The sequence below is a fragment of the Helicobacter sp. 23-1046 genome (assembly GCF_053654635.1).
In genome coordinates, this window is the sequence record NZ_JBSIUS010000003.1 from 113,496 (window position 1) to 156,464 (window position 42,969).

A 42,969-nucleotide genomic window follows, 5' to 3' on the forward strand; every position below is an offset into this window, starting at 1 on the left:
TTTTAGATTCCCTTAAAGAATGGATAGTTGCGTTGTGCGCACTTTTGGTTATATTTTTTATCAATGTGGGATTGCAATATTCCCATTATACACGCTACTATGAAAGCCACACAGAGCCTAAAGAGATTTATGGGCGAGTCATTGCTCAATATACAAAGAACTCACCCAAAGGCACGAGCTATGAGGTGCTAAAGATTCAAACGCAAGATGGGGCAAGTATTTATACCACCTCTAAAGAGGATATTAAAGATTTACAGCACTCTTTTGTGCGATTATGGGGGAAGAGCGCGAAATGCGAGTTTTGGCAGTATTTGCGTTCGTGCTATTTTTTTAGCTTTAGCATAAGTGTGGAATCCAAAAAAGATTATCGTGATTCTTTGCGGGAGTTTATCCTCTCTCAACACACAGATTCTCTAATGGGAGGGCTGTATAAGACACTTTATATCGCCGATTTTCTCCCAAAGTCATTGCGCGATGTGGCAAATACCTTAGGCATTGCCCACGTGATTGCTATTAGTGGATTTCATTTGGGTATTTTAAGTCTTGGGTTTGGAATCTTGCTCCATTTTTTATACAAAAGGGTGCATAGATTTTTCCCATATCGCAATAGATTCTATGATGTTGGCGCGATAGTTGTTGCGCTATTGTTTGGATATTTGGTTTTGCTTGATTTTAGTGCGTCATTTTTGCGCGCGTGGGTAATGGCATTTATAGGGTTTTTTCTTGCATTTATGGGAGCAAGGATTCTCCAATTTCGTTTTTTGGCGTTTATTGGGCTTGTGTGTATTGCGTTTTTCCCGCGCTTGCTTTTTAGTGTGGGGTTTTTTCTCTCGTTTTTTGGCGTGTTTTATATTTATCTGTTTATGCACCATTGTAAAGAGCTTGGGAATCTTGCGCGTAGAGATTATGTGGCTAAAAGCAAAGATTCTCTTATTTGTGCGTATTTTTTCCATCATTTTTGGACGCACAAATTTTATGTTTTAGTGCTTTTGCCTGTGTTTTTTAATGCGGTGATTTTTGTCAATATGCTGATTTTGGTGCATTTCTTTTTCCCGTATTTCAGTGTTTATACCATTGCTTCAATCCCCATAACAATAGGCTTTACGCTCTTTTTCCCCGCGAGCATTATCGCGCATTGCTTAAGTGTGGGTAATGTGTTTGATGATTTTTTGGTGTGGCTTTTTAGTTTGGATTTGCAAGCTGTTGAGGTCTTTAGTAGTGCGCCGATATTTTTTGGCTACCTAATCTTAAGCATTTTTGCTATTAGGTTTAGGGTTGCTTATATTGCCTTAAATGGCGTTGGAGTGCTATTTTTGGTGTGGTTGTATTATAACGCGCTAGGTTAGCGGAGGGATTCTCATTTTGCGCTAAAGCAATGGGATTATTTTACTTCGTAGTAAAACGCCTCGCCACCTATATCAGTTTTAATCTTTAATAGCTCTCTATTCGCATCGGTGCGAGAAGTAAAAGGACCAATCAAATATTTTGTGCCACCATTTTCTGGTTTCACACGATAGCTATAACTTCCAATTTTACCCAAAAACTCTTTGTTTGGCGTATTTTCAAAGCTCCCCACTTGGATATAATGCCCTCTTTGCGCGACTTGCCCATTTTTTGACTTATCTGTCGTGTTTTTTGGAGCTTGAGTACTTTGGCTCTTTGGTGGTTGCGCTTGAGGTTGAGCGGGTTTTGGTGTAGCTTGCGCTGGCTTTGGGGTTTGCGCTGGTTGCGCGCTCTTTGGTGGTTGCGCTTGAGCTACTTGAGGTGGCGTTGGTTGTGCTTGTGTGGGTGGTGTGATTTGCTCTGGTGTGGGTTCTTTTGCCTGCATATCAACATTTTGTGTCTGCTCTAGTAAAGGTTGTGTTTGCTCCTGTGGCGCAGGAGTAGTGCCTTGCGCTTGTGCCTCTTGTCGTTCTTGGATTTGTCGCACAATGTCATTAAACCTATCTTCATTGCTAGCTTGTGTATCCACAGGTGTAAAGGGCGATTGCTCCTCTTGTTGCTCTTGCAAATTAGAATCTTGGGCGAGTTGCTGCTCGCTAGTTTGTTCTTTTTGTTCATTTGGAGTGCTTGTTAATACAAATACAGCCAAAATGCCTGCCAGCACGACTGCAGCAATAACAAGCAAAATAACTTTTTTATTGCGGTTATTCTCTGGTGCATTGTCAATCAAAATATCACTAAATCTATCTTCCATTGTAGTTCTCCTTTAATAAGGTTACATATGCTTCGCCCACGATGCTCCGCGCTCCTTAGCAAAGACTTCATAAGGTATGGCTAAGATATTAAAATTTTGCGGAAGTTCATTATTGGGGAAAACACGCCATTCTAGCGGGCAATTTTGAGCGAGTTTAAATGAAAGCATTTTTGCCAACCTTTTGCCCTCATTTAAATCCGTGTGTCCTTTATGTATGTATAAATGCAGATGTCCGGGTGTCTTTGTGGTATAGGCAGTGAAGTTGATAAATCCCTCATCGCGCAACAAAAGTTGCGCACGGTGATAGAATCTATCGGTATTGCGTCCATTATAATCAAAAACAATATTTTCTACTTTAGAATCTTTGAGAACAAGTGAATGGGCTACGGTGATTTCCTTGCGCCAATGTCGCTGGATAATACCCAAACTAAGGGGAGAATTTACCTCGCTAAATTTGTCATATAAGATTCTCCCGTTATATACGATTTTTTCGCCAATGCCATCTTTTTTTTGGTGGTAGTGAGAAGTGTCTAATTTGATAAGTTTTAAATCCATTTCTGTCATATTCTACACCCCCTTATCCTGTCTAAATACCAAATCGCCATTTTAGTAAATTGCCTTATCATAAATGATAAAATCTTTGGAGAATTCAGCAATTTCCTTAGCGATTTTTTCTTGTAGTGCAGTATTTGTAATATCATCTAAAATGTCAGCAATTTTTGTGCCGATAAATGAGAATTCACTCTCTTTCATACCGCGTGCAGTAAGGGCTGGTGAGCCAATGCGAATCCCACTCGTGATAAATGGCGAGCGAATCTCTCCGGGCACGGTGTTTTTATTGACCGTTATATTGGCGTTCCCAAGTGCTAAATCCGCATCTTTGCCACTAAAATCTTTATCTAAAAAGCTCATTAGCACAAGGTGGTTATCCGTGCCACCACTTACAAGTTTATATCCTCGATTTGTAAGCACTTTGGCAAGTTCTTTAATGTTAAGTTTTACTTGTTTGGCGTAAGTTTTCCATTCTGGCTTTAGATTCTCTAAAAAACCTGTCGCCTTGCCAGCGATGATGTGCATTAGCGGTCCGCCTTGTAATGCGGGGAATACAGCCTTGTTGATTTTTTTGGCAAGCTCTTCGTCATTTGTCATTATGATTCCCCCGCGTGGTCCTCGTAAAGTCTTGTGTGTCGTGGTGGTAACGATATGGCAATGCGGGAATGGATTAGGATATTCGCCTGCGACTACAAGTCCAGCAATGTGTGCAATATCGCCCATTAAAAGCGCACCCACAGAATCTGCAATCTCACGGAATCTCTTAAAGTCAAGTTCCCTTGTATAAGCTGAAAAGCCACATACAATGATATTTGGTTTAACTACTTGTGCGTATTGTGCGACTTTGTCATAATCAATATAGCCATTAAGTTCCACACCATAAAAAAAGCTCTGATAGAGTTGTCCGCTTACGCTTACCTTTGCACCGTGTGTCAAATGCCCGCCGTGGCTTAAATCCATTCCTAAGATTTTGTCATAAGGTTTAAGCAATGCCGCATACACCGCGCCATTTGCTTGAGAGCCAGAGTGTGGTTGGACATTGGCAAATTCACAGCCAAAGAGCTTTTTTGCCCGCTCAATCGCAATATTTTCAATTTCATCGACAAATTCACAACCGCCGTAATATCGCTTACCCGGATAGCCCTCAGCATATTTGTTTGTGAGGATACTACCCATTGCTTCCATCACACTTGGGAAAGTAAAGTTTTCACTCGCAATCATCTCTAAATGTGTATTTTGGCGTGCTAATTCTTTGTTTATGAGGTTGAAAATTTCACTATCGCTTTGCTCTAAATATCCCATTATTTTGTAATCCTTGTCCTTTAATTTTTATCCTCTAGTATATCATAATTTCCCTTATGGATTTTAAGTGCGGGGAATAAAATCACATCTTTTATACTTTTTTGGTTGGTAAGGAGCATTATAAGTCTATCAATACCAATACCCTCTCCCGCAGTGGGTGGCATACCATATCCTAACGCCCATACGAAGTCCTCGTCCATATACTGCGCTTCCTCATCGCCTGCATCTTTTTGACGCACCTGCTCTTCAAATCGTGCTTTTTGGTCTAGCGGGTCGTTTAATTCATTAAACCCATTGGCAATCTCGCGTCCAGCGATAAAGAGCTCAAATCGCTCTGCAATCTCGCTATCCTCATCGCTTCTACGCGCTAGCGGGCTAAGCTCAATGGGGTAGTGCGTGATAAAAGTGGGGTTAATGAGTTGAGATTCTACAAATTCGCTAAACGCCTCATCTAAAAGTTTGCCATAAGTGCTATTAGGCAGGAGTTTAATGCCTTTTTGGCGTAAAAACTCCGCTAACTTCTCTTTAGATTCTATAATCCTCCTATCAAGCCCTCCAATTTCGGTGAGGGAATCCATAAATGATATTTCTCTCCACTTCGTTAAATCAATGCTTTGCTCATCAAAGGGAATAACATTTGGTAACTCTAAAGTGCGCAACAAAAAGGCAAAAAGTTCCTTTGTAAGATTCATTAAATCCGTGTAGGTGTGGTAAGCCCAATAAAATTCTATGCTACTAAATTCTGGATTATGTGTAGAATCTACACCTTCATTTCTAAAATTGCGGTTGATTTCATACACTGCTTCAAACCCACCTACTATAAGTCGTTTGAGATAAAGTTCTGGCGCAATTCTCAAATATCTATCCGCATCAAGTGCATTGTGATGGGTGATAAATGGCTTGGCATTCGCGCCACCGGGTATTGGGTGGAGCATCGGCGTTTCGACTTCTAAAAACCCCTTTTTATCAAAGAAGTCCCGCACGCACGCGATAATTTTGCTTCGTAGCACAAAAGTTTGCTTCACATCATCATTTACGATTAAATCCACATATCGCTGGCGGTATCGTAGTTCTATATCGCTAAGCCCGTGAAATTTCTCAGGGAGTGGCACGATAGCCTTGCTTAAAATGCTAAATTCTAGGGCGTGAATGCTAAGCTCGCCCATTTTGGTTACAAAGCCAAAACCACAAACATTCACAAAGTCGCCAACTTCAAGGATTTTTTTGACTTCGTCAAATTGCTCGCCCAACTCATTTGTGCTTATATATGCTTGCAAAATGCCACTTTGGTCTTGTATTTTGATAAAGCACGCCTTTCCCATAAGGCGGATAAATCGCACGCGTCCAACCACGCATTCACAAGGCTTTGAATCGCTTGGAGTGCTTGTATCATTAGCGTCTTGTTGTGCTTTTAAAAAGGCATATTTTTGCAAAAATTCTGCGTTGCTAAGCGTGCGTTTGGCATTTGTGCTGTATGGATTTTTGCCAATTTCTCGCAAAGAAGAGGCTTTTTTAATGCGTTGCTGGATATAAAAATTTGAAAACATTACTTCTTTGCTTCACTTTTTGCATTTTTTTGGTTAGGTTGGTTGGCTGGTTTTTTGGATTTGTTTTGGGCGTCTTTTTGTAGAGATTGCGCTCCCTTTTTTACCTCTTTTTTTGCTTTTTGCACCGCCCCAAAAATCACAGAATCTAAATGCAACGCCTTGCTAAAAGATTCTATAAATTTATAGCTGTGGGTTTGTGTTTTGAGTTGTTTTGTGAAGTTTTGTAAAAATGGAATCTGTGCGAGAAAAAATACCAACAAAGCCAATAGAGCAAAGGATTTCACCACACCAAGCGAGAAGCCAAGCACATTATCTATGCGCCCCGCAATGCTGTTTTCAAGTCTTTGAGCCAAAAATTCGCTAATGAAAATGATGATAACCCACGAAATGCAAAGCACCAACACAAATCCAATGATGGAATCTATTTGGTCATCAAAATGATAGACATAGTGTCCAAATACTAGCCCTGCGTTAATGTAGAGTTTAGTCGCCAAAGATATGCCAACGATGATTCCAATCAGCGAGCCACAGCTACGAATAAACCCACGATGAAATCCCTTGACGCTCAAAAGTAGCAACAGCACCACAAAGCACACATCAATATAATGTATATTTTCCATTCAAAAAATCCTAAGAATCTCTTAAATATTGCATAATATTCCACTTTTTCATTAAGGCAATCACCAAAATTCAAAAGACAAGTATTATACAATTTTTACACGAAAAGTGGTAATGAAGCAGGCTAATTTCTAGGCTTTGCTTCATTTACGCGTAGGTTTCTTCCTTGAAAGTCTTTGTCATTTAAAGCTTGGATTGCTTTGTTTGCTGCTTCATCTGGCATTTCCACAAAGCCAAAGCCTTTTGGTCTGCCACTTTCTCTATCGTTGATGAGTTTTACGGAGATAACCTCGCCAAATTGAGAAAATAAATTTTCCACATCACTTGAACTTGCCGAATACACCAAATTTCCGACATAAATTGTCATATATCTGCCCCCCCCCCCTATACACTTTTTAAGCTATTGCAAAAAATCCTAGCTACTTTACACAAAAAATCACATCGCATAAAAGTAGAATCTAGGTCGGCGAGATTCTAACGCCATTAAACTTAAATCTTGCTTAAATAAAGCATTTTTTAAGAATCTAGATTCTTATTCGTTGCGTAAAACACTTAAAACATCAATTTTTGAGGCTTTTTTTGCAGGATAATAGGAAGCCAAACACACAATCACGCTCGCCCCAAAAATGGTAGCAACAAAATCAATAATAGATAAATCCAAAGGCAATTTGCTCGTGCCATAGACATCTTGAGGCAATGAAATAATAGGAAAAGTATCAAGCACAAAAAGCGCGACAAAATTGAGCACCACCCCTAGCACTATCCCACATCCGCCAATAAATGTGCCAAGTGAAAAGAAAGTTTGTTTAATCTCTTTTTCGCTCATTCCAAGAGAGAGCATTAGAGCAATTTCCCTGCGCCTTGTCATCACCACCATTAAAAGTGAGCTAATGATATTAAGGCTTGCCATAAGGATAATAAGCATAAGCACGACAAATAATGCGCGTTTTTCTAGCTCCATAGCAGAGAAAAAGTTGCCATTTTGCTCCCACCAGCCTTCTACGCCGACACGATTTGGGAATGCACTTTCTAAAAATTCTTTAATAGGGGCTATATCTTTAAATGGTTCGGTGCTATAAATATGAATGCCATCATAAAGGTCGCTAGGAAGTCTGCGAATTTTTTGCAATGATTGTAAATTCGTATAAATATACGCCTCGTTATATGCCTTCAATCCAGAATCAAAAATTTCTACAATATCAAATCGTTTGCTTAGTGGCGAGAGGGAGAGTGCGTTTGGCTCTACTTGACTAAAGTATAAGGTAAGTTTGTCATCAACCTCTAAAAAATGCCTAAGCTGTAATTCCTTACCGATAATAGCGGGGAAGTTTTGGGATTTGAATTTTTCAATCTTTGCGCTATCAAGCATTTGGGAATCTGCCACACTAAATACTCCGCGCACGACTTCATTGAGCTTGATTTCTAAATCTATATCCACACCAATGACAACCGCTGCATTCATATCCCCACCAGCGCGACTTAGGGCGTTATAACGCAAATAGGGACTAAAAAGTAAATGCGGAAATTTCTCCCTTAGGGCTGTAAAAATTGTAGAATCTACGCCCTGATAAGTTTTAGAAAATACGCTAATTGGGTAATTCATAATAAAGAGCTTGCGTTCAAATTCCTTTGTCATACCATTCATAATCGCCATCGCTACGCATAGCACCATAACACCAATACCAACACCAAGAATAGCCAAAATCGCCGTAACGCTAATAAAGGGTTGCGCTCTATCAAAGCGCAAATATTTGGGGAGCAAATAAGTAGTAAGTTTAGACATTCTATTCCTAGTGATTGTATTTTGTGTGTAATGGTCTTTTCATAATCTTATGCGAGCAACCCTTTTTTTGGTCCGCTTTTGCCGTGGCAGAGTTTGTATTTTTTCCCACTTCCGCACGGACAAGGGTCGTTGCGCGAGATTTTTTGCCGTTTTTGTGGTTGGTTTTGCATTGTATCTTTATTGAAACTTAGCTCCTCGCTCCCTTCTTCAAGGTTTTCAATGATTTTTTCTTTTATCTCGCTTGCTTGTTCTTGTGGTTTTAAGCGCACGATTTGGAGTGTTTTAGCCGTGTCGATTTTAAGATTCTCTACAAATTCTAAAAACAATCCATAACTTTCTTTTTTGTATTCTACCAATGGGTCTTTTTGGTTGTATCCGCGTAGTCCGATACCTGTTTTTAGGTTATCCATTGTATAGAGGTGCTCTCTCCACGCATTATCTAGCACTTGGAGATAGATAATGCGCTCAATTTCGTTGCGTTGAGCGGAATCGAGCACGCCCATTTTGTTTTCATAATCGGTTTTTGCCGCTTCCAAGATATGCGTATAAAGTGCGTCATAATCAAGATTCTCTACATTACCCAACTCAAGTCCAAAATACTCCAACACAATGGCTTTTAGGTTAGCAATATCAAAGTTCTCACTTTCTTCGTGCTGATAAATCCCTGCTCTCTCCAGCATAAATGCCACCGCACTTTGCCTATTTTGCTCTATTTTTTCACGCATTTCGTATTCTTTATTAAGCAAATCATCACGCAAACGATATATCGCCTTTCGTTGCTCATTTGCCACATCATCGTATTCAAGCAAATGTTTTCGTGATTCAAAATGCAAACTCTCCACCTTTTTTTGCGCATTTTCCACAGAGCGTGTAACGAGCCCAGATTCTATGTGTTCGCCATCTTTAAGTCCTAATCGCTCCATAATGCCCTTAAGTTTATCGCTTCCAAATATGCGCAACAAGGAATCTTCAAGGCTTAGATAAAATTGACTCACCCCGGGGTCGCCTTGTCTGCCTGAGCGTCCGCGAAGTTGGTTGTCAATGCGCCTGCTCTCGTGTCGTTCCGTGCCGATGATATACAATCCTCCAAGTTCGCGCACTTCATCACTTATTTTTATATCAACCCCGCGTCCAGCCATATTTGTGGCGATGGTTACAGCACCTTTAAGCCCCGCATCTTTAATGATTTCAGCTTCTTTGGTGTGTTGTTTGGCATTAAGCACGGTGTGTGGGATTCTAGCTTTTTTGAGAAGTTCGTGGAGCACTTCACTTCGCTCAATGCTCGCTGTGCCTACAAGCACGGGCTGTCCTTTTTTGTAAAGTTCCGTGATTTTGGCAATGACGGCTTTAAATTTCTCCATTTCACTTTTGTAAATCAAATCATTTAAATCCTTGCGTTGCACAGGCACATTTGTGGGGATTGAGACCACATCAAGTTTATAAATTTGCAAAAATTCACTTGCTTCAGTTTGTGCTGTGCCCGTCATTCCCGCGAGCTTGTCATACAGGCGAAAGTAGTTTTGGAAAGTAATGTCTGCGAGGGTTTGAGATTCTTCTTTAATATCGACTTTTTCTTTTGCTTCAATGGCTTGGTGCAAGCCCTCGCTAAAGCGTCTTCCCTCGCTTAATCGTCCCGTAAATTCATCAACAATAATCACCTCTCCATCTCGCACGACATAATCTTTATCTTTGGCAAAGAGATAATTTGCCTTTAAGGCTTGGTCTAGGTGGTGGGAGAGCGCGGCATTTTCAATGCTATAGAGATTATCGACTTTGAAAAGTTGCTCGGCATTTTTGATGCCATCTTCGGTGAGTAAAATCACGCGGTTTTTTTCATCAATACTAAAGTCTTGCGGGGCTTTTAGATTTTGTGCCACAGAGTTGGCGAGATGATAATTTTCCATTGTGCGATTAGCAGGTGCGGAAATGATTAAGGGTGTGCGTGCCTCATCAATCAAAATAGAATCTACTTCATCGACAATGGCAAAAAAGTGGTGCTTTTGCACTTTGTGCGTTAAGTCATATTTCATATTATCACGCAAATAATCAAACCCAAATTCGTTGTTTGTTCCATATACGACATTTGCGCTATACGCCTCGAGCTTTTTGTCATCATCACGCAAGTCCGCAGTGATAATGCCAACACTTAAGCCAAGAAAGTTATAAAGTGGTTCTAATTCGCTTCCATCGCGGTTTGCCAAGTAGTCATTGACGGTGATGACGTGCACACTTTTCCCGCTAAGTGCGTTGAGGCATACGGGAAGTGTGGCGACAAGGGTTTTTCCCTCGCCTGTTTTCATTTCTGCTATGCGTCCATCGTGCAGTGCCATACCACCGATGAGTTGCACATCAAAATGGCGCATTCCTAGCGTGCGCTTTGCCGCTTCTCTCGTGATTGCAAAACTTTGGTGCAACAAAGAATCTAAGCTCGCGCCGTCTTCTTGGTGTGCTTTTTTTAGTGCTTCAAACGCACCTTTTAACTCGTCATCACTGAGTTTGGTGTAGTGTTCTTCAAGGGCGTTAATTTCTTGGACGCGCTTTGTGTAGGCTTTTAGCATTTTGGTATTGCTTGAGCCTAAAATTTTGTGTATTATCGCTTGTATCATTGATTGTGCCTTTTATGAGTTTAAGAGTTGTGGATTTTAGCATATTTTTACAAATACTAAGCGCAAATCCTTACTTTGAGTGAGTGCGGTGCTTGTGGAATGTGGCATTTAGATTCCACAAAGGGTGCGGTAATCACAATATCGACAAGTCTTATTTTCCTTGCCTAGTGGTTCAAACTCTCCATAACGAGATTCCAATGCGCTATATGCTTGCAAATCTTCAATCACGCAATGCTCCTTATTGTGCGCAAGTATATACTCTTTTGTGTGGCAAAACTTTGTATCAATCTCTGCGAATTTCTCAAACAATTTCTCTTGTGTGTTTTGCTGTATTGTATATGTCTCATCTTGTTTGCGTGAGTGTTTAAGGAAATAAAAACTTGTTTGGATTTGCTTGTTTGGATATTGTTGTAAAATATATTGTCGATAAATCTCAAGGGCTAAATCTTCAAAATTTTTCTCAACTTTTTTGTATTTATAATCAATAACAAGAATGCTTCCATCTTGGTTTTGTTGGATTCTATCAATCCTGCCAGTAAAAACATAATTATGAAGTGCAAAGTTTTCAAACTTTATTTCTAATCCTATGAGTGTGAATGCACCGTTTTGTGTTATGTATTCGCACTCTTTAGTGAAAAATGTTTCCATTTCAATGAGCATTTTTTGTATTTGGATTTCTTGGAGCGCACTAAGTGTATTGCCTTTATCAAAGTTTTTTTGTAAGAGCATTGTAAGGCAAGATTCTTCAATTTTCTTCATTTTTTGCAAGTCAATAACCTCGCCTTGATAGGGTTTGTATGCTTTGTATAAAACTTCGTGGATAATGTTTCCATAAGTGGTGTTGTCCTTAGAATCTTCATCTGGGGCGCAGAAATTTGCAATGTATTTAAAGTAATATTGCAACGGGCATTTAAGTAGGGTGTTAAAACTTGATGGAGAAAAATACAATCCAAGCTTAGCAAAGTAGGATTCTGGCTTATACAATGTGGGTAAAAGAGCGTGTTTAAAAATACTTACATTGCTTGGCGTTGGTGTAATATCAAGCTCGTTTAATAACATACAAGGTGCGTATTCTTCAGATTCTACCAATAGCATACAAGCCTCTTTTGCGTTGAATAAAAGATTTTTGTAATGCCATATTTGCAGGGCTCTTTTATCATAAAGAGTTGGTATGCCTAATCGCTCTCTTATGGCTGTGGTTAAAAACATATCACTTGTGCTAAGCGAGGGAATCTTATCTTCATTGCAATCAGGTATAATGACATATTTGAGCTCAATCCCTCTGCTTTCAAGCACTTCGATAACCGAAATCTTGCCACCGCGATTGTCATCAAGGCTAAGGTCGCTTATATCTTGCAAGAAGCTCTCGCCCACATTTTGTATAGGAAACAACTCTTGTGCATTTGCGTAATCATACATAATGCTCATAATTTTTTCATTTATTTGCGTGTATTTGGGATTGTTTGTTTGAAGTTCCCTTAAAACAATGTTTTGTAGTTCTTGGACATTATGGGGGGGAGATTTTATGATGCTTTTTTGAATTACTTCAAAAAGCGCACTTTTATCAAATTTCTTTCCCATTGCGTAATTAAAGTTATGCTCTTTATCAAGGGCGTTGAGATAGGACACAAAGCGAGAATCTGGAAGCACTATGGTAATGTCTTGTGGCAAAATTCCGCTATCAAGCCAATTTTTAATACACTCTCTAATGCCACCCACTTGCTCAATGCGCCCAAAGAAACTTTTGGCACTAATGTGGTGGTTTATGGTGGAGCAGGGCTTTTGGTCGATGATTGTGCCTTGCGGGTAGCGCACTTCATAGCGCGTAAAAGGCTCTAAAGCAAGAGGTTTATCAAAGATTTGCAAAAAATGCGTGTGGATATTATCAAGCTGTGTATCACTAGAATCTTCGCGCAAAACACTATGAGGAATTTTATCTTGGGTTTGAAAGCAAATGACAACCTCACAAAAGTTTGCCACTTTTTGTAAAATTTCTTTTTCATAAGGATTAAGCACACTATCTAAGTGTAGGACAATGCGTGAAAAATTCCCCAGCCACGACTTTAAGATTTCATATTTTCTACTTTTATACACCAAATGCTTAGAATCTAAAAACGCATTATAGCGAGCAAAAACCTCTTGTAAAATATGCAAATGCTCTTCATAATCCCCATAAGTATCTTGCAAAGGAATGTCTGCAATGTCAATATTGTGGATAAAGAGTTCATCATAAAATTGCAAAAAAAATGCACTACTTTGCAGATATGCCAAAAAATTTTTTTCAAAAACTAGGCGGGAGGTTGAGAGATTGCTTGTTTCTTTGTCATATTGCTCTAAAATACTACCTAAAAGGAGTTTGCATACATTTTTGGGAAGCAGTGTTTTGTGAGGATAATATATCGCTTTGCTAAAAAACTCCTTACGCAACATACTTGGCTTACAAATGCTATCTTGCTCATATTTGCTCTTTATAGAGCGATTGGTAGAATAGACAAAAAGTTCTTTTGAATTGAGGTTTTCTAAGCTCATTGTTATCCTTTAGTGTTGAAGTATGTGGTTTGCTAAGGTTAAAACTTCGCTAGGCGTAATGCTTTTCATACAAAGATGATGGGAAAGAGGGCAGATTCTCTTTTTGCACGGGGCACATTCAATATGCTTGCTAATGATATGTAAATTATCCGCTTGCACGAGATTAAGGCTTGTAATATCTTTTGGCAGAGAGTGAGGTTTGGAATCTTGGGCGGAAGTTTGCGCCAAAATTTCTTTATTTGAGTAAAAAAACTCTTGCGCGATTGTTTGATTCCACGGGCAAGTATCAGCGGTATCCGTAGAGCCAAATATACTCAGTGTTTTTACACCAAGTGCAGCAGCTATGTGCATAGGACCACTATCATTAGTGATAAAAAGTGCGAGTTTGTTAATCGCTTCAACAAGCTCACCTAAAGTAGTTTTGTTGGTTACATCAATGAAGTTTTTTGATTGCAAAAAGGCATATTTTTGCGTTTGTTGTGCGTCTTTGGAATCTCTTTGTAATCCTGCCCCAGAGCCAAAAAGATAGACGACATACCCTTGCTCTAAAAACGCCTTTATAATTTCTAAAAAATACTCCTTCTCCCAGCATTTCGCACTTCCATACGCTGCTCCGGGATTTATGCCAATGGCTTTTTTAGAATCTACAACAATTTTGCTCGTATTGTGCAATGGAAGTCGTAGCGGAGCAAAGGAGCTAAAAATCTCATCACTTACAAAACCTTTGAGTAAATATTCATATTTTTGCACTTGGTGCAGAGGCTTTATTGTAGGCATTTTTATAGCATTGGTAAGCAAAAATGAGCGCATATTCGTAGCGAAGCCCACGCGCACTTTAGAGCGGGTAAAGAACAAAAAAAGCGCACCAAAAAAGCCATTGGTAAAGCAAAAACTTATATCCGCACTTCCAGCGAGCTTGGCTAGTTGATAGGTGGCGTAGATTCGACATTTTGCCTTTTTGCTTGTATCGATGATGATACGCTCTACTCTTTCATCGGTGGCAAAAACCTCAATAACTTGGCTTCCTACAAGGATAAATTTTGCATCTTTATACGCGTCTTTTAATTTTTCAAACGCACTTGCGCACATTACGCAATCTCCAAGCCAATTTGGCAAACGCAACAAAATAGTTTTTGACATTTTCTCTCCTAATTTTGCTTTTGTGATTATAACTTAAGGTTTCTAACATCTCACTTTTGTTAGAATTCAAAGTAAAAATTACAAAATTAAGGATTTCTATGAAAGAGATTTGTTTGCAAGAGAATGATATTGCCCAACTTAGCCTAATGGCAAACACGGTGCGCTTTTTAAGCGCGGATATGGTGCAAAAGGCAAACTCTGGACACCCCGGTGCGCCTATGGGATTGGCAGATATAGTGAGTGTGCTTAGTTTGTATATTACGCTTAATCCAGCCAATCCACATTGGCTTAACCGCGATAGGATTATTTTTAGTGGCGGGCACGCTAGCGCGTTAGTGTATAGTTTGTTGCATTTATGGGGCTTTGATGTAAGTTTGGAAGATTTGAAACAATTTCGCACACTTGATTCTAAAACTCCCGGACATCCAGAATACAAGCACACTCAAGGTGTAGAAATCACCACAGGACCGCTTGGACAAGGTATTGCCAATGCCGTTGGTATGGCTTTTGGGGAGAAATACGCTCAAAATACCTTTGGTAAGGAAGTATTTAATCACAATATTTTTTGTTTGTGTGGCGATGGAGATTTGCAAGAGGGGATAAGCTATGAGGCTTGCTCTTTGGCGGGCTTACATAAACTCGATAGTCTTGTGCTTATTTATGATAGCAATAACATTAGCATTGAGGGAGATGTGAGTATCGCGTTTAATGAAAATATCAAACAGCGGTTTATAGCGCAAGGGTGGGAAGTTTTTGAATGCGATGGACATAATTTTGTGGAGATTAACACAACATTGCTTAATGCCATAAACGCTACAAAACCAAGCCTAATCATTGCCAAAACCACTATAGCTAAGGGTGCTTTAGAGCTTGAAGGCAGTCATAAGGCGCACGGCGCACCTTTAGGAGAAGAGATTATCAAACAAGCAAAGCAAAAACTTGGCTTTGATGGCACGAAAACTTTTGAGATTCCAGATTTTGTGGCGTTGCGATTTGCTAATGTCAAAGAAAGAGGCGAATTAGAGGAGTTAGAGTGGGAGAGGGCATTAAGCGATGAAGTGCGTAAGAGAATCTTTGCGATGAAAGATGTGGGCGACATAGCCTTTCCGCATTATGAGTTGGGTAAGTCTTTGGCTACGCGTGTGAGTAATGGAGAGATTCTCAATGCTATCGCTAAGAGCGTGAGTGGATTTATCGGCGGGAGCGCGGATTTAGCCCCGAGCAATAACACTGAGCTAAAGGGTCTTGGTGATTTCCCCACAGGGCGTAATTTGCATTTTGGAATCCGTGAAGGCGCAATGGGCGCAATCTGCAATGGACTAGCAAACTATGGACTTTTTTTGCCATTTTGTGCGACTTTTTTTGTTTTTAGCGATTACCTCTCGCCTAGCATTCGCGTGGCGAGCCTTATGAAAGCAAAGGTATTTTATGTTTTCACCCACGATAGCATTGGTGTGGGCGAAGATGGCGCGACACATCAGCCAATCGAGCAGCTTTCGCATTTGCGTGCTATGCCGAATTTACTTACTTTTCGCCCCTGCGATGGCAATGAAAATGTCGCGTGTTGGCAGGTTGCATTAGAATCACAATCTCCAAGTGCCTTTGTGCTAAGCCGACAGAATCTTGAAGTTCTAAGCAACGCCACCAAAGAGCAAGTGCAAAGAGGTGCGTATCTCTTAGCCACAAGCACGATAGAGCGCAATGCTAAAATTACATTGCTTGCAAGTGGGAGCGAGGTAAGTCTCGCGCTCAAAGCGCAAAAATTGCTTGAGAGTGAGGGGATTGCCACAAATGTCGTGAGTGCGCCTTGTTTTGAGCTTTTGCTCGCTCAAGATAGCGCGTATAGAGATTTGCTGTTTGGAGATTCTAAGATTCTCGCTATTGAGGCAGCAAGAGCGTTAGAGTGGTATGCGTTCGCGCATACCGTGTTTGGAATGCAGAGTTTTGGTGCAAGTGGTAAGGGTGATGCGCTTTTTGAGCGATTTGGTTTTACTCCGCATAATATTTGTAGTATTGCAAAAAATCTAATATCATAGATTTTTATTTTTGCGCTAATTTAAGTTTAAATTAAGGTTTTATATTGCATAATTGCGCCTTTTGGAATCTAGATTCCAAACACATCATACTTTAAAAGGAGAAAAAATGAGCACAAATAAAGTTTTTGTTTCATTGTTGCCGTTGTTGTTGGCAGGCGCACTTAGTGCAGAACAACACATATCTACCCCCCCCCCCTATTGATATTTTAAGTGCGAATGCACAACCCCTCTATCTCGCACTCAACGAGGAGAGTAAAAATACAAAATCTCAAAACAAAGACACCAAAAAATCTTCCAACAATTCTCATACTTCAAAAAGCAATGATAGAGCCTTTTTAGGACCACAAATTGGCTTTGGCGGGCTTGGCACGATAAATGCGGGAATCATTGGCGGATATATGCACTACTTTGGCAAAGATATGCAGTTAGAGAAGTTTAGACACGGGATTCGTGGCATTGGCTCGGCAAACTACTACAATTACTCATATAGTTATTGGGGTGGAAAATACTCATATAATGGCGTGTATGTGCAAGCTGGGGCGGATTATTTTATCGAATTTACTCCAAACCAAAAAACCATTTGGGGTTTATACACAGGATTATCGCTTGGATATTATTATATTTCCTCAAATGATTGGTGGTATACAGGGGCTTCTGCTATTGGTTGGGGTTGGAATGGTGGCGGATTTGCTATGATAGATAGGAAACACCGCTTTGAGCTTGCTTTAGATTCTGGTTTTAGTGCGTTTGCTTTGCGCTATATGTATATGTTTTAATGCCACAAGATTCTATGAAATCATAGAATCTTGCCTAAATCTCGCTTCTCTCATTGTAAAATCTCATAAATATTACTATACTTGCGCTTGAAAAATATTTTAGGAGACAATGTATGAAAAAATTACTATGGCTAATGGCTTTTAGTGCGTTGAGCGTGATAAACGCACAAGAATCAGGTGATGAAGCGCAGGGTATTTTTGCAAATGCTGGATTAGAAATGTGGCACAAGCTCGCACTCAATCCTGCCTCGCAGAGTTTGCCAAACAACACTTATGGCTATACTTTGGGCGAAGTAAATGTCGGGTATAAATCTGGCAATTTTCAAGTTATGATAGGTGGTGTAGGAGCTGGGCTTATCAACGATTCTACAAAGGGCTCCTCATTTAATCACATTGGCTTTTATCCGGGCTATTACAACTCAAGAGGAGGCGAGGCTACGCCAAATAACGCGCATTATATTTTCGTGCATAATGCTTTTATAAAGTATGAGGGAGAGAATATCGCGCTTAGTGCTGGACGCTTTAAGCAAGAAAATGATGATTGGGTTGATGCGTATGTAGAGGGGCTCAATGCACGCGTGAATGTAGGTAGTTTTTACTTTAAAGCCTTTGGCACGAGTGGAGTTGCGCTTGTGGGCAATGGCTGGCTAATGGATTATAATCGCCTTTTTGCTCAACAAGGTATCTTAAGTCTCACAAGTGGCTATGAGGGCACAAATACAAAGGCTGATATATATGTGTATTACGCCGATAGAGAATATATCGCGCCGGGCTTTAATGTCGAATTAAACTTTGGAGCAGATTCTAGTGTCGCTTCACATACAAAAATCACAGCGATTTTCCCCTATCATTACACCAGCATTATGGGCATTGGGAAGCATTATTTTGCTCAAATTGGCACAAATAACGGCACGCTAAAAGACATAAGTGGTTGGAATGCGAGTGTGCTAGTGCGTCAAGACTTTGAGTTTGATAAGGCATATAATATCGCATTTGCGGTGTATAAAAACTTCGGCGCAGCGAACTCGCGTGTGGGGCAAGCTGGGAATCCATCGGGGATAAACTTCCTTGATAATAGCGTTTATACCACAGGTCCAGCCCTTAATGCACTTACCGCACCAGATTCAATGAGCGGATTATTTTTTAGCGATATAAAACTCTCAACCCCCACCGCATACACAGAGGCAATCAACTTCGGGCTTAATTTGCGCTACACTTCCGCACCAAGCGCATTAGAATATTCTGCTTTATTGCATATTGATTTGCATTTGCGCAAGGCTACGATTTTTAGCGTAGTGGCAGGTTATTATATCCACACGATGAAAGATAGGGGTTTTATAGGCATTACCCAGCCAAATTTCACATTTGCTAGTGGAGATTCTTTGCGCCTTGATAGGAGTTACATTACTACTCGTTTGAGTGTTGGATTCTAAGTTTTTAACTTTTGAGGCAATCTTGCAAGGCGTTTGGGATATTTATATCGCTTTGTTTCATCGCCTTTATCGCTTCTATTACCATACTTGCCGCGCTTAGCGTGGTGAAGTAGGGAATCTTACTTTTGAGAATCTGTGCGCGAATTTGTGTGGTGTCATTTTTATTAGAATTATCATCACTCGTGTTAATCGCCATCGCCACTTCGCCATTCATCATTAAATCACAAATATTTGGACGCCCTTCAGAGATTTTTTGCACGCTTATAGAGGGGATATTTTTTTGTTGTAGTGCTCTATGTGTGCCACCTGTGGCGCAAATACTAAACCCAAGATTGACAAATTTTTCTGCGAGTTTGCACCCTTGTGCTTTATCTACATCGCTTAGTGAGAGGAATATTTGTCCTTTTGGCGTGATAGGATTATGGGAGGCGAGTTGGGATTTTGCGAAGCTCACGCCCACGCTATTAGAGATTCCCATTACTTCGCCCGTGCTCTTCATCTCTGGTCCTAAAGATACATCTGCGCCAAGTTTAGCAAATGGGAACACAGATTCTTTAAATGCGGTTGATTTGAGGGGTTTTGGTTTGTGAATCTTCTCGCCAAAAGATATTTTTTTATACGAGTCATAAAATGCTAAAGATTCTCGTAAAATACCTTTATTCGTGGGATTTTGCGCGTGATTCCACATTACGCGGGTAGCGACTTTGGCAAGTGGAATCCCTGTGGCTTTACTCACAAAAGGCACGGTGCGAGAAGCGCGGGGATTTACCTCAATGATATAAATTGTGTTTTGAAAAATCGCAAATTGGATATTAAGCAATCCTATGACACCGAGTTCTATGGCGATTGATGCGCTGAGATTCTCCACTTCTTTAATCGTGTGGGAATCTAACCCAAAAGGTGGCAAGCAACTAGCACTATCCCCGCTATGCACGCCTGCTTCCTCGATATGCTGCATAATCCCGCCGATATAGACTTCCTCCCCATCGCAAATCGCATCGACATCAAGCTCGGTGGCGTGGTCTAAAAATTTATCCACAAGCACGGGGCTAGATTCACTCACTCTCACCGCCTCGTCCATATAGGTTTTTAGCTCATCATCGCTTTGCACGATACGCATAGCGCGCCCACCTAGCACATAGCTAGGGCGCACAAGCACGGGATAGCCGATATTTCGCGCGATTTCATACGCCTCCTCTTTTTTATACGCGATACCATTTTGGGGTTGGTTAAGTTTAAGTTTTTTGGCAAATGCGGCAAACTTCTCTCTATCCTCTGCAGTGTCGATGACAGAAGCCTTTGTGCCGATGATATTCGCACCGATTGTAGTGAGATTTTTGGCGAGTTTTAGTGGCGTTTGTCCCCCGAAATGCACGATTATGCCATTTGGATTTTCCCTCTCTATCACCGCCCTCACGCGCTCAAAGTCGATAGGCTCAAAATAAAGCGTGTCGCTTGTGTCATAATCCGTGCTTACAGTCTCAGGATTGCAGTTATACATTATGCTTTGCACGCCTAAGTCTTTGAGCGCGAAGCTAGAATGCACGCAACAGTAGTCAAACTCTATCCCCTGTCCGATGCGATTTGGACCACCACCGATGATTAGCACTTTTTGCGCGCTGGGCTTGTCTTTTGGGTAAAAATCGGGGAGTGCTTCGGCTCGCTTCCTCGATGGACTACTTGTCCTATCTTCGTTGCTCGCCTCGCACAGCCCCGATTTTTCCTCCAAAATACCGCGCCCATTTGTTGCTCTAATTTTTAGTGGCGCATTAGATTCAGAATCCTGAAATTCCACGCTATCGTTTGTAGAGCTAGATTCTGCATTCGCAGAACCTACAACGGAATGATTACCACGGAGCGAATTGCTTAAAGGATTCACAGGAATCGTTGAATACAAATACGGCGTCAAAGCCTCAAACTCCGCCGCACAAGTATCCACCTCCTCATATCTCGCTACCACGCCCATCGCCACTCTAGCCGTGTAGATTTCGCCCTCACTTATCTCCACGCCCTCATTTTGTGCTAAAAGCCTAGCCAACGCCTTATCGCTAAAGCCCTGTGATTTGAGAGTGCGCATAGCCCCCTCATCGCGCAAAATCTCGCTATTCACACTCTTTTCAGCCTCTATAAGCTCATAAATTTGGTGCAAAAACCACTTATCAATTTTGCTAAGTTCTGCCACTTCCTCCACGCTTAAGCCCAGCCGAAAGCAATCTGCCACATACAAAATGCGATTTGCATTTGCCCTGCGTGTTTCTTTTTTTGCTAATTCCAAATCGCTAGTCATACTATCCAGCCCGCAAAATCCATTCTCCAAGCTACACAACGCCTTTTGCAAACTCTCTTTGAAACTCCCGCCAATCGCCATCACCTCGCCGATAGACTTCATCGAAGTAGTGAGGCTAGAATCTGCGAGCGGGAATTTCTCAAAAGTAAAGCGCGGGATTTTGGTAACGATATAATCAATGCTAGGCTCAAAGCTCGCAGGCGTGCCTGTGATGTCGTTTGTAATCTCATCTAAGCTAAATCCAACGGCTAGCATTGTAGCCACTTTGGCTATGGGGTAGCCTGTCGCCTTGCTCGCAAGTGCCGAACTACGCGAGACACGCGGATTCATTTCAATCACCGTCATTCGTCCATTTTGCGGATTTATGGCAAACTGCACATTGCTCCCGCCCGTATCCACGCCGATTTCACGCAAAATCTTAAAAGACGCATCGCGCATTCGCTGATATTCTTTATCCGTGAGCGTGAGCGCAGGGGCAATCGTGATAGAATCCCCCGTATGCACGCCCATAGGGTCGAGATTCTCGATGCTACACACGATTATGCAGTTGTCATTCTTATCGCGGATTACCTCCATTTCGTATTCTTTCCACCCCAAAAGACTTTCTTCGATTAAGATTTCATTTATCGGGCTTGCTTCTAGCCCTGCTTTTGCGAGTGCCTTAAACTCCTCGATATTATACGCCACGCCACTGCCACCACCTGCTAGCGTGTAGCTCGCACGGATAATAAGCGGGAATCCAATGCTTTGTGCTGCTTGCTGTGCCTCATCAATCGTGTAGGCGTAATGGCTCTTTGGCAAATCCATACCGATTTTTAGCATAGCTTCTTTAAACGCCTGCCTATCCTCGCCTTTCTTGATTGCGCTCGGGTTTGCACCGAGAAATTTCACGCCTTTCAATGCTCCGCTTTCATACATTTCCATTGCGACATTGAGCGCGGTTTGCCCGCCCATAGTAGGCAGTATCGCGTCTATGTTTTCGGCTTTTATGATATTTGCGATGACTTCTTGCGTGATAGGCTCGATATAAGTGCGGTGGGCAAAGTCAGGGTCTGTCATAATCGTAGCAGGGTTTGAGTTTATCAGCACTACGCGGTAGCCTAAATTTTTAAGCGTCTTTGCTGCTTGTGTGCCAGAGTAGTCAAACTCGCACGCCTGCCCGATGACAATGGGTCCAGAGCCAATGAGTAAGATAGTTTTAATGTCGGTGCGTTGTGGCATTTGAGTCCTTTTAATGTGCTTGCAATATGGCATTTATGCTTGCATTGCTTGCTTTTAACGCTTGTGCGTTTCTTTATTGCTTGATTCAATTTTTAAGCAAAATTTCAGCATTTTATACAAAATGTGCTTAAAAAGCCTTTAGATTCCCTAACATTTCACGCAAAATTTGCAATTACAATATGTCAAACCCTATTTAAAAGAAATTTCACTGCCCTGTAAATCGCTTTGTGATGTGTAATCGTGCGCATTTGTTTATAAAAAGTGAATACAGCGTTGCCCCAACAAATAATATGGTAAGGTAAAAAATAATAAAACCTTTTAAATAAATCACTGAAAAAGTGAGTAATAAATACTCAGCAATTAAGAAAAACTATCAAATATCACAAATTTGCCTTGAAATTTGTGGGTGTTTTTTTTTTATAATCCCAAGCGTATTGCAAATCTAACATTGGGAGGACATATCAATGGAAAAGGACAAAGCGGTGTTTTATGCGAAGCTCTTTGCACCTGTGGTGTTTGGGCTTATCGTGTTTATATTACCAAAGTTATGGGGTGTAGATGCACCTCAAGGGTGCACTCATAATGCGTGGATTTATTTCTCCGTATTTATGGGGCTAATTTTAGGGCTTATTTTAGAGCCTATCCCGCCTGCGTTTATCGGCGTGATTGCCATTGTGATAGCGGTGGTGCTACGACTAGGACCAAAAGGCTCAGGCGAGATAGAAGCCAAAATCAAAGCTGCAGACGCGCTAAATTGGGGAATCAGTGGATTTTCTAACGCGGTTGTGTGGCTTATCTTTGCGGCATTTACGATTGGCTTAGGGTTTAGCAAGACAGGGCTTGGCGAGAGGCTAGCACTCTATCTAGTAAGCAAACTAGGGCGAAGCACTTTGGGCTTAGGCTATGCCATTGCGCTTGTGGATTTAATCCTCGCGCCATTTATCCCTAGCAATGCAGCTAGGAGTGGTGGCTCAGTGTATCCTGTGGTTACGAGCATTGCGCCTATGTTTGATTCTCACCCTGATAAAAATCCGCGCAAAATCGGCGCGTATCTCATCTGGGTAGGGCTTGCAAGCGCGTGCGTATCGAGCTCGATTTTCTTAACGGGGCAAGCTCCAAATCCTCTAGCACTCACCCAAATCGACAAAGGTGGCGCACAAGTGGTGGATTGGGTAAGCTGGTTTTTGGCATTTTTGCCTGTGGGGATTATATTGTTCCTTATCACGCCAATTTTGGCTTATGTGATTTACCCGCCTGAAGTCAAAGGAAGCAAGGAAGTGGTGGATTGGGCGAAGCAAAAATATGACGCATTAGGCAAAATCACTCGCCCGCAAATCTTTATGATTGTAATCGCGCTCATCGGGCTTGTGCTGTGGGTAGGCGGGAGCTTTTTCCCAAAATCCGCGCTCTATAACCTAAACGCCACGACTACCGCGCTCCTAATGATAGTGCTAATGGTAGCGGCAAAATGTATCAGCTGGCAGGATTTCTTAGGCAATAAGCCCGCGTGGAACACGCTTGTATGGTTTGCTACGCTTGTGGCTATGGCTGGCGGGCTAAATAATGTGGGCTTTATCGCGTGGTTAGCAAATCTTTTTGATGGGAAGTTTGATGGCGTAGAGCCTATCGTAGCGATTATCGCGCTGATTTTGGCGTTTTCTTGGTTGCGCTATTTCTTTGCCTCTGGGACTGCGTATGTAACCGCTGTAATGCTCATCTTTGTAACGCTCGTGCAGTCAATCCCCGGGCTCGATGTCAATAAGACGCTATTGCTGCTTATCTTGCCTATGGGCTTTATGGGGATTATCACGCCTTATGGCACAGGGTGTAGCCCGCTGTGGTTTGGTAGCCACTATATCAAAGGACCGACATTTTTCCTACTTGGTGGAATCTTCGCGGCGATTTATATGGTGATTTACTTGCTTGTGGGAATCCCTTGGATAGATTTCATAATGCCTCATCTAAGCCTACACGGCGGAGCTAGCGCGTAATAGGGCGGAGGTGTCGCGCAAAGATTCTAAAAGTGCTTCATACATTCTTCTAAAATATGGCTAGATTCTGTTTGATAAATGGAATCTAGCCTTTGATGTATCACATATACCACAAAATACTTCATTGCATCATTGAATTTTTAACCAAACTTCAAAAGGTAAATAAAAAGTAAATTTTATGTAAAACTTTGGCAATTTTATTGACTATGGGTGTTTTTTTTTTTATAAAATTTGCTCCACGCGACTACTAAGTGCGATGATAAATTTAGCTCTCTGTCTTCCCAATGTTAGATTTTTTGTTGTTTTTGGTTGTTTGCGATATTTTGCAAAAGGAGTGTTTTATGGATTTTTTGATGTCATTAAGCGATAGCAAGCAATTTGCAATACAGCTTATTATCGTTTTAATTTGTTTGTTTTATGGTGCGAGGAAAGGCGGAATTGCGCTTGGATTGCTCGGCGGGATTGGGATTTTTGTCCTTACATTTGGCTTTGGTGTCAAGCCGGGCAAGCCTGCAATCGATGTGATTTTTACCATTCTTTGCGTGGTGGTGGCGAGTGCGACATTGCTCTCAAGTGGTGGGCTAGATGTGATGCTACAAATCGCAGAGCGAATCTTGCGTAGAAATCCTAAATTTCTCACAATTTTAGCTCCGTTTGTAACTTGGTTTCTTACCATTCTTTGTGGCACGGGGCATGTGGTTTATACGATGATGCCAATTATTTATGACATTGCGATTAAAAACAATATCCGCCCAGAACGCCCTATGGCAGGTGCTTCTATCGCTTCACAAATGGGAATCATCTGCTCGCCTGTGAGCGTGGCAGTGGTGAGCCTTACCGCTATGCTTTTAGCAGAGGGCGTGCCCCATATGTCTGGCTTTGATGGATACATCGACTTGCTAAAAATCACTATTCCTAGTGGCGCATTTGGTGTGCTATGTGTGGGAATCTACTCGTGGTTTAGAGGCAAAGATTTGGATAAAGATGAGGAATTCCAAGAGCGTATCAAAGACCCAAAATTCAAAGAATATGTCTATGGCGAGAGCAAAACACTTTTAGGCGTGAAACTCCCTACGATAGAGTGGGTGGCTATGTTTATTTTCTTAGGAGCGATTGCGTTAGTGGCGTTGCTAGGGATTTTCAAAGGACTTCGCCCAGCATTTGATGACAAGCCTATGAGTATGGTAGCTGTGATTCAGATGTTTATGCTTATGGCAGGTTCTGCGCTGGTGATTTTCACAAAGGTAAAAGTTAGCGACATTGGCAACAACGCGATTTTCAAATCAGGTATGATTGCGATGGTGGCTGTGTTTGGGATTTCGTGGATGGCAGATTCGATGTTTGCCGTGCATACACCTATGCTAAAAGCCTCTCTTGGTGAAGTGGTGCAAGAGCATCCTTGGACTTATGCGATAATGCTACTTCTCATCTCAAAATTTGTAAATTCACAAGCAGCAGCACTCGCGGCGTTTGTGCCACTCGCACTAGGAATTGGCGTAGAGCCCGGTATCATCGTGGCATTTGCGGCGGCGTGCTATGGTTACTACATTTTGCCTACTTATCCTAGCGATTTGGCGACAATTCAGTTTGACCGCTCAGGGACTACGCATATCGGGCGATTTGTAATCAATCACAGCTTCATTATCCCCGGACTTGTGGGCGTATTTAGCTCCTGTGTGTTTGGATATGTGTTTGCGCTTATTGCAGGATATGTCTAAGAATCTCTTTAGTTTGTAAGTAACTTTTGTATTCCACCCTTGATAAGATAGCTTATTGAGGGTGGATTTTCTCATTTGGTGTTATAATACCTCGTCTTAATTTTATTTTTAAAAGGAGTAACAAATGGCAGATTACAGAATCGAACACGACACAATGGGTGAAGTCAAAGTCCCAAATGAAAAGTATTGGGGTGCACAAACGCAACGAAGTTTTGAGAACTTCAAAATCGGCGTTGAAAAAATGCCAAAAGAGTTAATTTATAGCTTTGCTAAGCTCAAGCGTTCTGTGGCAGTGGTGAATAACGCATTAGGCAAGCTCAATGATGAAAAGAAAAAGGCGATTACGCAGGCGTGTGATGAAATCATCGATGGCAAGTTTGATGATAATTTCCCGCTCGCGATTTGGCAGACAGGAAGTGGCACGCAAAGCAATATGAATATGAATGAAGTCATTGCCAATCGTGCTAGCGAGATTTTGGGCGGGGATTTTCGCGCCAAAGATGGCAAAAAAATCCACCCAAATGATGATGTCAATATGTCTCAGAGCTCAAATGATACATTCCCTACGGCGATGAGTATCGTAAGTGTGATTCAAATAGAAAAGAAACTATTGCCTGCGTTGCGTGAGCTAAAGGCGACATTTCAAAAGAAAGTTAAAGAGTTTGATTCCATAGTCAAAATCGGGCGCACACACCTCCAAGACGCTACTCCGCTTACTTTGGGACAAGAGTTTAGCGGGTATCTCTCTATGTTAGAGCACAGCGAGGAGCAAATCACCGCTTCACTGCCAACATTGCGCGAGTTAGCAATCGGAGGGACAGCTGTGGGCACAGGACTAAATGCACACCCCCAACTTAGCGAAAAAGTAAGCGAGGAGTTAAGTAAATTTACAGGTGTGAAATTTGTCTCAAGTCCTAATAAATTCCACGCCCTAACCAGCCACGATGCTATTACATTTACACACGGGGCGATGAAAGCTCTTGCAGCAAACCTAATGAAAATCGCAAATGACATTCGTTGGCTTGCTAGCGGTCCGCGCTGTGGTTTGGGCGAGATTCTTATCCCAGAAAACGAACCCGGAAGCTCCATAATGCCGGGCAAAGTCAATCCCACGCAATGCGAAGCTCTCACAATGGTGTGTGTGCAAGTAATGGGAAATGACGCGGCGATTGGCTTCGCGGCGTCTCAAGGGAATTTTGAACTCAATGTCTTTAAACCCGTGATTATTTATAATTTCTTGCAAAGTCTTGATTTGCTTGCTGATGCGATGAGGTCGTTTAATGAGCATTGCGCGGTGGGAATAGCACCTGATAAAGAAAAAATCGACCACAACCTACACAATTCACTAATGCTCGTAACCGCACTAAATCCGCATATTGGGTATGAAAATGCCGCAAAAGTGGCAAAAAACGCACACAAAAAGAAAATCTCACTTAAGGAATCGTGCTTAGAGCTTGGGCTTCTTAGTGAGGCAGACTTTAATAAATATGTCGTGCCTGAAAATATGATAAAACCAAAGGCATAGATTCTAAAAACAAAGACTGCCCCACTGAATAATGGGGGAGTCTTCAAATCTAAGGGCATTAGGCTTCGTGTAAAAATTCTAAAGGCTCTTTGCAATCTTTGCAGAGAATCTGTGAATCTATTTTACTTAGCTTTGTGTGTTCGCTTCTATTCATTTTGTGGATTTTACATTTGCATTGATAGACATAGCTATTCGCGTTTGAGTTTGCATTATTTGATTCAAGCATTTTAAGCGTGTTGTTGCTTACTTGTATAGCACGCCATTCTTCAATTTTCATATCTTCTTGCATAATGTGCCCCACAAGCCAATCTCTCGCCACATAAATGAGCTTTTGTTTTAAATCTTGTGTCTGCCTTGAAGTCTTTGTGATATTTGCCACTTCTTTCATAATCTCTCTATGCAGTTTTTGGTGCTCGCTTAAATAAGGATAGCCAATACTTTTCATATAATGCTCTTCGTGGCTAAAATGCGTGCGCATATAATTAAAAAACTCTATCAAAATCGCCTTAACTTCACTCCTATCGACATTCTTATGCAGAATGTTATAGCACTTTCGCGCCAGCTCAAAAAGCATTTTGTGCTCATCATCAATAGCCCCATTATGCACTGAATATTCATTATTCCACTCTGGTATAACCATAGCAACCCCCAAAAATATACTTATTCACTATCCAACCAAATTTGTTCTTTATGTTACCTAAGAGTAATCAATTTAACCTTAAAGTTTTATAAAATATAGACAAGAATAGATTGTAAGTGATAAATATTATCTTAATAGTAACAAAATTACAAATTTATAATAATCGTTGCGTGATATGGAAGCTCTTGCGGTGCTCTTGCGTGTATCCAAAGTCTAAGATTGCTTGAATGTGTGCTTTTGTGCCATAACCTTTGTTGTTTTTTAGGTGGTATTGAGGATAGAGACTATGGAGTTTAAGCATTTCTGTATCCTTTGCCACCTTTGCGAGGATACTCGCCGCGCCGATAAGCAGATTCTTACAATCGCCCTTTATGAGTGTTTTAAGGCTATGTGGGGGAGGGACTTTGAGCCCAAATGAAGTGTTGCCATCATAGAGAAATGTGTAGGTGTGGAGAGGCTTTTGTGTGGTTGATTGCTGTGTGTGTTTGGGTTGGGCGTTTTGTCGTGTGCTAAAAAAGGCAACGATTTCTTCTAAACTTTGTTTTAAGCACGCACTTAAGCCAAGTGTGTCAATTTGTGTGGCGGATTTTTGTGTGAGGAAGTAGCTGATTATTCCATTGTTGGCGAGTGTGTGGAGATTCTTAGCGATGATTTGTCGTTGTTTTTGTGTGAGTTTTTTGCTATCTTTGATGCCTAAGTCTTGCAAGTCTTGCTCGCTCCCAAGCACTCCACACACAAATAAACTCCCGCACAAGCACCCACGCCCAGCTTCATCAATGCCACAAACCACGCTTATAGCCCCCACATAATCCAATGCGATTACACAAAGAACTTATACACAAGGCTAAAAATACTAAGCAAGCCCGTGAGAAATACAAACAAATCAAGCGCGGGATTCTTAAATTTTTTTAGTTTAGAGACGCTCCAAATCGCTATTATAGGCATTAAAAATAAAATTGCTGCGATGATTGGACCGCCTAGATTCTCGATGAAATCAAGCACGCTTGGATTATAGTATGCCACGAAGAGCATTATGACATACATTGCAATGCCACAAACTACGGATATAGCGCGTAAATTTGGGTTAAATCCAGCTATTTTGGTGCATTTACGCACGATTCCCTCTGCGCCCTCACGCGCCCCAAAGTAATGCCCAAAAAATGAACTCGTAATGGCTAAAAATGCAACCAGCGGTCCCCCGTAAGAAATTATAGGATTGCCTAATTTGTTGGCAAAGTAAGAAAGCACAGGGATATTTTGTGCTCGAGCTTGAGAGAGCTCATCGGGCGAGAGGCTTAGCACGCACGAAAACACAAAAAACATCACAAAGAAAAGCAGCATTGATGAAGTGGCAAATAAAATGCGATTGCTTTTTGTTTCGTAGTCTTGCGGGTATTTACGCTTTATACTAAGCGCGTAAGTTGAAATTGCTGGTGAGTGATTAAATGCAAAAACAAGCACAGGCAAAGTCAGCCACACTACGATAAGGAAATCATTTACACTTGGCACTTGGCTAAGAGAGGCGAGATTCCAATGTGGGATAAGATAGAGCGAAAAGACAAAAAGCACCGCACATAGCGGATATACAAGCCATTCACACACCTTTAAAATCAATCTTTGCTTAAAAAGCATCACGCCCATAAACCCACTCACAAGCATAAAGACAAGCACCGCACGATAAATAGGCAAAAGCGTGGCGATAGCACCATTTTGAGAATCTTGGATTTGATAGGCAGATTCTAAAAAGGCTTTTAACGCACTTTGAGAATCTAGCAGTGGCAAAAGCTGGTAGTAACCAAAACTTGCAAAAGTGTTTGTGATACCCACGCAGTAAGCTAGACAAATGGGAAAAATCGCAAAGAAATATAAAATAGTGATAAAAAATCCCACACCAAGCCCGAAATACTCCTCCGCAGCGTGTGTAATGTCTTTATCCACGCCCTCTGCTTGAGCGACAAATCGTGCTAAAGCGCGGTGGCTTAAAAATACCATTGGGAAAATCAGCACACACATCACCACCACAGGATAAAATCCTCCGCCACCAGCACGAATTGGCAAGTATAAAATCCCAGCACCCACTGCTGTGCCAAAGAGTGAGAGTATCCAGCTTATATCAAAGTAACTCCATTTGGGTGTTTTGTCGGCATTTGATTGCATAAAAGTCCTTTGTTAGAGTTTTTGGCACATTTTACTATAAATTTGCCACACGCAAAACAATAACTTATTTTTTGCTCTTTTTGGGCTTTGGAGTGGGCAAAAACGGCAATGTGGATTGTATGATTGCAAAGAGCAATTCTGTGTTGTCAATGTCGATTATATAATGCTCCCTCGCACCCTCAAAAGGGAATCCAAGCGAAAAATACGCGCTAAAATCCTGCGCGATTTGCTCCAAAGCCTCGTATTTTTTGATAAAGACTTGCTCATCGCAGAGTAAAAACAGCACTTTTTTACCCCCATTTTCGCCTGACACACAGCCACCAAAGCCACGCAAATCCTTAATATACACGCAATATTCGCCAAACATTTTCCTCGCGCTAAAGCTAAAATCCCCACCTAGATTTTCATTTAATCCCTCACGCGCACACTGCTCCAACCTATCCAAAACAAAATCTTTAAACTCCGCACTTGTCGCCATATTTGCACCTTATAAAATCAAAAATTTCGCCTAAAAAATCTCTGCTAAATACTTTGAAAACGCATTGCTTCCAAAGTATTTTTACAATCTAAACCTCAAATTTTGTGCTTGCGATTTCCCACAGATAGAGGCTTGCGATACTGCCATAAGGACTAAATTTCGCCCGATATGTTTCAAACACATTTTTTGGGATTTTGCCCTGTTTGCCCTCGCCATTTATCCCATAGAGTAATTTTAGAGCGCGCTGCAGTGCCAAATCATCATAGCTTAAAATATCCTTTCTTTGCAGGCAAAAAAGCAATATCATCTCCGCCGTCCAAACCCCAATCCCACGCAGTTTGACTAGCTCATCTATCGCCTCTTTATCACTCATTTTTTTCACGCGCTCTATGTCAAACTCACGCGCTTGCACCTTGCGCGCAAAGTCGATGATATACTCCGCCTTGCGCGCTGAAACCCCACAAGAGCGCAAATTATCCACACCTGCGCTAATGAGAGATTCTATGTTGAGTTTAGATTGTGGTGCGCGATTTCGCGCTTTTTGCCTTACATTGTCCTTTGCGCCAAATTTGTCGCAAAACCGCACCCAAATGCTCTCTTGGGCTTTAGTAGAGATTTGCTGGGCGATGATATGATGCACCACGCTTGCGATTAAGTCGCTATCTACCTCGCGTTTGATGCGCCCGATTCTCTCAATCATACCCGCAAGCCTTGTATCTTTGGCTTTGAGAGAATCTAGCTCCGCATTACTATAAGCAAAGTAAGTCAAATCACTCAAATGTAGCCTCCATTGCGCACAATTATGTTGCAATTATAAAAACATAAAAATAACGCCATTTCAATCAAGCACAATCCTTGCGCCTATATCGACAAAATCGCTCACCACAGGGAAGTTTGCTATGTCAAAATCTTTGACATTGATTTGTCCGCTAAGCGTGATGATATTTTGAAATTTGGCATTAGATTCTAAATGCGTGTTTAGTTGTATTTCTTTGGTTATGCCATTTAGCGTGAGGTTGCCTTTGATAATCGCGTGAGTATTTTGTCCGCTTTGCTCGCCTTTTTGTGCTACCGCATTAGCGACAAACTCACTCATTTCAAATTCAATACGGGGATTTTGTGCGGTATGTAGCAACTTTTCGCTCCGCATTATTTCATCGCGCTTCTCACTTTGACTATCCACAGAATCCGCACTTATCTCGCCTTTTAGTTGCGTAATATTACCATTTTCAACCTTGCCTTGAGAGTAAAATTCCTTAAACTCACCCACCACATCGATAAAGCCAAATTTGACTACGCGAAAGTAGATTCCCTCTTTTTGCGTGAAAGTCGGCGATTGTTGTAATTGCGCGACAAACTCACCCCGAGTTGCATTGCTCACTACCACCATACCACCAAACGCGATACCTACTACCACTACAAATCCTACGAAAATCTTTATTGCTTTTTTCATTGTTGCTCCTTTTTTAAAATTTAAATGCTGTTTTGCGTATGTTGTCATTTTGAGCGTAGCGAAAAATCTCTAGAATGTAAGGGCTTTTTAAGAAGCTGCTTTGAGATATTTCGCTTCGCTCAATATGACAAAATCCTAAAATCTAAGCCAAGCTAACATTTTGGCACACGCCATTTTCACACGCAAAGCCACTTGCTACGCCACGCGACACACTATGAGGCAGGCTTATAAAGTAGCTATTTCCACATTGTTGCGTTTCTAATACCCCCGCGTTTTCTAGCACATTTACACGCTCGTGTAATCTCGCTGTGTCGATATGGAGCGCAGTGCTTGCCTCACGCTCACTCTCACACGCTTAAATCGCGTTACAAACGCGACTAAGCCTTCATCGCTAAACTCCATTTCGCGCAAGACACACTCACCATCGCTCAACCTTGTGATAATGCGCTTTAAGCCCTCATATTCGATAAAACCTTGCAAAATCTGGGATTTCTCGCCATAGAGGAGCTCTAGCGTGGGAAATGCGCGGATAGATTTTGTCCTCACGCGTTGCAAATCGCTCTGCAATGCTCTTTGTGCCTCGCCATTTTCTAGCGCACTCTTAAACGCATTTTGCTCATCGAAATCACGCAAAAAATCGCCTGCTAAATCTAGCAATACCCCTTCATCGCTCGTATTTAGCCCATCGCTATGAAACGCCTCGCGCACACGGCGCAAATACGCGCTTTGAGATTCGCTATGCACTAGTTTCATAGCCATTACACACAGGCTTGCAGGAAGCGAGGTAATATCACTTGCCTTTTTAGAATCGAGATGAGAAATATCAAGTGGCAACCCCGCTCGCTCCCCCGCGTCTAAAAAATGCGCCCTCATTTGCTCTTTTAGCTGTGTAAAGCGCAATGTCGCAAACTCATCATCACCGATAATCTCTTTATTATCGCGCACCAAAAGCCCTAGCACATTGTGTATCTCTACATTATCGTTGCTAAATTCGATTTTACGCAAAGCCACATCTAGCCCATAGCACCAAATACACATAGGGTCGGTGTATTGGATAATTGTAAGTGTTTTGTTTGCATTCATTTTTGCTCCTTTAAAATTTAAATTTTAAAATTTGCGTGTGAGTTTCACGCACGCATTGTGCAATGCGTAAAACCCCGCCTTTTACGCACATTTTTGTTAATTTTGTGTGGATTTTGCCCTAAGGTGCTGATATACGCTCGCTAGCTCCTCGCAAAGCTCGCTGTATCGTGCCTGTGGCAAAATCCCTAAAGCTTCTTTTTGCGCTTTGGCAATGTCTTTTTGCAATTTTAGTGCTAGATTTTGTCCCTTTTTGGTAAGCAAGATAAGGTTTTCTTTGCGGTTTTTTGGGTTTTGTTTGCGCTCTAGTAATCCGCGCTCCTGCAGGGAATCTATCATTACGCCAATGGTGTTTTTATCAGTGCGGGCGAGCTTTGCGATATGGGTTTGGGAGAGGTTTGCGCTTAACCCCATAAACAAAATCCCAGCTTGGCGAAAATCAAGCTCATATTTGGCATATATGGGCTCTAGTGCGTCATAAAGCAGTAGCGAAATCTGCTTGCAAATAAAGCCTAAATGGATAAAATCTTCGCTTGAATTTTGCGTGGTTTTGGTCGTTTGCGTGTCTTTGTTGTTTGGCATTTACGCCTCCTTATAAGAGATTTTACAAATTATGATTTTTATATTATACGAAAATCATAAAATATAAAAATATGATTATATAAAAAATATATTATTAAGTCAAGCAGTTTTTGTGAGATTTTTTGCAAAATATGTTTTTAATGTTGTCGTATTGAATGAATAATGAAAACGCCATAAAGCAAAGCCTCACAAATCATTATCATTGCGAGGTTTGAGGGTTTTAGTATGTTTTTGGTATGTTGAGTTTAGATTGTGGTGCGAGATTTCGCGCTTTTTGCCTTGATTTTTTGCTTGAATTGTTATGCAAATTTTGTCCAGCTTTTTGCTTCACACTTTTCTTTGCGCCAAATTTGTCGCAAAACCGCGCCCAAATGCTCTCTTGGGCTTTAGTAGAGATTTGCTGGGCGATGATATGATGCACCACGCTTGCGATTAAGTCGCTATCTACCTCGCGTTTGATGCGCCCGATTCTTTCAATCACGCCTGCAAGCCTTGTATCTTTGGACTTGAGAGAATCTAGCTCCGCATTACTATAAGCAAAGTAAGTCAAATCACTCAAATGTAGCCTCCATTGCGCACAATTATGTTGCAATTATAAAAACATAAAAACAACGCCCAAAAATCCATTAAAGAATTTGTGTGGATTTTGCAAAGATAAAATGATATGACAACTAAGGCAAAAATCACGCGCGGGAGAATGCGGGAGAAAGAATTTGCTTGCTTTAAATTTTAAAATTTCAATGCTGTTTTGTCATTGTGAGAATTTGCGTTGCGTTATTGATAACAAAGCAAGCAAAAGCGAAGTTTCTTTAGAAAATCACTAGATTTTGCGTGGCAATCTCAAACCAAAAACAACAAAACACAATTATAAAACACAGGCGCAATTCTAAGTCAAGGGGGATTTGTAAAAATTTGCGCGAATGTTATAAAGCACAAAATTTTGCAAAATCTTGCTAAAATCGCGTTTTATTTTTGCCATTTTTTAATCCAAAAGGACGCTACAATGAAAAAAATCTTTATCGCACTTTTTGTGCTTATTTTGGGTGCGAATCTCACGCTAAACGCCGATGAATCTAATAAAGATAAACCCAGCTTTGATTGCAAAAAGGCGCGAAATGAGACAGAAAAGGCGATTTGCGCTGATTCGTATCTCAGTAAGTTAGATTCGGCTATGGCTAGAGATTTTGCACAACAAAGGGCGATTATCAACAAAGAAGGCGCACAAAAACTATTAGAAAATCAAAGACTTTGGCTAAAAGAACTAGTGAGTTGCAAAAGCGACAAAAAGTGCATAGAAGCCAAATTAGAAAAACGGAGCATTGAGATTTTAAACTTCAAAGATTCAACCCCAAATCACCCAAATCCCCACTATATGCAGGAAAAATCCATAGATTTACGCAACAAAGATGGCAAATGCTTGGGCGATAAACTCTGCAAGGCGACAATAATAGGCTTTGGCGTGAATTTGACGGATAAAGATTACTTAAATCCAAATGGCGCGTTTTTATACCTTGATGATGTGGGAATCGCTATCGTGAGCGATTTAGATTTTCACATACAAAAAATATCAAAACAAAAAGCATTCAAAGAGATTCTCCCTTTTGATAGAGATGAAGATAGATTGATGACAAATTTTGTCAGTAGCATATCAATATGGGCGTTTGATGATGATTTTTTGGAGATTTATGAGTGGAGTGAAGGTTGTGGGGCTTACTGCACACAGGGCGAATCTGTCGCATATTTTGACATAGAATCCTTGCAAATTTCAAAAGATGCTTCGCCAAAACTTATCGCAAAATTTTTAAATGATAGCTTTTGTCAGCGTTTGGGTGAAAATGCCAAAAAGAGCGATGATTATCAATCAAACGCGCCATTTAATCGCTGCTACAAAACGCTATCAAAAGCGCAACGATATTTTTACTCAAAAGACTTTCAGCGCACAGTTGAATCGCACACAAATGGCGGTGGCTTGGTATTTGCCCAAAAATATGGCAGGTGGTTTGATACGCAAAGCAAGGCATTTTTGCCTACTATGCCCGTGCGTGAGTTGCTAAATGACAATGCAAATTTGCGAAAAATCGTGGTTAAAAAATGGGGAGGCGAATATTGCGATGAGGATTTTTTCCTAGATAATTGCGATAATAAAGGGCAATGTAAATGCGGCGAAGCGGACTTTTTTAATAATGAAAGAGATTCGCAAGTGGAGAATTTTTGGGTAAATAATGCGCGATTTGATGGAGAAAATTTGGTTGTTGCGATTCGCTTCCCGCATGTATTAAGGTCAAGAGATGCGGATATTTATTTTAGCTATGATGAGATTGCGCCCTTTGCAGATGGAATTTTGAAGCGCGTGATAAAGAGCTATCAAAGCTACAAAAATGACAAAGGCGCGAAGTAGGTTTGTGGCGAAATTTGTGAGATTTTATAGGATTTAGGGGGCAGAAATGGCGACAAGTGCGAGTTACAAGGACTTTGTGTTAGAGCAGTTAGCGCGGTGCAATGATGAGTTTTTGGGGCGTGGATTTGCATTTAGTGCAAGGAAATTATTTGGTATATATTGAATCTTTGGGCGATTTACGCGGGGTAGATTTACGCGTTTTTGCGTAGATTTGCATTTATATTTGCATATAGATTCTCTCTCAAATCACTTGCGTTTCGCCACTTCGCACACAAAAATCATCTCTTTATGGTTGCTAAATTCTGTCTTGCCCGTGCTAAAGGACTTTAAATCAAATTCGTATTTGTGGGTAATGCCCCGCGACTCTAAAATCTGTGTGATTTGGTTATCTTTTCACCTCTTTTCTTACTATTTTTTTCGCTCTGCTTTGCGCATTCTTTTGGATTTCAGCGTGTTCGTTTTTGATTTCAAGGGGCCAGTCTTTGCCTTGCTCTTGCACATTCCAATCAGGGAATTTTCCGCTCTCACGCGCCAAATAATCCGCCACGCAACATTCCTCAATCAGCTTATACGAAATATACGCATTTTTGACATTTTTTAGTCCAAAAAGTCCCTTAATTTCTTTTTCAAAATTCTCTTGATAAATCATATAAAATTCGATTTTTGCCCCGCTTAAAATCGTATGATAGAGAAAATACCACACGCCTTCTGCTTACAGTTGCGAGTGCGAAGCACGAAGCAAAAAACTACGGATACTCGGGCGTCCTTTGACTCCGCCGTCTTTGTAGATTTCTAGCGTATTTTTGATTCCGCCTACCGCTTGACTTCCACCGATTTTCTTTATCACCCCATCAACCACGATGAGATACACCCGTGCGACATTTTGGGTTAAAATGCTTTGTGGTAAGGCGTTGCCGTTTTCATCTCGTAAATCTTTAAGATAATTAAAATTTAGCTTCGTGCTACCTGCGACAAACTCCACATCTGCGATTTTAAACGCCGTTTTGACTTCGCCAATTTTCATTTTTGCACCCTCGTTCTTTGATGATTAAAAGCTCGTGGCTTTGCTTGATATTATCCGTATCGCCTCGCTCGATTCGATTTTTGCCGATTCGCGTTTCGCCCTGTCCCATTGTGTATTGCCACTTTGGCTCTAAAATTGTAAAGTCTTTATACGCCTCTCTTACCCATTCGCAGTCATTGTAACTCAACACAAACTTGCCTTTGTGATTACGCAGACACTCGGCTAAAAGTTCGTGCTTAAAGCCATTGTGATGAATGGGGAAATTTCGCATAGGATAGATTCCCTTAAACATTTTAGAATCGCCTGTGAGAAAATACGGCGGGTCGCAGTAGAAAAAGTCATTTGGATATGTTTCAAATGCGCGCTCAAAACTTGCGCATTCAACGCTAAGATTTCGCACTTTTTTGTTGCGCCCAAAATCACGCAGTTTATTAAGCATATTTGTGTAGCGCGTTTTATCCTCATAGATTTTACTCATCCACCCCAAAAAGCCCGGTCCATAGCTAAGATTAAAGTTAAAATAATAATCCCGCGCGAGTGTGATTTTATCGAGCATTGCCTCGTTTTTATAATGCGCTTTTAACTCGGTTTTAATCAACTCATAAGTCTCTTTATTTGGCGTTATCTTCGCGAGATTTTCACATAGCGCGTCTGAATCTAAGATTGCAACCCGCCAAAAATTCACCAAAATATCAAAAATATCAAAAGCTTTGACCTCCAAATCTAGCTCCAACGCGCTTGCCACCTCCACACTCCCACCGCCGATAAATGGGCTAATAACGCGTGAAATATCATTTGGGAAATGCTCCAAAATCAGCCCAACGGCTAGACTTTTGCCCCCGCCATAGCGCAAAGGGCTTTTGGTATAGCGTTTATACGAGAGATTTTTGCCTTTGAGTGAATCTAAAAATCGCGCTTTTCGCTCCGCTAGATTCTCTCCCAAATCCGCGTTAGAATCCACACTAAAAAGCGCGGGTTGATTAGAAAAATTATACGCCAAATTTGACATAGTTATCGCATTCCTTGAAGCAAAATAAAATGCCAAATTGTATAAAAATTTGCCTTAACAAAACATATTTTGTTTTTATTTTGTGCGAATCTTTAACTTCACTTCGCTTACGCAGATTTTGCCATTGCTTATTGCAACAAGCGTTTTATACGCGACAAAAAGCGCAAAAATTAGCATTTGCAATATCACAATAAGGATTTTCATAGCGGGCAAACCACGCAAACAAGCCACAAAATATTATAGCCCTATCACGCCCACGCGCACTTTATTTCGCGTAGAATCCTCTGCAATATCCATCATCGCACTTGCATAATCCGCGTAAGAGCCTTTGGATTCGCCCTTGTCATTTACCTCAAATTCCTCGCCTGTGATTTTGTATTTGCCACTTTTGGGCGCGTCTGCGACAAATTCCGCAGGTGGGCTCACATAAACCCAATTTAGATTTTTTGATTCGCGCAAGAGTTCCAAAAGTTCGCCGTGCGCTGTTGCCACGCCTTTGTAGGATTCAGGGAAAGCGGGTGTATCCATTAGCCGTGTGGTATGGCTTTTGTCCATATACAAGCCCCCAGCACCACCTACGACAAGCAATCGCGCCTTGCTTCCTGCCAATATTTGCGCCAAATGCGCTCCGTGCTTTTTATAGAGGCTTAAATCCTTCCACTCGCCAAACGCGCTAATCACCACATCAAATCCCGCTAAATCGCTAGATTTAAGCGCGAAAATGTCCTTTTGCACCACTTTCGCGCCCTTATCTGCCAAATCCTTTGCTTTATCCGCGCTTCGCACAAACGCAGTTACGCTATGCCCGCGATTTAGGGCTTCTAGCGTGATAAGTCGCCCTGCCTTGCCTGTGGCAGCTAGCACGGCAATATTAAGCGTCTTGCCTTTTTTGCTTTTATCCACGCTTTTGCCAAAGGCATTTGTGCCTAACGCCCACATTCCAATACCCACAACTGAAGTTTTCAAAAACTCGCGTCTTTTCATTGTTAATCCTTTGTTTTGATTTTGCTAACGAGATTTCGCGTTAGCGTGGCGGAATTATAATGAAGCAATATCATAAAATCAAGTAGGGAGTTTTTTATAATCTAATATCTATTTTAGGACTATTGCGTAAAATAGGATAAAATTTAAGGAAAAATTTTTAAAAATTTTTGCTAATCAAAATGTAATTACTTAAAATTTGTGCGAAAAAGTTAGAAAGCGCACGAATCAAACACCAAATCTAACAGAAAATTTTCGCTATAATCGCGCTTTTATTTTAATACAAAGGACAAAAAATGAGACATTTTATCGCTACTGCGCTACTTTTTAGCGCGATTATCGCCATAAGCGCGACTGCTAAACCGCACGATTCGCGCCCATCACACGAGGCTGGATTCGCCCCGCTAGGCGCAGAATTACCACGCATAAAGGGAATCGCACCTGAAATCTTTGCAAATGCGAGTAAAGAAGCGCAGATTCGCGCACTGCAAATTGAAGCAAAATTGCGCAATAGTTTGCACAAAGCTACGCAAAAATTTCGCGATGAGCGCGAGAAACTCGAACTAGAAAAGAAAATATTACAAGTGCGACTCCACCACGCAAAAGCGCAAAACGATGAGGCTACAACCAAAGATTTGCTAAACCAAATCCACCAAAACGAGCAAGCCCTCGATAAAAACAAACTAGAAGAAAGCGTGTGGCGTGCCAAAGAGGAGCTGGAGCTAAAAGACGCGCTTTATAAAGAGTTACGCAAATAAGCAAAATGGGCAAAATCGCAGTGTAAAAGCTAAAAACTATAAATGGCTCACTAGCATTGCCTCACAAATCGCGCAATCCCCTATTTTGGGGCAAATTTTCATTTGCCCAACACTACAAATCCCCTAAAATCTATAATGCCTATGGTGGTGTTTGTGTGTTTTGTGCTTTGAGGACACAATTATCGTTTTTTTGACTACCGCATTTTGCGGGACACTCGTGCTACAACCATTTAACCAAAACGCGCCAAAAACCACGCAAAGCACAAGTAAGATTTTCGCACACATTTCACACCTACCTTTTTGGTGGTTTATTTGGCGATTTGCGTGGGTTAGATTGCGCTTGTGGCGTAGCTATTAGCGATTCTAAACACTCATCAACTAGCCTATCAAGTCCTTTTTGTGCAAAATCTAACTGCGCTTTTTGCGCGTCTATCATCTTGCCATATAGCGCGTTAAATTCCCGCGACATCGCATTTTTATCGCCATTTTTTAGCGCGGTGGCAAGTCGCATAGAATCCTGCCTTGCGCGTGGCGTGAAATTATCCGCTGTATTGCCCCCAAAAGAGATAATCCTGTCGATTCGCCCATAGAGATTGCGCTGCTGCGTTAGCTCGCTAAACTGCTCGTCCAAAAACGCGCTATCTTGCATTTTTTCAAGCAACTTCGCCCCGCCACTCACGCCCTTTTTTGCTGATTGATTCACGCTTTGGATTCGCGCTTCTAGCGCACTTTGATAGGCTTGTGCCACTGCATTGCGTAGATTTGCCTTATTTTCCTTGCTAGGATTTTGCAGATACGCCTTTTGTGCGTCATTTATAAGCGCGTTAAATTTGCGCTCACGCACTCGAGATTCTGGATTTACAGGGACAAACTCCGCGCCCACATTGATAAAATTTGCGATGATTTCAGCTAAAATCTCATCTTTGCTTAGATTTTGCGCTACTTTGCTTTGCGCCCCCTTTGGGCTAAGCGCAAATCGCTCGCTACTGAATCGCTCAAAACTCGCCCTTATGCGCTCCTCACGCAAATCCTCTGTCTCTTTGATATGCACTCGTTGTTCTTGCAAAAACGCCTCATAATACGCGCTTAACGCCTCTTTTAACGCCTTTTCATTATGCACACTCTTATTTTGATTATACGCGCTTATCGCTTTTGCCACGATTTCGCGCTCATTGCCTTTGTTGTTATCCGTTTCCAAATTCATAAATGGCGGATTTTTGCCACGCTTTATGCCATTTAGCCACGCGCTAATATTTTTCTCGCGCTCTTTTTCGCGGGTAGCAAGTTTTTCTTTTTTCTGCGCGATGACAGCGTCATAGCTTGCATTTAGCGAATCTAGCAAGTTTTGCTTATTTGCCTCGCTAGGATTTCTCTTATATTGCGCGATTGCTTTTTTGGTGCTCTCACTTAGTGGCGGATGCTCGCTCTCTGCCTTTGCGCCAAACGCCACGCTTTGGGATAAAAATACGCCTACAATCACTGCTACAAAATACTTCATTTTAAACTCCTTGTTGTAATTTTTGTGAATCTATTTTTAGCTTTTTGATTCACGGGCGAAATTTTACCTTGCGTTTGTGTAGTCAATGTGAAGTGTTATTGAAGTGCAAATTGCATAAATTTTTGGCTTTTAGATTCTTGTGTGAATCTCACAAAAAGGCTTTATATTGCGCTCTGTTTGGTTTGTCTTTGCGATGTTTGGTGCTATAATCGTAAAATTATTGGCAAGACTTTATAGCAAGCAGGCTATTTACTTAAAGGACACAAATGAATCCTCACAATCTCTTAGCGTGGCTCAATTTCTTTGTCGCTGATGTGCGCGATGGTTTGGGACCATTTTTGGGCGTGTTTTTACTCCAAAATGGCTTTGGTGAATCTCAAGTCGGGCTTATCGGCGGGATTTCACACATTATCGCGTTATCACTTGGCGTGCCTTGCGGGATTTTAGTGGATAAAACCACGCGCAAAAAAGAGCTTATAGGCGCATTTATCGCCCTTATCATCACATTTTGCACGCTTAATTACCTCTTTCCCTCCTTTGTTTTCACGCTTATCGCACAAGGGCTAGTCGCGCTTAGCGGGGTGTTTTTAGCCCCTGCGTTTGCCGCGCTCACGCTTGGCATTGTCGGTGTGCGCGACTATCCGCTCCAAACGGCGCGAAACGAAGCCTATAAACACGCAGGGACAGCGTTTGGTGCGGCACTTAGTTTTTGCTTTGCGCTGTATTTTGGCATTGTGAGCGTGTTTGTGATTACGGCGACTCTTGGGGGGATTTCGCTTGTGGTTTTAACGCTCATAAAGCGAGAGTCTATCGATGATTTCACTGCGCGGGGCGAGATTTGTAGCGAAGCGACTTTTGAAGCGACACTTGACTCCAAACCCACGCGCTTAATCGCGCTATTTATCGATAAACGCGTGCTATTTCTAAGCATAATAATGTTTTGCTTCCACCTTAGCAATGCCGCAATGCTCCCGCTACTAAGCCAAAGGGCGCAAAGGCTAGGGATTGACTCAAGTGGCGCGTATGCCGCAGCTACCATTCTCATCGCGCAAAGCACGATGATATTTGTGGCGTATCTGTGCGGGCGATTGTTGCGTAGATTGGATTTTCATAAGTCGGATTCTTGCAAGACGGAGTTAAAAAAGTCGCAAGATTCTACGCAAAATCCACCGCAAAATCGCGCAGATTCTATTGCTCCAACGATAAAAACTGCGACAAATCCCGCGACAAAATCTACGCAAGATTCAGAATTTAAACTCTATTTTTGGCTCTTTTTTGCCTGCTTTTTCGCGCTCATCATTCGCGGAGGCGTGGCAGCGCATTTTGATAGCATAGTAGCGATGATAGTCGTGCAGATTTTAGATGGCATTGGAGCGGGGGTTAGCGGGGTAGTTTTACCCGTAGTGGTCGCGCTTATCTTGCGTGGGAGCGGACATATCAACGCAGGACTTGCCTTTGCGCTTACCTGCGGGGGACTTGGCGGGGCGTTAAGCAATGGCGTAGGCGGGTATTTCGCGCAATATTATGGCTACTTTAGCGCGTATCTTTTTTTAGGAGGTGTGGCATTATGCGGACTCATTTTATGGTGCGCCCTCTCAAAGAAACTCTTTGGGATAAAATCCTTTTGAAAAACCTTAGCGAAAATAAAAT

Annotated in this window: 36 protein-coding genes and 1 pseudogene (1 of these 37 cut by a window edge); 10 read left to right on the forward strand and 27 right to left on the reverse strand. The window is 41.5% G+C overall.

Annotated features, from left to right (window positions below; translation table 11 throughout):
* Positions 1-1,346, forward strand: partial view of a ComEC/Rec2 family competence protein gene (locus ACWIUJ_RS08250; protein WP_454170178.1) — the 3' portion only. Its footprint begins 4 nt before the window's first position; only the last 1,346 of its 1,350 coding nucleotides appear in the window; its start codon lies off the left edge, out of view; the stop codon is at positions 1,344-1,346.
* A 35-nt stretch (positions 1,347-1,381) separates the two neighbouring features.
* Here the strand turns inward: ACWIUJ_RS08250 and ACWIUJ_RS08255 are convergent, their stop codons facing one another.
* The 10 genes from ACWIUJ_RS08255 to ACWIUJ_RS08300 form a co-directional block, all read right to left on the reverse strand.
* Positions 1,382-2,197, reverse strand: a complete 816-nt coding sequence (locus ACWIUJ_RS08255) for an SPOR domain-containing protein (protein ID WP_454170180.1) — start codon at positions 2,195-2,197, stop codon at positions 1,382-1,384.
* Positions 2,198-2,218: 21 nt separating this feature from the next.
* Positions 2,219-2,761, reverse strand: a complete 543-nt coding sequence (locus ACWIUJ_RS08260; protein ID WP_454149842.1) for a DUF1882 domain-containing protein — start codon at positions 2,759-2,761, stop codon at positions 2,219-2,221.
* 42 nt (positions 2,762-2,803) lie between these two features.
* Entirely contained in the window at positions 2,804-4,051 is a 1,248-nt protein-coding gene (locus ACWIUJ_RS08265) for a serine hydroxymethyltransferase (RefSeq protein ID WP_454149840.1), read from the reverse strand.
* 20 nt (positions 4,052-4,071) lie between these two features.
* Complete coding sequence (lysS, locus tag ACWIUJ_RS08270; protein ID WP_454170182.1) at positions 4,072-5,598, reverse strand: lysine--tRNA ligase; 1,527 nt, start codon at positions 5,596-5,598, stop codon at positions 4,072-4,074.
* Positions 5,598-6,218: a CvpA family protein gene (locus ACWIUJ_RS08275; protein WP_454149836.1), complete on the reverse strand. Its 621-nt coding sequence runs from the start codon at positions 6,216-6,218 to the stop codon at positions 5,598-5,600. The genes lysS and ACWIUJ_RS08275 overlap by 1 nt, the downstream gene beginning before the upstream one ends.
* Positions 6,219-6,340: 122 nt before the next feature.
* On the reverse strand, positions 6,341-6,583 hold the full coding sequence (locus ACWIUJ_RS08280) for an RNA recognition motif domain-containing protein (protein WP_454149834.1): 243 nt from the start codon (positions 6,581-6,583) through the stop codon (positions 6,341-6,343).
* A 165-nt stretch (positions 6,584-6,748) separates the two neighbouring features.
* A complete protein-coding gene (locus ACWIUJ_RS08285) occupies positions 6,749-7,999 on the reverse strand; it encodes an ABC transporter permease (protein WP_454170184.1) in 1,251 nt (416 codons plus the stop codon).
* A gap of 47 nt (positions 8,000-8,046) precedes the next feature.
* Positions 8,047-10,605, reverse strand: coding sequence for a preprotein translocase subunit SecA (gene secA / locus ACWIUJ_RS08290; RefSeq protein WP_454170186.1), 2,559 nt, complete (start codon positions 10,603-10,605; stop codon positions 8,047-8,049).
* A 108-nt stretch (positions 10,606-10,713) separates the two neighbouring features.
* A complete protein-coding gene (locus tag ACWIUJ_RS08295) occupies positions 10,714-13,134 on the reverse strand; it encodes a PD-(D/E)XK nuclease family protein (RefSeq protein ID WP_454170188.1) in 2,421 nt (806 codons plus the stop codon).
* 9 nt (positions 13,135-13,143) lie between these two features.
* Entirely contained in the window at positions 13,144-14,274 is a 1,131-nt protein-coding gene (locus ACWIUJ_RS08300; RefSeq protein WP_454170190.1) for a glycosyltransferase family 9 protein, read from the reverse strand.
* Between the two features lie 107 nt (positions 14,275-14,381).
* On the opposite strand from ACWIUJ_RS08300, the gene tkt reads away from it, so the two are divergent.
* The 3 genes from tkt to ACWIUJ_RS08315 all read left to right on the forward strand — a co-directional run bounded on the left by tkt (position 14,382) and on the right by ACWIUJ_RS08315 (position 18,519).
* On the forward strand, positions 14,382-16,310 hold the full coding sequence (gene tkt / locus ACWIUJ_RS08305) for a transketolase (protein ID WP_454170238.1): 1,929 nt from the start codon (positions 14,382-14,384) through the stop codon (positions 16,308-16,310).
* A gap of 164 nt (positions 16,311-16,474) precedes the next feature.
* Positions 16,475-17,086 carry a hypothetical protein gene (locus tag ACWIUJ_RS08310; RefSeq protein ID WP_454170192.1) on the forward strand — a complete coding sequence of 204 codons (612 nt, stop codon included), beginning with the start codon at positions 16,475-16,477 and terminating at the stop codon, positions 17,084-17,086.
* A gap of 113 nt (positions 17,087-17,199) precedes the next feature.
* The gene (locus ACWIUJ_RS08315; protein ID WP_454170194.1) at positions 17,200-18,519 is read left to right on the forward strand and encodes an outer membrane family protein; all 1,320 of its coding nucleotides are present in this window, start codon (positions 17,200-17,202) and stop codon (positions 18,517-18,519) included.
* Between the two features lie 4 nt (positions 18,520-18,523).
* Here ACWIUJ_RS08315 and carB read toward each other — a convergent pair whose 3' ends face one another.
* Positions 18,524-22,027, reverse strand: coding sequence for a carbamoyl-phosphate synthase large subunit (gene carB, locus ACWIUJ_RS08320; protein ID WP_454170196.1), 3,504 nt, complete (start codon positions 22,025-22,027; stop codon positions 18,524-18,526).
* Between the two features lie 464 nt (positions 22,028-22,491).
* On the opposite strand from carB, the gene ACWIUJ_RS08325 reads away from it, so the two are divergent.
* From ACWIUJ_RS08325 to fumC, 3 genes are all read left to right on the forward strand, one after another.
* On the forward strand, positions 22,492-24,018 hold the full coding sequence (locus ACWIUJ_RS08325; RefSeq protein ID WP_454170198.1) for a DASS family sodium-coupled anion symporter: 1,527 nt from the start codon (positions 22,492-22,494) through the stop codon (positions 24,016-24,018).
* A gap of 341 nt (positions 24,019-24,359) precedes the next feature.
* Complete coding sequence (locus ACWIUJ_RS08330) at positions 24,360-25,736, forward strand: anaerobic C4-dicarboxylate transporter (RefSeq protein ID WP_454149816.1); 1,377 nt, start codon at positions 24,360-24,362, stop codon at positions 25,734-25,736.
* Between the two features lie 124 nt (positions 25,737-25,860).
* Positions 25,861-27,261, forward strand: coding sequence for a class II fumarate hydratase (gene fumC, locus ACWIUJ_RS08335; protein ID WP_454149814.1), 1,401 nt, complete (start codon positions 25,861-25,863; stop codon positions 27,259-27,261).
* A 58-nt stretch (positions 27,262-27,319) separates the two neighbouring features.
* Here the strand turns inward: fumC and ACWIUJ_RS08340 are convergent, their stop codons facing one another.
* The 10 genes from ACWIUJ_RS08340 to ACWIUJ_RS08385 form a co-directional block, all read right to left on the reverse strand.
* Positions 27,320-27,901, reverse strand: coding sequence for a bacteriohemerythrin (locus ACWIUJ_RS08340; protein ID WP_454149812.1), 582 nt, complete (start codon positions 27,899-27,901; stop codon positions 27,320-27,322).
* A gap of 154 nt (positions 27,902-28,055) precedes the next feature.
* A complete protein-coding gene (locus tag ACWIUJ_RS08345) occupies positions 28,056-28,706 on the reverse strand; it encodes a ribonuclease HII (protein WP_454170240.1) in 651 nt (216 codons plus the stop codon).
* A gap of 14 nt (positions 28,707-28,720) precedes the next feature.
* The gene (locus ACWIUJ_RS08350) at positions 28,721-30,058 is read right to left on the reverse strand and encodes an HAAAP family serine/threonine permease (protein WP_454170200.1); all 1,338 of its coding nucleotides are present in this window, start codon (positions 30,056-30,058) and stop codon (positions 28,721-28,723) included.
* Positions 30,059-30,122: 64 nt separating this feature from the next.
* A complete protein-coding gene (locus tag ACWIUJ_RS08355; protein ID WP_454170202.1) occupies positions 30,123-30,536 on the reverse strand; it encodes a transcriptional regulator in 414 nt (137 codons plus the stop codon).
* Between the two features lie 88 nt (positions 30,537-30,624).
* The gene (locus tag ACWIUJ_RS08360) at positions 30,625-31,314 is read right to left on the reverse strand and encodes a DNA-3-methyladenine glycosylase family protein (RefSeq protein WP_454170204.1); all 690 of its coding nucleotides are present in this window, start codon (positions 31,312-31,314) and stop codon (positions 30,625-30,627) included.
* 60 nt (positions 31,315-31,374) lie between these two features.
* Positions 31,375-31,989: a YceI family protein gene (locus ACWIUJ_RS08365; protein WP_454149802.1), complete on the reverse strand. Its 615-nt coding sequence runs from the start codon at positions 31,987-31,989 to the stop codon at positions 31,375-31,377.
* Between the two features lie 142 nt (positions 31,990-32,131).
* The gene (locus tag ACWIUJ_RS08370) at positions 32,132-32,272 is read right to left on the reverse strand and encodes a hypothetical protein (RefSeq protein ID WP_454170206.1); all 141 of its coding nucleotides are present in this window, start codon (positions 32,270-32,272) and stop codon (positions 32,132-32,134) included.
* 2 nt (positions 32,273-32,274) lie between these two features.
* A complete protein-coding gene (locus ACWIUJ_RS08375; protein ID WP_454170208.1) occupies positions 32,275-33,072 on the reverse strand; it encodes a DsbA family oxidoreductase in 798 nt (265 codons plus the stop codon).
* 96 nt (positions 33,073-33,168) lie between these two features.
* A complete protein-coding gene (locus ACWIUJ_RS08380; protein ID WP_454170210.1) occupies positions 33,169-33,651 on the reverse strand; it encodes a MarR family winged helix-turn-helix transcriptional regulator in 483 nt (160 codons plus the stop codon).
* A gap of 220 nt (positions 33,652-33,871) precedes the next feature.
* Entirely contained in the window at positions 33,872-34,210 is a 339-nt protein-coding gene (locus tag ACWIUJ_RS08385) for a hypothetical protein (protein WP_454170212.1), read from the reverse strand.
* 444 nt (positions 34,211-34,654) lie between these two features.
* Between ACWIUJ_RS08385 and ACWIUJ_RS08390 the strand changes: the two genes are divergently transcribed.
* Entirely contained in the window at positions 34,655-36,049 is a 1,395-nt protein-coding gene (locus ACWIUJ_RS08390; RefSeq protein WP_454170213.1) for a lysozyme inhibitor LprI family protein, read from the forward strand.
* A 385-nt stretch (positions 36,050-36,434) separates the two neighbouring features.
* On the opposite strand, the pseudogene ACWIUJ_RS08395 reads toward ACWIUJ_RS08390, so the two are convergent.
* The 4 genes and pseudogenes from ACWIUJ_RS08395 to ACWIUJ_RS08410 form a co-directional block, all read right to left on the reverse strand.
* Positions 36,435-37,073 (reverse strand): annotated as a pseudogene (locus ACWIUJ_RS08395) (type II restriction endonuclease).
* Positions 37,042-38,082 carry a DNA adenine methylase gene (locus ACWIUJ_RS08400; protein ID WP_454170215.1) on the reverse strand — a complete coding sequence of 347 codons (1,041 nt, stop codon included), beginning with the start codon at positions 38,080-38,082 and terminating at the stop codon, positions 37,042-37,044. Before ACWIUJ_RS08400 ends, ACWIUJ_RS08395 begins: the two are co-directional and overlap by 32 nt.
* Before the next feature lie 75 nt (positions 38,083-38,157).
* Positions 38,158-38,286 (reverse strand): hypothetical protein, encoded by a 129-nt coding sequence (locus ACWIUJ_RS08405; RefSeq protein WP_454170217.1) that lies wholly within the window; start codon positions 38,284-38,286, stop codon positions 38,158-38,160.
* 33 nt (positions 38,287-38,319) lie between these two features.
* Positions 38,320-39,066, reverse strand: a complete 747-nt coding sequence (locus ACWIUJ_RS08410) for an NAD(P)-dependent oxidoreductase (protein WP_454170219.1) — start codon at positions 39,064-39,066, stop codon at positions 38,320-38,322.
* A gap of 293 nt (positions 39,067-39,359) precedes the next feature.
* On the opposite strand from ACWIUJ_RS08410, the gene ACWIUJ_RS08415 reads away from it, so the two are divergent.
* Complete coding sequence (locus ACWIUJ_RS08415; RefSeq protein WP_454170221.1) at positions 39,360-39,821, forward strand: hypothetical protein; 462 nt, start codon at positions 39,360-39,362, stop codon at positions 39,819-39,821.
* A 123-nt stretch (positions 39,822-39,944) separates the two neighbouring features.
* On the opposite strand, the gene ACWIUJ_RS08420 is transcribed toward ACWIUJ_RS08415, so the two are convergent.
* Entirely contained in the window at positions 39,945-40,106 is a 162-nt protein-coding gene (locus tag ACWIUJ_RS08420) for a hypothetical protein (protein WP_454170223.1), read from the reverse strand.
* 7 nt (positions 40,107-40,113) lie between these two features.
* Positions 40,114-41,319, reverse strand: a complete 1,206-nt coding sequence (locus ACWIUJ_RS08425; protein WP_454170225.1) for a hypothetical protein — start codon at positions 41,317-41,319, stop codon at positions 40,114-40,116.
* A gap of 266 nt (positions 41,320-41,585) precedes the next feature.
* Between ACWIUJ_RS08425 and ACWIUJ_RS08430 the strand changes: the two genes are divergently transcribed.
* Positions 41,586-42,947 (forward strand): MFS transporter, encoded by a 1,362-nt coding sequence (locus ACWIUJ_RS08430; RefSeq protein WP_454170226.1) that lies wholly within the window; start codon positions 41,586-41,588, stop codon positions 42,945-42,947.
* The last annotated feature ends 22 nt before the right edge of the window (positions 42,948-42,969 follow it).

What these genes read in the sequence shown, in the direction of transcription:
- secA (WP_454170186.1), bottom strand. Translation starts at nt 10,605, where the DNA reads ATGATACAAGCGATAATACACAAAATTTTAGGCTCAAGCAATACCAAA.
- ACWIUJ_RS08325 (WP_454170198.1), top strand. Translation starts at nt 22,492, where the DNA reads ATGGAAAAGGACAAAGCGGTGTTTTATGCGAAGCTCTTTGCACCTGTG.
- ACWIUJ_RS08295 (WP_454170188.1), bottom strand. Translation starts at nt 13,134, where the DNA reads ATGAGCTTAGAAAACCTCAATTCAAAAGAACTTTTTGTCTATTCTACC.
- ACWIUJ_RS08315 (WP_454170194.1), top strand. Translation starts at nt 17,200, where the DNA reads ATGAAAAAATTACTATGGCTAATGGCTTTTAGTGCGTTGAGCGTGATA.
- ACWIUJ_RS08285 (WP_454170184.1), bottom strand. Translation starts at nt 7,999, where the DNA reads ATGTCTAAACTTACTACTTATTTGCTCCCCAAATATTTGCGCTTTGAT.
- ACWIUJ_RS08390 (WP_454170213.1), top strand. Translation starts at nt 34,655, where the DNA reads ATGAAAAAAATCTTTATCGCACTTTTTGTGCTTATTTTGGGTGCGAAT.
- ACWIUJ_RS08430 (WP_454170226.1), top strand. Translation starts at nt 41,586, where the DNA reads ATGAATCCTCACAATCTCTTAGCGTGGCTCAATTTCTTTGTCGCTGAT.
- ACWIUJ_RS08350 (WP_454170200.1), bottom strand. Translation starts at nt 30,058, where the DNA reads ATGCAATCAAATGCCGACAAAACACCCAAATGGAGTTACTTTGATATA.
- ACWIUJ_RS08410 (WP_454170219.1), bottom strand. Translation starts at nt 39,066, where the DNA reads ATGAAAAGACGCGAGTTTTTGAAAACTTCAGTTGTGGGTATTGGAATG.
- ACWIUJ_RS08425 (WP_454170225.1), bottom strand. Translation starts at nt 41,319, where the DNA reads ATGAAGTATTTTGTAGCAGTGATTGTAGGCGTATTTTTATCCCAAAGC.
- ACWIUJ_RS08375 (WP_454170208.1), bottom strand. Translation starts at nt 33,072, where the DNA reads ATGAATGCAAACAAAACACTTACAATTATCCAATACACCGACCCTATG.
- ACWIUJ_RS08400 (WP_454170215.1), bottom strand. Translation starts at nt 38,082, where the DNA reads ATGTCAAATTTGGCGTATAATTTTTCTAATCAACCCGCGCTTTTTAGT.
- ACWIUJ_RS08300 (WP_454170190.1), bottom strand. Translation starts at nt 14,274, where the DNA reads ATGTCAAAAACTATTTTGTTGCGTTTGCCAAATTGGCTTGGAGATTGC.
- ACWIUJ_RS08415 (WP_454170221.1), top strand. Translation starts at nt 39,360, where the DNA reads ATGAGACATTTTATCGCTACTGCGCTACTTTTTAGCGCGATTATCGCC.
- ACWIUJ_RS08265 (WP_454149840.1), bottom strand. Translation starts at nt 4,051, where the DNA reads ATGGGATATTTAGAGCAAAGCGATAGTGAAATTTTCAACCTCATAAAC.
- carB (WP_454170196.1), bottom strand. Translation starts at nt 22,027, where the DNA reads ATGCCACAACGCACCGACATTAAAACTATCTTACTCATTGGCTCTGGA.
- fumC (WP_454149814.1), top strand. Translation starts at nt 25,861, where the DNA reads ATGGCAGATTACAGAATCGAACACGACACAATGGGTGAAGTCAAAGTC.
- lysS (WP_454170182.1), bottom strand. Translation starts at nt 5,598, where the DNA reads ATGTTTTCAAATTTTTATATCCAGCAACGCATTAAAAAAGCCTCTTCT.
- ACWIUJ_RS08355 (WP_454170202.1), bottom strand. Translation starts at nt 30,536, where the DNA reads ATGGCGACAAGTGCGGAGTTTAAAGATTTTGTTTTGGATAGGTTGGAG.
- ACWIUJ_RS08260 (WP_454149842.1), bottom strand. Translation starts at nt 2,761, where the DNA reads ATGACAGAAATGGATTTAAAACTTATCAAATTAGACACTTCTCACTAC.
- ACWIUJ_RS08380 (WP_454170210.1), bottom strand. Translation starts at nt 33,651, where the DNA reads ATGCCAAACAACAAAGACACGCAAACGACCAAAACCACGCAAAATTCA.
- ACWIUJ_RS08330 (WP_454149816.1), top strand. Translation starts at nt 24,360, where the DNA reads ATGGATTTTTTGATGTCATTAAGCGATAGCAAGCAATTTGCAATACAG.
- ACWIUJ_RS08365 (WP_454149802.1), bottom strand. Translation starts at nt 31,989, where the DNA reads ATGAAAAAAGCAATAAAGATTTTCGTAGGATTTGTAGTGGTAGTAGGT.
- ACWIUJ_RS08340 (WP_454149812.1), bottom strand. Translation starts at nt 27,901, where the DNA reads ATGGTTATACCAGAGTGGAATAATGAATATTCAGTGCATAATGGGGCT.
- ACWIUJ_RS08280 (WP_454149834.1), bottom strand. Translation starts at nt 6,583, where the DNA reads ATGACAATTTATGTCGGAAATTTGGTGTATTCGGCAAGTTCAAGTGAT.
- ACWIUJ_RS08420 (WP_454170223.1), bottom strand. Translation starts at nt 40,106, where the DNA reads ATGTGTGCGAAAATCTTACTTGTGCTTTGCGTGGTTTTTGGCGCGTTT.
- ACWIUJ_RS08275 (WP_454149836.1), bottom strand. Translation starts at nt 6,218, where the DNA reads ATGGAAAATATACATTATATTGATGTGTGCTTTGTGGTGCTGTTGCTA.
- ACWIUJ_RS08405 (WP_454170217.1), bottom strand. Translation starts at nt 38,286, where the DNA reads ATGAAAATCCTTATTGTGATATTGCAAATGCTAATTTTTGCGCTTTTT.
- ACWIUJ_RS08255 (WP_454170180.1), bottom strand. Translation starts at nt 2,197, where the DNA reads ATGGAAGATAGATTTAGTGATATTTTGATTGACAATGCACCAGAGAAT.